Annotated in this window: 45 protein-coding genes, 1 tRNA gene and 1 pseudogene (1 of these 47 running past the window's edge); 10 read left to right on the forward strand and 37 right to left on the reverse strand. The window is 74.3% G+C overall.

The window, feature by feature from the left end; genetic code table 11:
- Positions 1-768: pseudogene (locus K353_RS34380) on the forward strand (hypothetical protein); the annotation flags it as partial.
- A gap of 89 nt (positions 769-857) precedes the next feature.
- Here K353_RS34380 and K353_RS16195 read toward each other — a convergent pair.
- From K353_RS16195 to K353_RS16225, 7 genes are all read right to left on the reverse strand, one after another.
- Positions 858-1,184 carry a hypothetical protein gene (locus tag K353_RS16195; RefSeq protein ID WP_111554306.1) on the reverse strand — a complete coding sequence of 109 codons (327 nt, stop codon included), beginning with the start codon at positions 1,182-1,184 and terminating at the stop codon, positions 858-860.
- A 452-nt stretch (positions 1,185-1,636) separates the two neighbouring features.
- Positions 1,637-2,326 (reverse strand): spermidine synthase, encoded by a 690-nt coding sequence (locus K353_RS16200; RefSeq protein ID WP_111554307.1) that lies wholly within the window; start codon positions 2,324-2,326, stop codon positions 1,637-1,639.
- A 73-nt stretch (positions 2,327-2,399) separates the two neighbouring features.
- The gene (locus K353_RS16205) at positions 2,400-3,257 is read right to left on the reverse strand and encodes an amino acid ABC transporter permease (RefSeq protein ID WP_111554308.1); all 858 of its coding nucleotides are present in this window, start codon (positions 3,255-3,257) and stop codon (positions 2,400-2,402) included.
- Positions 3,254-3,898: an amino acid ABC transporter permease gene (locus K353_RS16210; RefSeq protein WP_111554309.1), complete on the reverse strand. Its 645-nt coding sequence runs from the start codon at positions 3,896-3,898 to the stop codon at positions 3,254-3,256. Before K353_RS16210 ends, K353_RS16205 begins: the two co-directional genes overlap by 4 nt.
- A 14-nt stretch (positions 3,899-3,912) precedes the next feature.
- The gene (locus K353_RS16215) at positions 3,913-4,842 is read right to left on the reverse strand and encodes a glutamate ABC transporter substrate-binding protein (protein ID WP_111554310.1); all 930 of its coding nucleotides are present in this window, start codon (positions 4,840-4,842) and stop codon (positions 3,913-3,915) included.
- Between the two features lies 1 nt (position 4,843).
- Complete coding sequence (locus K353_RS16220) at positions 4,844-5,584, reverse strand: amino acid ABC transporter ATP-binding protein (protein ID WP_111554311.1); 741 nt, start codon at positions 5,582-5,584, stop codon at positions 4,844-4,846.
- Between the two features lie 65 nt (positions 5,585-5,649).
- Entirely contained in the window at positions 5,650-5,898 is a 249-nt protein-coding gene (locus K353_RS16225; RefSeq protein ID WP_100835509.1) for a LapA family protein, read from the reverse strand.
- A gap of 264 nt (positions 5,899-6,162) precedes the next feature.
- Between K353_RS16225 and K353_RS16230 the strand changes: the two genes are divergently transcribed.
- A complete protein-coding gene (locus K353_RS16230) occupies positions 6,163-6,792 on the forward strand; it encodes a YbhB/YbcL family Raf kinase inhibitor-like protein (protein ID WP_158585418.1) in 630 nt (209 codons plus the stop codon).
- A 75-nt stretch (positions 6,793-6,867) separates the two neighbouring features.
- Here the strand turns inward: K353_RS16230 and K353_RS16235 are convergent, their stop codons facing one another.
- Together K353_RS16235 and K353_RS16240 are read right to left on the reverse strand one after the other, a co-directional pair.
- A complete protein-coding gene (locus K353_RS16235) occupies positions 6,868-8,640 on the reverse strand; it encodes an ABC transporter ATP-binding protein (protein WP_111554313.1) in 1,773 nt (590 codons plus the stop codon).
- A gap of 139 nt (positions 8,641-8,779) precedes the next feature.
- Positions 8,780-10,771: an ABC transporter ATP-binding protein gene (locus K353_RS16240; RefSeq protein WP_111554314.1), complete on the reverse strand. Its 1,992-nt coding sequence runs from the start codon at positions 10,769-10,771 to the stop codon at positions 8,780-8,782.
- 504 nt (positions 10,772-11,275) lie between these two features.
- Between K353_RS16240 and K353_RS16245 the strand changes: the two genes are divergently transcribed.
- Positions 11,276-12,115 (forward strand): aldo/keto reductase, encoded by an 840-nt coding sequence (locus K353_RS16245; RefSeq protein ID WP_111554473.1) that lies wholly within the window; start codon positions 11,276-11,278, stop codon positions 12,113-12,115.
- 164 nt (positions 12,116-12,279) lie between these two features.
- Here the strand turns inward: K353_RS16245 and K353_RS35630 are convergent, their stop codons facing one another.
- Entirely contained in the window at positions 12,280-13,080 is an 801-nt protein-coding gene (locus K353_RS35630) for a MarR family winged helix-turn-helix transcriptional regulator (RefSeq protein WP_233533620.1), read from the reverse strand.
- A gap of 507 nt (positions 13,081-13,587) precedes the next feature.
- Here K353_RS35630 and fabG point away from each other — a divergent pair.
- From fabG to K353_RS16275, 4 genes are all read left to right on the forward strand, one after another.
- A complete protein-coding gene (fabG, locus tag K353_RS16260; protein ID WP_111554315.1) occupies positions 13,588-14,373 on the forward strand; it encodes a 3-oxoacyl-ACP reductase FabG in 786 nt (261 codons plus the stop codon).
- A gap of 206 nt (positions 14,374-14,579) precedes the next feature.
- Complete coding sequence (locus K353_RS16265; protein ID WP_100835514.1) at positions 14,580-14,771, forward strand: hypothetical protein; 192 nt, start codon at positions 14,580-14,582, stop codon at positions 14,769-14,771.
- Positions 14,772-15,077: 306 nt separating this feature from the next.
- Positions 15,078-16,097: a phosphatase PAP2 family protein gene (locus tag K353_RS37170; protein ID WP_370447610.1), complete on the forward strand. Its 1,020-nt coding sequence runs from the start codon at positions 15,078-15,080 to the stop codon at positions 16,095-16,097.
- 100 nt (positions 16,098-16,197) lie between these two features.
- Positions 16,198-16,473, forward strand: coding sequence for a DUF6343 family protein (locus tag K353_RS16275; protein ID WP_111554316.1), 276 nt, complete (start codon positions 16,198-16,200; stop codon positions 16,471-16,473).
- 36 nt (positions 16,474-16,509) lie between these two features.
- Here K353_RS16275 and K353_RS16280 read toward each other — a convergent pair whose 3' ends face one another.
- The 15 genes from K353_RS16280 to K353_RS16350 form a co-directional block, all read right to left on the reverse strand.
- Positions 16,510-17,901 (reverse strand): aspartate aminotransferase family protein, encoded by a 1,392-nt coding sequence (locus K353_RS16280; protein ID WP_111554317.1) that lies wholly within the window; start codon positions 17,899-17,901, stop codon positions 16,510-16,512.
- Between the two features lie 19 nt (positions 17,902-17,920).
- On the reverse strand, positions 17,921-19,846 hold the full coding sequence (gene dxs / locus K353_RS16285; RefSeq protein ID WP_111554318.1) for a 1-deoxy-D-xylulose-5-phosphate synthase: 1,926 nt from the start codon (positions 19,844-19,846) through the stop codon (positions 17,921-17,923).
- 124 nt (positions 19,847-19,970) lie between these two features.
- On the reverse strand, positions 19,971-20,996 hold the full coding sequence (hpnH, locus tag K353_RS16290) for an adenosyl-hopene transferase HpnH (protein WP_111554319.1): 1,026 nt from the start codon (positions 20,994-20,996) through the stop codon (positions 19,971-19,973).
- Between the two features lie 3 nt (positions 20,997-20,999).
- A complete protein-coding gene (locus K353_RS16295; RefSeq protein ID WP_111554320.1) occupies positions 21,000-21,668 on the reverse strand; it encodes a 1-hydroxy-2-methyl-2-butenyl 4-diphosphate reductase in 669 nt (222 codons plus the stop codon).
- Between the two features lie 73 nt (positions 21,669-21,741).
- Positions 21,742-23,700 (reverse strand): squalene--hopene cyclase, encoded by a 1,959-nt coding sequence (gene shc, locus K353_RS16300; protein ID WP_111554321.1) that lies wholly within the window; start codon positions 23,698-23,700, stop codon positions 21,742-21,744.
- A 7-nt stretch (positions 23,701-23,707) separates the two neighbouring features.
- On the reverse strand, positions 23,708-24,781 hold the full coding sequence (locus K353_RS16305) for a polyprenyl synthetase family protein (protein WP_111554322.1): 1,074 nt from the start codon (positions 24,779-24,781) through the stop codon (positions 23,708-23,710).
- 86 nt (positions 24,782-24,867) lie between these two features.
- Positions 24,868-26,265 carry a hydroxysqualene dehydroxylase HpnE gene (hpnE, locus tag K353_RS16310; protein ID WP_111554323.1) on the reverse strand — a complete coding sequence of 466 codons (1,398 nt, stop codon included), beginning with the start codon at positions 26,263-26,265 and terminating at the stop codon, positions 24,868-24,870.
- Positions 26,266-26,359: 94 nt separating this feature from the next.
- The gene (gene hpnD / locus K353_RS16315; RefSeq protein ID WP_111554324.1) at positions 26,360-27,217 is read right to left on the reverse strand and encodes a presqualene diphosphate synthase HpnD; all 858 of its coding nucleotides are present in this window, start codon (positions 27,215-27,217) and stop codon (positions 26,360-26,362) included.
- A gap of 41 nt (positions 27,218-27,258) precedes the next feature.
- On the reverse strand, positions 27,259-28,185 hold the full coding sequence (gene hpnC, locus K353_RS16320) for a squalene synthase HpnC (protein WP_199528121.1): 927 nt from the start codon (positions 28,183-28,185) through the stop codon (positions 27,259-27,261).
- A gap of 186 nt (positions 28,186-28,371) precedes the next feature.
- The gene (locus tag K353_RS16325) at positions 28,372-29,133 is read right to left on the reverse strand and encodes an ABC transporter ATP-binding protein (RefSeq protein WP_111554476.1); all 762 of its coding nucleotides are present in this window, start codon (positions 29,131-29,133) and stop codon (positions 28,372-28,374) included.
- Between the two features lie 37 nt (positions 29,134-29,170).
- A complete protein-coding gene (locus K353_RS16330; protein ID WP_111554326.1) occupies positions 29,171-30,112 on the reverse strand; it encodes an ABC transporter permease in 942 nt (313 codons plus the stop codon).
- A gap of 134 nt (positions 30,113-30,246) precedes the next feature.
- Positions 30,247-31,092, reverse strand: coding sequence for a glycosyltransferase family 2 protein (locus K353_RS16335; protein WP_111554477.1), 846 nt, complete (start codon positions 31,090-31,092; stop codon positions 30,247-30,249).
- 35 nt (positions 31,093-31,127) lie between these two features.
- Complete coding sequence (locus tag K353_RS16340) at positions 31,128-31,958, reverse strand: CDP-alcohol phosphatidyltransferase family protein (protein ID WP_111554327.1); 831 nt, start codon at positions 31,956-31,958, stop codon at positions 31,128-31,130.
- Positions 31,936-32,997 (reverse strand): iron-containing alcohol dehydrogenase family protein, encoded by a 1,062-nt coding sequence (locus K353_RS16345; RefSeq protein WP_100835528.1) that lies wholly within the window; start codon positions 32,995-32,997, stop codon positions 31,936-31,938. Before K353_RS16345 ends, K353_RS16340 begins: the two co-directional genes overlap by 23 nt.
- Positions 32,985-33,740, reverse strand: coding sequence for a sugar phosphate nucleotidyltransferase (locus K353_RS16350; protein ID WP_111554328.1), 756 nt, complete (start codon positions 33,738-33,740; stop codon positions 32,985-32,987). The genes K353_RS16345 and K353_RS16350 overlap by 13 nt, the downstream gene beginning before the upstream one ends.
- Positions 33,741-34,206: 466 nt before the next feature.
- On the opposite strand from K353_RS16350, the gene idi reads away from it, so the two are divergent.
- Positions 34,207-34,812, forward strand: coding sequence for an isopentenyl-diphosphate Delta-isomerase (gene idi / locus K353_RS16355; protein ID WP_233533623.1), 606 nt, complete (start codon positions 34,207-34,209; stop codon positions 34,810-34,812).
- Between the two features lie 63 nt (positions 34,813-34,875).
- Here the strand turns inward: idi and K353_RS16360 are convergent, their stop codons facing one another.
- Positions 34,876-35,418 (reverse strand): ATP-binding protein, encoded by a 543-nt coding sequence (locus K353_RS16360; protein WP_111554329.1) that lies wholly within the window; start codon positions 35,416-35,418, stop codon positions 34,876-34,878.
- 454 nt (positions 35,419-35,872) lie between these two features.
- On the opposite strand from K353_RS16360, the gene K353_RS16365 reads away from it, so the two are divergent.
- A tRNA-Leu gene (locus K353_RS16365) sits at positions 35,873-35,960 on the forward strand.
- Positions 35,961-36,065: 105 nt separating this feature from the next.
- Here the strand turns inward: K353_RS16365 and K353_RS16370 are convergent.
- The 4 genes from K353_RS16370 to K353_RS16385 all read right to left on the reverse strand — a co-directional run bounded on the left by K353_RS16370 (position 36,066) and on the right by K353_RS16385 (position 39,767).
- On the reverse strand, positions 36,066-36,341 hold the full coding sequence (locus tag K353_RS16370; RefSeq protein ID WP_111554330.1) for a hypothetical protein: 276 nt from the start codon (positions 36,339-36,341) through the stop codon (positions 36,066-36,068).
- A gap of 58 nt (positions 36,342-36,399) precedes the next feature.
- The gene (locus tag K353_RS16375) at positions 36,400-37,158 is read right to left on the reverse strand and encodes an SDR family NAD(P)-dependent oxidoreductase (protein WP_111554331.1); all 759 of its coding nucleotides are present in this window, start codon (positions 37,156-37,158) and stop codon (positions 36,400-36,402) included.
- Positions 37,155-38,618, reverse strand: coding sequence for a DHA2 family efflux MFS transporter permease subunit (locus tag K353_RS16380; RefSeq protein ID WP_199528122.1), 1,464 nt, complete (start codon positions 38,616-38,618; stop codon positions 37,155-37,157). Before K353_RS16380 ends, K353_RS16375 begins: the two co-directional genes overlap by 4 nt.
- Positions 38,619-38,681: 63 nt before the next feature.
- Positions 38,682-39,767: a ferritin-like domain-containing protein gene (locus tag K353_RS16385; RefSeq protein ID WP_370447611.1), complete on the reverse strand. Its 1,086-nt coding sequence runs from the start codon at positions 39,765-39,767 to the stop codon at positions 38,682-38,684.
- Positions 39,768-40,006: 239 nt separating this feature from the next.
- Here K353_RS16385 and K353_RS16390 point away from each other — a divergent pair, with 239 nt between their 5' ends.
- Positions 40,007-42,928 carry a LuxR family transcriptional regulator gene (locus K353_RS16390; protein ID WP_111554333.1) on the forward strand — a complete coding sequence of 974 codons (2,922 nt, stop codon included), beginning with the start codon at positions 40,007-40,009 and terminating at the stop codon, positions 42,926-42,928.
- A gap of 127 nt (positions 42,929-43,055) precedes the next feature.
- Here the strand turns inward: K353_RS16390 and K353_RS16395 are convergent, their stop codons facing one another.
- The 7 genes from K353_RS16395 to K353_RS16430 all read right to left on the reverse strand — a co-directional run.
- Entirely contained in the window at positions 43,056-44,705 is a 1,650-nt protein-coding gene (locus K353_RS16395) for an acyl-CoA carboxylase subunit beta (protein WP_111554334.1), read from the reverse strand.
- The gene (locus tag K353_RS16400) at positions 44,702-45,319 is read right to left on the reverse strand and encodes an NADPH-dependent FMN reductase (RefSeq protein ID WP_111554335.1); all 618 of its coding nucleotides are present in this window, start codon (positions 45,317-45,319) and stop codon (positions 44,702-44,704) included. Before K353_RS16400 ends, K353_RS16395 begins: the two co-directional genes overlap by 4 nt.
- A gap of 39 nt (positions 45,320-45,358) precedes the next feature.
- On the reverse strand, positions 45,359-45,550 hold the full coding sequence (locus K353_RS16405) for an MbtH family protein (RefSeq protein WP_111554336.1): 192 nt from the start codon (positions 45,548-45,550) through the stop codon (positions 45,359-45,361).
- 159 nt (positions 45,551-45,709) lie between these two features.
- Positions 45,710-46,945 carry an amidohydrolase family protein gene (locus K353_RS16415; RefSeq protein WP_111554337.1) on the reverse strand — a complete coding sequence of 412 codons (1,236 nt, stop codon included), beginning with the start codon at positions 46,943-46,945 and terminating at the stop codon, positions 45,710-45,712.
- A gap of 1 nt (position 46,946) precedes the next feature.
- The gene (locus tag K353_RS16420) at positions 46,947-51,224 is read right to left on the reverse strand and encodes a type I polyketide synthase (RefSeq protein ID WP_111554338.1); all 4,278 of its coding nucleotides are present in this window, start codon (positions 51,222-51,224) and stop codon (positions 46,947-46,949) included.
- Complete coding sequence (locus K353_RS16425) at positions 51,221-55,717, reverse strand: MupA/Atu3671 family FMN-dependent luciferase-like monooxygenase (RefSeq protein ID WP_111554339.1); 4,497 nt, start codon at positions 55,715-55,717, stop codon at positions 51,221-51,223. The genes K353_RS16420 and K353_RS16425 overlap by 4 nt, the downstream gene beginning before the upstream one ends.
- On the reverse strand, positions 55,714-57,671 hold the final stretch of the coding sequence (locus K353_RS16430) for a non-ribosomal peptide synthetase (protein ID WP_111554340.1). Its footprint extends 3,154 nt past the window's final position; only the last 1,958 of its 5,112 coding nucleotides appear in the window; its start codon lies off the right edge, out of view; its stop codon occupies positions 55,714-55,716. The genes K353_RS16425 and K353_RS16430 overlap by 4 nt, the downstream gene beginning before the upstream one ends.

Genomic DNA, 57,671 nt, shown 5'->3' on the forward strand with positions numbered 1-57,671 from the left:
CCGGCCCCCGCCGCACCGGCCCCCGCCGCCGACCCGTTCGCAGGCAGCGACCCCTTCGGCGCCCCGACCCCCGCCCCCGCCGCACCGGAACCGACCCCCGAACCGGAACAGGCCGACCCCACCAAGGGCCGCCTGGTCAACGTTCCACCCCCGGACTTCAACCCCTTCGCCTCCACGGCCCCCGCCGCACCGGCCGCCGCCACCGAGGAGCGGGAGGAGGCCGACCCCACCAAGGGCCGACTCGTCAAGGTCCCCCCGGCCGACTTCAACCCCTTCGCCTCCGCGGCCCCCCGCACCACCACCGCAGCCGCCCCCGCCGCCCCGGCTCCCGACGCCGCCCCGGTGGCGCCCGCCCCGCGTCCGGCCAGCGCCGACCCGTTCGGGACGACGCTCTCCGCCGAGCCGTCCGACCCGTTCGGCACCGTGGCCACGCCGTCTCCGAGTGCCCCGGCCGCGAACATCCCGCCGCGTCCGAGCGCCCCGCCCGTGGTCCCGGCGCCGGCCGCCCCGGCGGAGCCGGCGGACCCGACCAAGGGACGGCTGGTCAACGTCCCGCCGCCGGACTTCAACCCCTTCGGCGCGGCCGCCCCCGCCGGCACCACCGCCGCCGAAGCCCCCGCCGAGGAGCCGGAGGAGGCCGATCCGACCAAGGGACGGCTGGTCAAGGTCCCGCCGCCGGACTTCAACCCCTTCGCCGCGGCGGCTCCGCGCGCCAACGCCCCGGCCCAGACGCCGCCGCCCCCGCCCGCGAGCAGCCCCTTCGGCTGATCCCGCACCCGCCCCACCGAACGGCGAGCCGGTCCCCGGCTCGCCGTTCGCCTTTCCGCCGCCCCGCCGCCCCGCCGCCCCGCCGCCCGTCAGCCGGTCTCCCCCGCCCGCCGGTCGTCGACTTCCTCGGCGAGCGAGGCCATCCGGTAGAGCGCGACGAAGTAGCCGGTGGCGTACGAGTCGGCGGCGAAGACGGGCAGCAGGTCGGCGAGGAGGGCGAGGCGCTGGCTCAGGTGCTCGCGGTGGCGGGTGGCGAGCGGGCCGTCGAGGGCGGCGGCGGTGCAGGCGGTGAGGGTGGCGGCGAGGGTGAGGAGGCATGTGCCGCCGGGTTCCCGGTCGTGCCAGCCCTGGGGGAACCGCAGGGCCTCGAACTCCGCCAGGAGTTGTGCCAACAGTTCGATCTCACGTTCGAGCATGCCAATGATCATGCCGCACCGACCGGCTCGATGGGAACGCGTGTCACACACATCACCCTCACGCACTCCCCGCCCCCGCCCGCGCCCCGCCCGTCCTCCCCCGCGACCGCAACCCCGGAGGACCCGCCGCTCAAACCCCCGGCTCCCCTCCCCCTCGCGGAAACTTCGGCGCGGCCCGGACCCATTGCCATTCCATTACCCGATCCCTACCCTCCGATGGCACAGGACCTCCGGGCCCTCGACGGCCGAGGAGTCCGCCGCCCCTCCTCGCCGTCGGCAACCCGCTCGCCCCGCCGCGGCGGTGTCCCTGCCGGCCGGGGCCGCGCACGCGGCCGAGCCCACCGCGGTCTTCCACCAGGGCCAGGACCGGGGCACGGGCGACGGCCACGGCCGGACGGTCGTGCCGCGCGACACCACCAACGGGCTTAAACAGCAGGCCGATTGACGGTCGGTCAGGCGCGGCGCGCCAGGTGCACCACATCGGGCACGCCGCGCTCGACCGGCACCTCCTCGGTCCGCACGCCGGTGAACCCGGCCTCCCGCAGCGCCCGTTCGAAGGCGGCGGACGGCTGGGCGCTCCACACCGCCAGCATCCCGCCGGGGTTGAGCCGGGCGGCGGCGGAGGCCAGCCCGGCCGGGGCGTACAGGCGGCCGTTCTCGGTGCCGACCGTCCAGTCGGGGCCGTTGTCGACGTCGAGGCAGAGCGCGTCGTAGCGCTCCCCGTCCCGCCCGAGGTACTCGACCAGGTCGGTGTGCAGCACCTCCACCCGGGGGTCGTCCAGCGCCCCGGCGGAGAACGCGCCGAGCGGGCCGGTGCGGTGCCAGTCGATGATCGCCGCCTCGCGCTCGACCACCGCGATCCGCGCCCAGCGCGGCTCGGCGGCGGCGTGCGCCAGCGAGAAGCCGACGCCCAGCCCGCCGATCAGCACGCTGGGGCGGTCCACCGCCGCCAGCCCGTCCAGCGCGGCCCGCACCAGCAGCCGTTCGGAGCGGCCGTCGACGGTGTCCATCAGGAAGCAGCCGTTCACGATGACCTCGCAGTGCTCCCCGCGCCGCCGCAGCACCACCTCGCCGCTCGCGCTCTCCCGCCGGTCGAGCACCTCGGCCTCGGACAGGCCCTGACGGCTGGGCAGCACGGACATGCGGCAACTCCTGGGAAGGTCGGCACCGGTCGTTGACCCACTGACCCTAACCGACCCGGCCGGTCACCGTGGGCTACCCCTGCGGATCGGGCGTGGACCCGGCCGGCGCGACCGGCGCGCCGCCCTTCACCTTCGGGCTGCGCCGCCCGCGCCGCTCCAGCCACTTGGCGAACCAGGAGAGCAGCAGACACATCCCGATGTAGACCGGGGCGATCACCATGACCACCGGAATGAACGGCAGGTCGTAGTCGAGGTTGGTGGCGATCAGCTTCCCGGCGTGCAGGAACTCCTCGTAGGTGATCAGGAACCCGAGCGAGGTGTCCTTAAGCGCCACCACCAGCTGGCTGACGATGGTCGGCAGCATCGCCCGGTTCGCCTGCGGCACCAGCACGTACGCCATCACCTGGGTCTTGCGCAGCCCCAGCGCGTACGCCGCCTCCCGCTGCCCCCCGGGCACCGCGAGCACCCCGGCCCGGAACACCTCGGCCAGCACCGAGCCGTTGTACAGCGTCAGCCCGGCGACCAGCGCCCACATCGGCGGCGCCTTGAGCGCGACGAAGATGAAGAAGATCATCACCAGCAGCGGCATCGCCCGGAAGAACTCCACCACCACGGTGGAGACCCAGCGCACCACCCGGTGCTCGGAGAGCCGGCCGGCGGCGAACAGCGCGCCGAAGGGCAGCGCGAACAGGGCCGTCCAGCCGAAGGCCTTCAGGGTGTTGGCCAGGCCGCGCAGCAGCAGCTCCTGGACGCCCTTGTACTCGAAGGGCATCCACTTCTGGTACGTGAACTGCTGGGTGTGGAACAGCATGTAGACCACCCAGCCGATCACCGCGACGATCAGCAGCAGCGCCAGCCACCCGTACAGCCGGTGCCGGGCCAGCGCCTTCGGGCCGGGGACGTCGTACAGCGCGGAGGACTCCACCGTCATCGGGACACCGCCACCCGTCGTTCCAGCAGGTTGAACAGGGCGCTGATCGCCAGCGTCAGGACCAGGTACCCGAGCGCGATCCAGACGAAGGTCCAGACGATGCTGTAGCCCAGCTCGTTGAGGGTCCGGTAGGTGCCGAGCAGTTCGACCACGCTGAACGACCCGGCGATCGCGGTGTTCTTGGCCAGCGCGATCATCACGCTGCCCAGCGGGGCGACCACCGCCCGGTACGCCTGCGGCAGGATCACCAGGCCCAGCGTCTGGGTGAAGGTCAGGCCCAGGCTGCGGGCCGCCTCGCCCTGCCCGACCGGCACCGTGTTCACCCCGGAGCGCAGCGTCTCGCAGACGAACGCCGAGGTGTAGCAGCCCAGCGCGAGCACCGCGAAGGTGAAGAACGGCAGCGTGATGTCGAACCGGGGCAGGCCCAGCACCACGATGAAGAACAGCAGCGTCAGCGGCGTGTTGCGCAGCACCGTCACCCACCCGGTGCCGAACGCCCGCAGCGGCTTGACCGGCGACACCCGGAAGCCCGCGACCACCACCCCGAGCACCAGCGACAGCGCCGCGCTCACCAGGGTCAGCCACAGCGTGCCGAGGAACCCGTGCCAGTACGTGGACCAGTTGTCGGTCAGGACGTTCACCTGTCCTCCTCCCTCTACTGGTACCGGTCGACGGCCGGCGGCTCGGGCGCGGGCACCCCGGACAGGCCGAGCGTCGCCTCGTACGCCTTCTTCCAGTCGCCGTTCCGCTCGTGCCGCTCCAGCGCGTCGTCCAGTGCCAGGCGCAGCGCGGTGTCGTTCTTCGGCACGCCGATGCCGTACGGCTCGGTGGAGAACGGCTGCCCGGCGATCTTCAACTCGTCCGGGACCTTCGCCGCGTAGCCCTGCAGGATCGCGTTGTCGGTGGTCACCGCGTCGACCTGGCCGGTGATCAGGTTGTCCACGCAGGCCGAGTAGGTGTCGTAGCCGATCAGCTTCGCCTTCGGGTAGTCCTGCTGGATGCGCTGGTACGGGGTCGCCCCGGCGGCCGAGCAGACCTTCCGCCCGGCCAGGTCCTGCGGCCCGTCGATCCCGGTCTCGTCCTTGCGGACCAGCAGGGACTGCCCGGCGATGAAGTACGGCCCGGCGAAGCCGACCAGCTTCTTGCGGTTGTCGTTGATGGTGTAGGTGCCCACGTAGTAGTCGACCTGTCCGTTCTGCAGCGCCGTCTCGCGGTTGGCGGAGGCGATGGTGCGGAACTCGATCTGCTCCGGGGCGAAGCCCAGGTCGGCGCCGACCATCCTGGCGATCTCGATGTCGAAGCCGGAGTACTCGCCGGTCGCCGGGTTCTTCTGCCCCAGGTACGGCTGGTCCTCCTTGGCGCCCACCACCAGGTGGCCGCGGGCGCGGGCCGCGTCCAGGGTCGGCGAGCCGGTGACGGCGTCGCCGCCGCGCACCTGGTAGCTGGGCAGCGCGCCGGCCTGCGGGCCCTTCGGCGGCGGGGTGCCCTCCTTGCCGCAGCCGGACAGGCCCACCAGCGCCGCCAGGACCGCGAGCACCGCGAGCACCGCGAGCAGCGGCGCGAGGCGTCTCCTCACCCGGACCACCTCAGTGCTTCAGGATCTTGGAGAGGAAGTCCCGGGCCCGTTCGCTGCGCGGGTCGGCGAAGAACTCCTCGGGGACGCGGTCCTCGACGATCCGCCCGTCCGCCATGAACACCACGCGGTTGGCGGCCGACCGGGCGAAGCCCATCTCGTGGGTCACCACCACCATGGTCATGCCCTCGGCGGCCAGCGAGCGCATCACCTCCAGCACCTCGTTGATCATCTCGGGGTCGAGCGCGGAGGTCGGCTCGTCGAACAGCAGCGCCTTCGGGTCCATCGCCAGCGCCCGGGCGATCGCCACCCGCTGCTGCTGGCCGCCGGACAGCTGCGCCGGGTACTTGGCCGCGTGCGCCTCCAGCCCGACCCGCTCCAGCAGTCGGCGGCCCTTGGCCTCCGCCTCGGCCTTCCCGCGCTTGCGGACCTTGACCTGGGCCAGCGTCACGTTCTGCAGCACCGTCTTGTGCGCGAACAGGTTGAAGGACTGGAACACCATCCCCACCTCGGCGCGCAGCTTCGCCAGGCCCTTGCCCTCCGCGGGCAGCGGCCGCCCCTCGATCAGGATGCTGCCGCTCTCCACCGTCTCCAGCCGGTTGATCGCCCGGCACAGCGTGGACTTGCCCGACCCGGAGGGGCCGATCACCACCACGACCTCGCCCCGGCCCACCACCAGGTCGATGTCCTGGAGCACGTGCAGCTGCCCGAAGTGCTTGTTCACCCCGCGCAGTTCGATCAGCGGCTCCCCCACCGGACCGCCCGGCGCTCCTTCCGGCACCCCTCCCGGTGCCGCCCCGGCGCCCTCCCCCGGGGCCGTCACCTGGCGCGCCGCCCCTTCAGCAGCCAGCCCAGCGCCGTCCCGGCCAGCAGCGTCGCCAGCAGTGCGATCCACAGCGGGCAGGTGACGGTGAACACCCAGAACTGGATCCTCACCTTCTCCAGGTTGGCGAACAGGAACCAGATCGCCAGCACCACGATGACGCCGATCCCGATGTACCGGGTCGGAATCCCCGCGATCTCGTTGCGCTGGGTGCCTGACGGAGAACCACCTGATGTCTTGGTCACCCCCGCAGTCTGCGCCCGGCCCGCCCACCGCCCACCGCGCCACCCCGCCGCCGGCCGCCATTCGCCCGCCCGTTCACCCGTCCGCGCCACATCCGGCGGATCGTCGCACCGGCGCCCCGGCCGCACCCGCGCCCGGGGCCGCGCCGCCCCGCCCTCCCCCCGACCGCCCGCTCGGGCGCCCTCTTGACCGTCCGCCGGAACACCGCTTGGCTGACACTCGCCGTCACCGGGGCGGCTCATCAACTCGACTGCACGGGGGAGAAGTTGATCGCATCCCGCCGACCCAAGCGGCACGCCGCCGCCCTCGCCGCCGCACTGGCCGTCAGCTGCGCGCTGATCGGTGCCGCCACTCCGACGGCCACTGCGGACGCCGCCTCCGGAGCCTCCCGGCTCACGCCCTTCACCCTCACCAGCCCGGACTTCCGGGACGGCGGCAAGCTGCCGAAGTGGACGGAGTTCGGCGGGCCGGGCTCCGAGGGCGCGCCCTGCCAGGGCAAGAACCTGGCTCCCCGACTGAACTGGCGCAACGCCCCCGCCGGGACTCTCGGCTACGCCCTGCTGGTGAACGACCCGGACGCCCCGCTCGCGGGCGGCTGGCACCACTGGGTGCTCTACGACATCCCCGGCACCGCGACCCGGATCGACGGCCACGGCACCCTCCAGTACACCCAGGGCGCCAACAGCTTCGACACCAACGGCATGCCGGTGGTCGGCTGGGGCGGCCCCTGCCCGCCCGCCACGGGCCAGCCCCACCACTACGTCTTCACCCTGTACGCGCTCTCCACCCCCACCCTGCCGTCCGCAGGGCTGACGTACGAGCAGGTCACCAGCGCCATCCAGCCGTACGTGCTCGGTGCCACCAGCATCGTCGGCACGTTCCGGCTGCCCGCCTGACGGTGCCCGGCGCCGCCCCGGCCGGGTGAGAACGGCCGGGGCGACGCCCCTTCTCTCTCCCGCGCCTCCCGGGAGCTACCCCTCGTCGCGCCAGGACCGCCAGAGCGCCGCGTACGGCCCGCCGGAGGCCACCAGCTCCGGGTGCGGCCCGTACTCGGTGATCCGGCCCTGCTCGACCACGGCGATCACATCGGCGTCGTGCGCGGTGTGCAGGCGGTGGGCGATCGCCACCACCGTGCGCCCGGCCAGCACCCGGGACAGCGAGCGCTCCAGGTGCCGGGCCGCCCGCGGGTCGAGCAGCGAGGTGGCCTCGTCCAGCACCAGGGTGTGCGGGTCGGCCAGCACCAGCCGGGCCAGCGCCAGTTGCTGGGCCTGGGCGGGCGTCAGCGCGGCGCCGCCGGAGCCGACCTCGGTGTCCAGCCCGTCCGGCAGCGCGTCCACCCACTCCTCGGCGTCGACCGCGGCCAGCGCGGCCCGCAGCTCGGTGTCGTCGGCCTCCGCCCGGGCCAGGTGCAGGTTGTCCCGGAGGGTGCCGACGAAGACGTGGTGCTCCTGGTTGACCAGCGCGACCTCGGTGCGCACCCGCTCGGCCGGCATCCGCGACAGCGGGGCCCCGCCGAGCGTGACCAGGCCCCGGCCCGGCGCGTAGATGCCCGCCAGCAGCCGGCCCAGCGTCGACTTGCCCGCCCCCGACGGTCCGACCAGGGCCACCCGGCTGCCCGGCTCGACGTCCAGCGTGATGTCGCGCAGCACGTCCGCCCCCTCGTGGTAGCCGAAGCTGACCTCCCGGGCCTCGACCCGGCGGCCGTCCGGGCGCAGCGCCGCGTCGGTCTCCGGCTCGGCGACCTCGTGGACACCGACCAGCCGGGCCAGCGAGGTCTGCCCGACCTGCAACTCGTCGTACCAGCGCAGGATCCGGGAGACCGGGTGCACCAGCGCCTGGGCGTACAGCACGCCGGTGGTCAGCCGGCCCGGGCTGACCCAGCCGTGCAGGGCGAACAGCCCGCCCAGCACCAGGGTGCCGAGCACGGCCAGCGCGTAGGTGCCGTCCACGGTGGGGAACCAGACGCTGCGCAGCCACAGCGTGTACCGCTCCCAGGAGACCCACTCGCGGATCTTCCGGTCGGTCAGCTGCACCCGGCGGTCGCCGAGCCGCAGCGCCTCGACCGTCCGCCCGGCGTCGACCGTCTCGGCGAGCACGGTGTTGACCGCCGCGTACCCGGCCGACTCGTTGCGGTAGGACTGCGGGGCCCGGCGGAAGTACCACCGGGAGGTGAGGAGCAGCAGCGGCAGGCCGAGCACGGCGGTGGCGGCCAGCAGCGGCGAGGTGACCAGCAGCGCGCCGAGCACCAGCACCACCGAGACCACCGCGACCACCAGTTCGGGCACCGCGTCGCGGACCGAGCGGGCCAGCCGGTCGATGTCGGTGGTGCCCCGGGAGACCAGGTCCCCGGTGCCGGCCCGCTCCAGCACGCCGAGCGGCAGCGCCACCGAGCGGACCAGGAAGTCCTCCCGCAGGTCGGCCAGCGCCTCCTCGCCGAGCACGCTGCCGCGCAGCAGCGACAGCCCGGTGAACACCGTCTGCACCACCAGCGCGGCCAGGTACCATCCGATCGCCGCGGCGACCCGCCCGCCGCCGCTCCCCGCCGACAGCGACTGCACCAGCGACCCGAGCACCGCCGGCCCGATCAGCCCCGCCACCGTCGCCGTCCCGTGCAGCGCCACCACCGCCGCCAGGCCCCCGCGGTGCCGCCGCAGCAGCATCCGCCCGTACGCCCGCACGGCCGCGGTGGAGCCGACCGGCAGCGTGGTGGCCGGCCCCTGCTCGTGGATCTTCGGGGGCTTCACGGTGTGCTCCTTCGGTTTCGACCGCGGCTGCGGCGACGAGTACGGCCACGGCCGCGGCCGCAGCTACGACTGCGGATCGGGCGGACGTCCGGACGGCGGCCGGCCGCCGGGCCTGATCGGGGGCCGGGCGGGTGCCCGCTCACTCCGCACCCCCCGGCAGCACCGAGCCCACCGGCACCTCGGCCGGCCCCGCCGGACCGCCCGGCCCCACCGCCCCCGGCGCGCCCACCGGCTCCGGCGCGCCGGTCTCCGGCGGCGCGCTCTCGTCCCGGGTGACGACGGCCCGGTAGCGCGGCTCGGCGGCCATCAGCTCGCGGTGGGTGCCCGTGGCGGCGACCCGGCCCCGCTGGAGCAGCAGGACGGTGTCGGCCTGGTCGAGCAGCAGCGGGCTGGTGGCGAAGACCACCGTGGTGCGCCCGGCCCGCAGTTCGCGCAGGCCCGCGGCGATCCGCGCCTCGGTGTGGGCGTCGACGGCGCTGGTCGGCTCGTCGAGCACCAGCACCGGCGGGTCGGCCACCAGCGCGCGGGCCAGCGCGAGGCGTTGGCGCTGGCCGCCGGAGAGCGAGCGGCCGCGCTCGGTGATCCGGGCCGCCATCGGGTCGCCCGCGCATTCGGGCGAGCCCTCGGCCAGTGCCTCCAGCGCGTCCTGCGCGCGGGCGGCGGCCAGCGCCTCGGCGGGTCCGATCCGGCCGGAGCGGGGGACGTCGAACAGGTCGGCCAGGGTGCCGGAGAGCAGTACCGGCTCCTTGTCGTGGACCAGCACCGCCGCCCGGGCGGCGGCCAGCGGCACCCCGTCCAGGGCGATCCCGCCGAGCCGGGCGGAGGGCTCGGCCCGCTCGCCCTCGGCGAGCACCGGCCGCCCGCCGAGCCGGGCCGCCAACTCCCCCGCCGCGTCCGGGTCCCCGCAGACCACGGCGGTCAGCCGACCGGCCCGGACGGTCAGCCCGCTGACCGGGTCGTGCAGGTCCGACCGGGCGGCCCGGCGCACCAGCTCCGCCGCCCCGGCCGAGCCGGCCGCCACCCCCGCACCGCCCGCGTCCACCACCCCGCCAGAGCCGTCCGCGCCCGGCACGTCAACGCCTTCCGCGAGGAACCGATCTGACGCTCCGTCACCACCGCCCCCGGCCGCCCCGCCCTCGCGGGTCAGCGAGAGCACCTTGACCGCCCGCCCGGCGGAGACCCGGGCGACGCTCCAGGCGTGCGCGGCCTCGCCGATCACCCGCAGCGGGGCGGCGAGGAAGGCGGTGGCCCCGTAGACGGCGATCAGCTCGCCGACGCCGATCGACCCGTCGAGGGCCAGCCGGGCGCCGTACCAGGTGACGCCGATGACGAACAGGCCGGGCAGCAGCACCTCCTGGGCCTGCATCACCGCCCAGGTCCGGGCGGTGCGGACGGCGGCGGCCCGGACCCGCTGGGAGGCGGCCCGGTAGCGGCGCAGGAACAGCTCCTCGCCGCCGATGCCGCGCAGCACCCGCAGCCCGGCCACCGTGTCGGCGGCCAGCTCGGAGGCCCGGCCGCCGAGCGCCCGCTGCTCGGTGTAGCGCCGCTCGAACGGCGCGAGCAGCGGCCACACCGCGGCGGCCAGCACGGGCACCCCGAGCAGCACGGCCAGCCCGAGGCCGGGCCGGCGCCACAGCACCACGGCGCTGACGCCGAGCCAGGCCAGCACCGCGCCGCGCAGCCGGGCGGTGAGTTCGACGTACCAGCCGATCTTCTCGACGTCGCCGCTGGAGACGGCGACGATCTCGCCGGTGGCGATCCGCCGGCTCAGGCCGCCGCCCAGCGCGGAGGCCTGGCGGGCCACCAACTGGCGGACCTGGGAGGCGGCGTGGATCCAGTTCCACACCACCTGGCGGTGCACCAGCACCGTCATCGCGGTCTGCGTGGCGGACAGCAGCAGGGCGAGCAGCCCGGCCGTCAGCAGGGCGCGGGTGTCCCCGTCGACGACGGCCTGGACGCCGCAGCCGACCGCGACGGGCAGCGCGGCCATCGAGCCGAGCTCCAGGGTGCACCACAGCGTGGCGAGCAGCTGGCCCCGGCGCTGGGCCCGGCCGAGCCAGCGCAGGAAGCCGAGCGGTGAGCTGAGGTCCGGGCTGCCGGGATCGGGCAGCGGAAGGGGGACGAGCGGCATGGTCGCTCCGTTACGGGGGACGGGACGGGCAGGGGGACGCCCGGACGGGGCGCGGCAGGACAGCGGGCCAGCAGCGGGGAGCCGGCAGCGGGGAGCCGGAGGCGGGAGGGACGTCCGGCCGGGGAACGCGGGCGGGCGGCGTCGGTCGGCCGGGCCCGGTGCGGGCTCCGGCGCGTCGGAGGTGCGCGGCGGAAGGCGTGGTCAGCTCATCACATGCGGTGAGCCTGGCCGCCGCGCTGTGACGCACGCAACAGGTTTTCCGGCGGACCGGCCCGATCCGGCCGTCGGCCCCGTCCACTTTCATCCTTTGCGGGGAACTCTCCGGCGCGGGGAATAAGCCGGAGTTCACCGCCGTTGCCACCGCTCCGGAAGCAGAGAAGCAGAAGCCAACCGCAACCGAAGGGCACTCCTTCCGTGACCAGCACCCCCGCAGTACCCCCGACCACCTCGACCCCCTCGACCCCCTCGCCCGAGCCGGTCCCCGCAGTCTCCGCGGTCCCCTCGATCGCGCTGAACAACGGCGCGCGGATCCCGCAGCTCGGCTTCGGCGTCTGGCAGGTGCCGGACGAGGAGGCCGTCCCGGCGGTGCGCACCGCGCTGGAGGCCGGCTACCGCTCGATCGACACCGCCGCGATCTACGAGAACGAGACGGGCACCGGCCAGGCGATCGCCGAGTCCGGCGTGGCCCGCGACGAGCTGTTCGTGACCACCAAGCTGTGGAACTCCGGCACCGTCGACTGGTCCGGCGAGCAGGGCCGGGAGCGGGTGCTGCGCGCCTTCGACGAGTCGCTCGGCCGCCTCGGCCTCGACCGGCTGGACCTCTACCTGATCCACTGGCCGCGCCCGATGCACGGCAACACCTTCCTGAACATCTGGCACGCCTTCGAGCAGCTGCACGCCGAGGGCCGGGTCCGCGCGATCGGCGTCTCGAACTTCCGGGTGCCGGACCTGGAGCTGCTGCTCAAGGAGGCCGAAGTGAAGCCGGCGCTCAACCAGATCGAGCTGCACCCCTACTTCCCGCAGGCCGAGCTGCGCGCCCTGCACGCCGAGCACGGCATCGCCACCGAGGCGTGGAGCCCGCTGGGCCAGGGCAGGGACCTGCTGGCCGAGCCCGCCCTGCTGGCCGTCGCCGCCAAGCACGGCCGCACCGCGGCCCAGGTGGTGCTGCGCTGGCACCTGCAGTCCGGCGTGATCGCCATCCCGAAGTCGGTCACCCCCGCCCGGATCCGGGAGAACCTGGACGTCACGGGCTTCGAGCTGGACGCCGAGGACCTGGCCGCGATCGACGGGATCGCCACCGGGCAGCGGATCGGCCCGGACCCGGCCGCCTTCGACTGGAACTGACGACCCGTCCGCTGACGCAGAGTCACCCGGGAGCGGGTCCGTGAACGTCGGAAGGGGCCGACACCCTCGGGTGTCGGCCCCTTCCGACACGTCCCGGGCGGTGCCGCATGACCGTCCGGGGCGCGGTCGCCGCCCGAACGACCGGGCGACGCTTTGCAGAATCGTTACAGCCGTGCCGCCTTCGCGAGCAGGGCGAGCGCCTGCGCGTGCTCCTGCGGCTCCAGCGGGGAGAGCAGCGCCTCCTGGACCTCGCGGACCCCGGCGGTGGAGCGGTGCAGCAGCTCCTGGCCGGTCGGGGAGAGCGAGAGCAGGTTGCGTCGCCCGTCCGAGGGGTCGCGGCGGCGGAGCACCAGGCCCCGCCGGACCAGCCGGCTGACCATCTCGGCCATCGTCGCCTTGTCCAGCGAGGCCAGCTCGCCGACCGTGCGCTGGTCGGCGCCCGGCTCGGTCTCCAGCGCGTCCAGCACCGCGTACTGAGGAGCCGTCAGCTCGGTGCCGACCTTCTCCGACCAGAGCTTGGTGTGCACCTGCTGGGCGACCCGGATCAGGTAGCCGATGGCCCGCTGGGCGTCCAGCGTGGGCCGGGCGTCCCCCATCACGGCGACCGCGGAGGGTTCCAGCCGGGCTATCCGGGCCATCACCCGGACGATCTCCAGCTGCTCCTCCGGGCTGAGCGGCTCGAACAGGGTCCGCTGGACCCGGACCACGCCGCCGGTCGCCTCGCGCACGGCCTGAGCGCCGTTCTGCGAGAGGGCCAGCAGCTTGCGCCGGCCGTCGGCCGGGTCCCGGCGGCGGAGCACCAGGCCCCGCCGGACCAGCCGGGCGACCATCTCGGCCATCGTCGCCTTGTCGAGCGAGGCCCGTTCGCCGACCGTGCGCTGGTCGGCTCCGGGCTCCAGGGCCAGTACCAGCAGCACCGCGAACTGCGGGGCCGTCAGCTCGGTACCGACGTATTCGGACCACAAGCGGGTGTGCACCTGCTGGGCCACGCGGATGAGGTGACCGGGCGACTGCTGCAGTCGGCCGGGCACGCGGGTTGTCGGGATCTCCCCCAGCACCATGAAATCCGTCCCGGTGTCACGCCCGGGTGTGTGTGGGACACCCGAGCGGGGCAGTAACGGCGAGTGAGCATCCCGCTGTGAGTGAGGACGCGCCGGCCGTGCAGCCGGTGGCTGCTGGCGCACACTATACAAACGGTCGGCCTGGACTGGCAGGTAGGGGCGCAGAGTAGTCGCAGGTTCGGTGAAGTTGGCATATTTCCCCCGTATGTCGGGTCCACGACCAATCCGGTTCACCCGCTCGGCCGCTTTCCGCCCTCACCCTCCGTCACCTGCGGCGCTGCCTCTGGCCGGAAACCCTACCCGTCGGTAGGGTTGCCGGGCTGCGCTGTGCGCACCCCTTTTATTTCTCCTCCACGGGTCACCGGCCCGCGCCGGTCCCGTCGTCCGACTTCGAGAGAGACGAGTACGAAGATGACCGAGCAGAGCACGTCCGTGACCGCCGACGCCCCGGTGCGGGTGGCCGTCGTGACGGGTGCGGCCCGTGGGATCGGAGCGGCCACCGCGCTCCGGCTGGCCGCGGACGGTTACGCCGTCGCCGTGGTCGACCTGGCGGAGGACGCCGCCAAGGACACCGTCGAGGCGATCGAGGCCGCGGGCGGCCGCGCGCTGGCCGTCGGCGCGGACGTCTCGGACGCGGAGCAGGTGCAGGCCGCGGTGGACCGGATCGCCGCCGAGCTGGGCACCCCGGTGGTCCTGGTGAACAACGCGGGCGTGCTCCGCGACAACCTGCTGTTCAAGATGTCCGAGTCGGACTGGGACACCGTGATGAACGTCCACCTCAAGGGCGCCTTCCTGATGACCCGCGCGGTGCAGAAGCACATGGTGGCGGCCGGTTTCGGCCGGATCGTCAACCTCTCCTCCTCCTCCGCCCAGGGCAACCGCGGCCAGGCCAACTACTCGGCCGCCAAGGCCGGCCTGCAGGGCTTCACCAAGACCCTGGCGATCGAGCTCGGCAAGTTCGGCATCACCGCCAACGCGGTCGCCCCCGGCTTCATCGCCACCGACATGACCGCGGCCACCGCGGCCCGGGTCGGCATGGAGTTCGAGGCGTTCAAGCAGGCCGCCGCCTCCGCCATCCCGGTCCAGCGGGTCGGCGTGCCGGACGACATCGCGCACACCATCTCCTTCCTGGCCTCCGAGGGTGCCGGCTTCGTCTCCGGCCAGGTCGTCTACGTCGCGGGCGGCCCGCTCGACTAGGCCCCGTCCGGCCGATCCTGCCGGGCGCGCGACGCCGGACGGCCGGACGGGCGGCGCGCGACACGCCCGCGGCGCGTTCGTGGTGCGCCGTCCGGGGCCCGGGTCCAGACTCGATGGCAGACCTCCCGCCGCCGGCCCGGCGGCGGGCGCGCCCCGCCGGAGGGGCCGGGCCGGCCCCTCCGGCGCTCCACCCACGGAGGATCTTGATGACCGATTCCACGGACAGCGAGTCCATGCCGACGCCCGACAACCTGCTGCACACCGGGGCCGAGCACCCGGTCGACCCCGAGGACCTGGTGATGGCCTCGGGGCGCACCCCCACCCCGGAGCTGCTCGCGAAGGCCAAGAAGCAGCTGGAGGAGCAGGGCGCGGCGGCCGTCGAGCGGCTGCTGCCCTGAGCCCGGCGCCGCCCGTTCGGATCGGCGGCCGATTTCCCGGAAGCGACCCGGAAGTGACCTGGGTCACGGGAAATCGGCCGCCTCATTCGTTCCCGCACTACCCTCCGGCCTATTGGAGAAACTGCCGGAATGCGGCGCTCCGGAGCGCCGGGGAGCGTGATTTCCCCCACCCTCCGCCCCTTTCCCCGCCGCGGCCCCGGGGGTTGAACTGCCGCTATGGAGAAACCGGGGACGACACGTCACCGCCGGGTGACAGATCGGCCGAATAGCCCGGGTCTCTCCGGGCCGACCGGTAATGTCGAGGCCGTGCCAGCCAAGCCCGAATCCCCCGAGCAACCGATATCGACCGCACCGCGCACGGTTCCGGTCCGATCCGGACACGGTTCCCTCACCGGAACGACCGATTCCGCGCTCCCGTCGATCAGTCGGCGGCACGCCCTGCTCTTCGGCCTGGTCGGGGTGCTCTACCTGGTGGTGGTCCTGGCCATCCTGTACGACTCCCCGCTGGTCGACCTGGACTGGTTCCTGCAGCAGCTGCGGCCGTACCGGCAGTGGCCCGGGGCACTGCCCTACCTCGACATCTGGGTGATCGCCGGACAGCGCGGCCCGACCGCGATCGCGGCCTGCCTGTGGCTGGGCTGGCGCTGCTACCGCTCGCACTCCGCCCGGCCGCTGCTGGTGATGGGGATGGCGCTGCTGCTGCTGAACGTCACGGTCGGCGGGGTGAAGATCCTGACCGGCCGGCTGGGCCCGCACTACGCGCACTACGTGGGCTCGCCCGAGCTGTTCTCCGGCGGCAGCATCTTCCCCTCGGGTCACACCGCGAACGCCGTGGTCACCTGGGGCGTGCTGGCCTACCTGGCCACCCGATGGCGGCGCACCGGCACCGTGCTGGCCGGGCTCACCGCGGCCTCGATCGGGCTGACCACCGTCTACCTGGGCACCCACTGGATCTCGGACGTGTTCGCGGGCTGGGCGGCGGGCGCGCTGGTGCTGCTCTCGCTGCCGCTGGCCGAGCCGGCCGTCGCCGCGCTGGACCGGCGGGTGCTGGCCGCCTGGCACCGGGAGGGCCGCTTCGCCCGCCCGGCCGCCGCGCCCCGGCCCCGCCCGGCGGCGGCGGCCCGCCCGGCGTGGCCGCCGCACCCGCTGCCGTCCTCCGCTCAGCCCGCCCAGGCGCGCTCCACCACGCCGTCGCACACCGTCAGGTTGAGCCGGTCCGAGCGGTACTCCATGGTCAGCAGCGCCTCCGGCGCCAGCACCCGCACGGTGCGCCAGCCGCGCTCGGCGGCCAGTGCCCGGGCCGGTTCCACCGGCAGCCCCGGATAGTCGTCCAGCCGGTCGTCCATCGTCCCGCCTCCCCGTTCCCGAAAGGGTGGTGCCCCGCGAGGGGTCCTACCCTGGAAGGGTACGAGGGAGGCGGTTGCGTATGCGGCGGGCCAGGACGCCGAAGGTGTGGCGGAGCGGGAGCGAGCCGGTCACCGCGCGCAGTGACTTGAAGCTGCGGTTCCTGCTGTCGGTGATGTTCGTGCCGTTCTTCGCGCTGTGCACGGCCGGGTTCGCGGTCTGGGCCGCGCTGGCCTCCCCGCACGGCGCGCCCAGCAGCGGGACGCTGGTGCTGTTCGCGGTGGGCTGCGGGGTGCTGACCCTGGTGGCGGCGGCGGACCTGTGGGTCGTGGTGCGCCGCCGCCGCACCGAGCTGTGAGCCCCCGGCGCCGTCAGGCCGGTGCCGCGGGCCCGGTCAGCGCGAGCCGACCGCCTGCTTGACCAGGGTCCGCCCGAAGTCCCACATCAGGCCGCTGCCGCGGTGGGCGTCGTCCATCACCTCGGTGAAGGCGTCGACGAAGCGGTCGACCTCCTTCTCGGTGACGATCAGCGGCGGGATCAGCTTGATCACCTCCAGGTGGTCGCCGGAGACCTGGGTGAGGATGCGGTGCCGCTGGAGCAGCGGGACGACCACCATCTGCGCGAACAGGCCCTTGCGGGCGGCCTGCAGCGCCGTCCAGCCGGTGCGCAGCTTGAGCGACCTGGGGCGGCCGAACTCGATGCCGATCATCAGTCCGCGCCCGCGCACCTCGGCGAGCAGCTCGTACCGCTCGGTCAGCGCCGCCAGCCTGGTCCGGAACAGCTCGCCGACCTTCGCGGCGTTCTCCACCACGCCCTCCTGCCGCATCACGTGCAGGGTGGCCAGGCCGGCCGCCATCGCCTGGGCGTTGGAGCCGAAGCTGGCGGAGTGGACCAGCACCCGGTCCATCGAGGAGTACACCTTCTCGAAGATCCACGACTTGCCAAGCGTCGCCCCGATCGGCACGTACCCGCCGGAGAGCGCCTTGGCGGCGCAGACCAGGTCGGGGTGGACGCCCTCCTCGGCCTGGTAGGCGAAGAAGGTGCCGGTGCGGCCGACGCCGGTCTGCACCTCGTCGCAGATCAGCAGCGCCTTGTGCTCGTGCAGCAGCGCCTGGGCGGCGGCCAGCCAGCCGGGCGGCGGGGCGAGCACGCCCTTGCCCTGGATCGGCTCGACGATCAGCGCCGCGACGTCGCCCTTCTTGAGCTCCTTCCTCAGCGCGGCCAGGTCGCCGAGCGGGACCGGGGTGTCGGGCAGCAGCGGGTCGAAGCCCTTGCGGAAGCCGCCCTCGCCGTTGACGGAGAGCGAGCCGGCGGTGAGGCCGTGGAAGGCGTGGTCGCAGTACAGGACGCGGCGCTTCCCGGTGGCGTACCGGGCGAACTTGAGCGCCGTCTCGACCGCCTCGGTGCCGCTGTTGCCGAAGAACACCCGGTCCAGGCCGGGCGCGTGGGCGATCAGCTGCTCGGCGAGCAGGCCGGGCAGCGGGGAGCAGTCGAAGCGGGTCAGGTCGGCCGTCTCCAGCTCCATCACCTGTTCGATCGCGGACCGGACGGCGGGGTGGTGCCGGCCGAGCGCGAAGATGCCGAACCCGGCGAGCATGTCGAGGTACTCGTTGCCCTCGGCGTCGTAGAAGTACGGGCCGCTGGCGCGTTCGTAGTACCGGTCGAAGCCGATGGTGTGCAGCATCCGGGGCAGCTGCGGGTTGAGGTAGCGGGCGTGCAGTTCGTAGCGCTCGCCGCCCCGGGCGTCGAGCAGGGCGGCGAGGTCGAGCGGTTCGGCCTGGGTCACGCTGGTTCGCTCCAATCGGTCACTTGCGCGGCACCCGGGGCCGGTACTCCTGGGCGCCGCTCCGCGTGCCGGGCAGCAGGCGGCGGGCGTAGGCGGCGGTCTGGGCGGCGACGCCGGTCCCGGTGAGCCCGATCTCCTCGAGGATCTCACCGCGCGAGGCGTGCGCCAGGAACTCCTGCGGGATGCCCAGGTCGCGCAGCGGGGTGTCGACCTCGGCGTCCCGCATGGCCTGGGCGACGGCCGCGCCGACGCCGCCGGCCCGGCCGTTGTCCTCGACGGTGACCACCATCCGGTGCGCGGCGGCCAGCGCGACGAGGGCGGGGTCGACCGGCTTGACCCAGCGCGGGTCGACCACGGTGGCGGTGATCCCGTCGGCGGCCAGCAGTGCGGCGGCGTCCAGGCAGGCGGCGGCCATCGGGCCGACGGCGACCAGCAGCACGTCGGGGCTGGGCCCGGTGCGGGCCAGCACGTCGACGCCGCCGATCCGCTCGACCGCCGGGATCGCGGGCCCGAGGTCGCCCTTGGGGAAGCGCACCACGGTGGGGGCGTCCTCGACGGCGACGGCCTCGCGGAGCTGTTCGCGCAGCCGGTCGGCGTCGCGCGGGGCGGCCAGCCGCAGCCCGGGGACGACCTGGAGGATCGACATGTCCCACATGCCGTTGTGCGAGGCCCCGTCGTTGCCGGTGACCCCGGCCCGGTCGAGCACGAAGGTGACGCCGAGCCGGTGCAGCGCGACGTCCATCAGGACCTGGTCGAAGGCCCGGTTCAGGAAGGTCGCGTAGACCGCGACGACCGGGTGCAGCCCGCCGGTGGCCAGGCCGGCGGCGGAGGCCACCGCGTGCTGCTCGGCGATCCCGACGTCGTAGGTGCGCCCGGGGTGGGCCGCGGCGAACGGGCCGAGCCCGACCGGGTGCAGCATCGCGGCGGTGATCGCCACGAGGTCGGGCCGCTCGGCGCCGAGCGCGAGCATCTCCTGCCCGAACACGGACGTCCAGGAGGCGCCGACGGACGGCGAGACCGGCAGGCAGGTGTACGGGTCGATCGGGCCCACCGCGTGGAAGCGGTCGGCCTCGTCCTGCTCGGCGGGCCGGTAGCCGCGGCCCTTGACGGTCAGGCAGTGCACGATGACGGGCCCGCCGAAGTGCCGGGCCTGGCGCAGCGCCTGCTCGACGGCGGCGATGTCGTGGCCGTCGATCGGGCCGAGGTACTTGAGGCCGAGGTCCTCGAACATGCCCTGCGGGGCGAAGGCGTCCTTGAAGCCCTTCTTGGCGCCGTGCAGCGCGTCGAACAGCGGCGGTCCGACCACCGGGGTGCGCTGGAGGGCGTCCTTGCCCCAGGCGAGGAAGCGCTCGTAGCCGCGGGTGGTGCGCAGGGTGGCGAGGTGGTGGGCCAGGCCGCCGATGGTCGGCGCGTAGGAGCGCTCGTTGTCGTTGACGACGATGACCAGCGGGCGGTCCTCGGCCTCGGCGATGTTGTTGAGCGCCTCCCAGGCCATGCCGCCGGTGAGCGCGCCGTCGCCGATCACCGCGACGGTGCAGCGGTCGACGCCGAGCAGCTGGTTGGCCTTGGCGATGCCGTCGGCGTAGCCGAGCGCGGTGGAGGCGTGCGAGTTCTCGATCAGGTCGTGCTCGGACTCGGCCCGCGAGGGGTAGCCGGAGAGGCCGTCCTTGGCGCGCAGCCGGCCGAAGTCCTGCCGGCCGGTGAGCAGCTTGTGGACGTACGCCTGGTGGCCGGTGTCCCACAGCACGCGGTCGTGCGGGGAGTCGAAGACCCGGTGCAGGGCGATGCTGAGCTCGACCACGCCGAGGTTGGGGCCGAGGTGGCCGCCGGTGCGGGTGACGGCGTCGATCAGGAAGTCGCGGATCTCGTCGGCGAGCGGCGGCAGCTGCTCGGGGTGCAGGCGTCGGAGGTCGGCGGGCCCGGTGATCCGGCTCAGCAGTGGCATGGCGTACCCCTCACGGCTGGTTCGGTGTGCGTGGACTGTCGGTGTCCAGCCTGCGGCCCGGCGGTCGCGGTCGCCTGTCGGCGTGGGCCGCCCGCGCGGGCGCGGGCGGCCGGCTGACGGCCGGTCAGACCGCCTTGGGCGAGGCGAGCGTCTCGCGGGCGGCGCGGATCGACTCCTTGAGCGAGCCCATGGTGGCGAGCACCGCGGTCGGCTCGTAGCCGCAGTGGGCCATGCAGTTGTCGCAGCGCGGGTCGCGGCCGCGGCCGTACTTGTCCCAGTCGGTCTTCTCGATCAGTTCGCCGTAGGTGGGGACGTAGCCGTCCGACATCAGGTAGCAGGGGCGCTGCCAGCCGAACAGCGAGTAGTTGGGGATGCCCCAGGCGGTGCACTCGAAGTCGACCTTGCCCTCCAGGAAGTCCAGGAAGAGCGGGCTGTGGTTGAGCCGCCAGCGCCGCCGGTTGCCGCCGGCGAACGCCTTGCGGAACAGCTCGCGGGTCTGCTCGACGCCGAGGAAGTGCTCCTGGTCGGGGGCCTTCTCGTAGGCGTAGGCCGGGGAGATCATCATCTCGTCGACCTTGAGGTCGTCGTTGAGGAAGTCCAGCACCTCGACCACGGTCTGCGCGGTGTCGGTGTTGAAGAAGGTCGAGTTGGTGGTGACCCGGAAGCCCCGCCGCTTGGCCTCCTTGATCGCCTCGACCGCCTCCGCGAACGTCCCCTCCTTGGCCACCGAGGCGTCGTGCCGCTCCTCCAGGCCGTCGATGTGGACGGCGAAGGTGAAGTACGGCGAAGGGGTGAACTTGTCGAGCTTCTTGCGCAGCAGCAGGGCGTTGGTGCACAGGAAGACGTACTTGCGGCGGGCCACCAGCTGGCGGACGATCTCGTCGATCTGGGGGTGCATCAGCGGCTCGCCGCCGGCGATGGAGACCATCGGGGCCCCGCACTCCAGGACCGCGCCGACCGCCTGGGCGACCGGCATCCGCTGCTTGAGGACGCCCGCCGGGTGCTGGATCTTCCCGCAGCCCTCGCACTTGAGGTTGCAGGCGAACAGCGGCTCCAGCTCGACGATGAGTGGGAACTTCTTCCGGCCCCTGATCTTCTGCTGCATGAGGTAGGTGGACACGCGGACGGTCTGGCGCAGCGGCATGGCCATGGCTTAGCTCGCCTCCTGGGGGAGCGTCGAGGGCTGTGGGTTCGTCGGCTGGGCGGGCGCGGCAACGGCCTGCCGGTGCCACGCGGTGAGGGCGGGGACGGCGGCGCGCAGGGCCTGCCAGGCCCGCACCCCGGCGGGCAGGGTGCCGGGGCGGATCAGTTCCCGCTCGGGGGTGTCGACCACCACCCGCAGCACGGCCGCGGGCAGGTCGGGGGCGTGCGCGGCCCGGGCGGCCAGCACGGCGGCGGCCTCCATGTCGACGGCGAGCGCGCCCGCGCGGTGCAGCCGGGCCCGTTCGGCGCCGCGCACCACGCGGTCGGCGGTGCGGTGGGTGCCGAGGTGGACCCGCAGGCCGGCCTCCTCCAGGGCGGTGGCCAGCGCGGGCGCGGAGGCCAGCGGGTGGTCGCCGCCCTCGGCGTCGGTGACCCGGTCGGCGACGATCACCTCGCCGGGGCGCACCCCGGGTCCGAGCGCGGCGCCGAACCCGGCGACCAGCAGCGCGCCGTAGCCGCCGGCGTCGAGCAGGGCGGCGGCCCGCCGCCCGGCGGCCCGGCGGCCCATGCCGGTGCGGGCCAGCACCGGGGGGCCGCCGGCCGCGCCGGACCAGTCACCGCCGCGCAGCGCCCAGGCCTCGGGCCCGAGCGCGCACAGCACCAGCAGCGGGGCGCTCACGCGTCCGCCCCGGTCTCGTCGGGCGGGCGCTCGGCGCCCGCGGTCCCTTCGATGATGGGCTCACTCCGTTCGCTCATCGTTCACCCGCTCGGCCGAGCGGGGCGTCGTGCACGTAGCGGCCGAGCGCGGTGACCGGGAAGACCAGCCGGTACAGGTGGTAGTTGATGGAGAAGTCCCAGGGGAAGCCGGTGCCGGTGAACTGTGGTTCGTCCCACGTCCCGTCGCCGCGCTGGGTGGCGGTGAGCCAGGCGACGCCGCGGGCGACCGGCTCGGAGTCGCGCTCGCCGGCCGCGAGCAGCGCCATCAGCGCCCAGGCGGTCTGCGAGGCGGTGGACTCGCCGCGGCCGGCCCAGGTGGCCGGGTCCTCGTAGGAGCGCATGTCCTCGCCCCAGCCGCCGTCCGGGTTCTGCCGGTCGGTCAGCCAGGCGACGGCGCGCCGGACGGCGGGGTGGCCGGGGGTGATCCCGGCGGCGATCAGCGCGGGCACCACCGAGCCGGTGCCGTAGATGTAGTTGGTGCCCCAGCGGCCGAACCAGGAGCCGTCCGCCTCCTGGTGGCGCAGCAGCCAGGCGACGCCGCGCCGGGTGCGCGGGTCCCGGGCGCGGCCGGTCTCGGCGAGCATCTCCACCACGTGCGCGGTGACGTCCGCCGAGGGCGGGTCGATGACCTCGCCGAAGTCGCAGAACGGGAGCTTGTTGGGGAGCTTGCTGGTGTTGTCGGCGTCGAAGGCCCCCCAGGCGCCGTCCTTGGACTGCATGCCGAGGTTCCAGCGGACGGCCCGCTCGACGGCGCCGTCCAGCCGGGCGGCGTCGGGGTGGTCGATCCGGCGCAGCGCGAGGACCACCTCGGCGGTGTCGTCCACGTCCGGGTAGGTGTCGTTCTCGAACTCGAAGGCCCAGCCGCCGGGGGCCAGCCGGGGGCGCTTGACGGCCCAGTCGCCGCGGGTGGTGATCTCCTCGTCGAGCATCCAGCCGCCGGCCCGGACCAGCGCGGGGTGGTCGCCGGGCAGTCCGGCGTCGCGCAGCGCGATGGCGGCCAGGCAGGTGTCCCAGACCGGGGACTGGCAGGCCTCCAGCCAGCGCTTGCCGTCCTCGGTGTGGACGGTGAAGGAGTCGAAGGCGGCGAGTCCGGCCTTCATCACCGGGTGGTCGAGCCGGTAGCCGAGCAGCCGCAGGGCGATCAGCGAGTAGACGGCGGGCGGCTGGATGCCGCCCCAGCAGCCGTCGGCCTCCTGCCGCTCGATGATCCAGGCGGCGGCCTGCCGCAGCGCCAGGCGGCGCACCGGCTTGATGGCGTGCCGGTGGTAGCGGTGCATCAGCTGGTCGAGCCGCTGGAACAGGCCGTCCCAGGTGTGCGGCGGGGCCAGCGGGCGCTCGGGGTACGGGTCCGCCGGGTCGGTGTGCAGCTCGGTGAGGTCGAACGGGGCGGGGCGGACCGGGCGGTGCGCGGAGACCACGGTGAGCGGGACGATGGTCTGCCGGGCCCACTGGCCGAAGGAGTAGATGTTCAGCGGTGCCCAGCTGGGCAGGAACAGCACCTCGGGCGGCAGCTCGGGGAGCTTCTCCCAGGGCCACCAGCCGAACAGGGCGAGCCAGATCCGGGTGAACACCCGGCTGGCGGCGATGCCGCCGCGCTCGCGGACGAAGGCGGCGGCGGCCCGCAGGTGCGGGGCGTCCGGCGGGTCCCCGGCGAGCCGGAGGGCGACGTACGCCTCGACGGTGGTGGAGAGTTCGGGCGGGCCGCCGTGGAAGGTGGCCCAGGTGCCGTCCTCCCGCTGGCGGGAGCGGATCCAGGCCGCGGTGGCCCGGGTCTGCTCCTCGGTGCGGATGCCCAGGAACTCCCTGAGCAGCAGGTCTTCGGCGTCCATGGTGACGTTGGTCTCCAGGTCGCCCTTCCACCAGCCGTCGGCGTGCTGGAGTGACAGCAGGTGTGCGGTGGCACGGCTGAGCGCCGCCGCGGGTGAGGAATCGTCAGATCGTGCTAAGGCAACTGAGGTTTGGGGTCCGAGCCTTCCACCCGCGGTTGCTGTCACTCTTACGTCACCTCTCTCTGACCACCACGAATTCGGCGAGTGCGACGAAGTGCTCGCGCACCTCGTCGGCCATCGACACCTCGCCGAGGGCGGCGAGGGCGGTGTCGTACTGGCGGCGGGCCTCTTCCTGGGTCCAGGCCCGTCCGCCGGCCTGCTCGATCAGCGCGGCGCGGGCGGCGAGCGTCTGCTCGCTCTCCTCGCCGCGGCCGGTCGGGTCGGCCAGCTGTGCGGCCAGCTCGCGGGAGGCGGCGCCCCCCTCGGCCAGCGCGGCGCACACCGGCAGCGACTTCTTGCGCGACTGGAGGTCGCTCCAGTGCGGCTTGCCGGTCACTTCGGTGGCGCCCCAGATGCCCAGCAGGTCGTCCACCGCCTGGAACGCCAGGCCCAGGTGGTGGCCGTACCGCTGGAGCGCGCCGGAGACCCGGTCGTCGGCCCCGGCCAGCACGGCGCCGATCGCGGCCGAGGCCGCCAAGAGGGCGCCGGTCTTGCCGCCCTCCATGGCCAGGCACTCCTCGACCGTCACGACGTCGCGCTGTTCGAACGAGACGTCCAGCGCCTGGCCGTCGATCAGCCCCCGGGTGGCGGTAGTGATCAGCCGGACCGCGCGGGCGGCGTCGGCCGGGTCGGCCCCGCCGGTCACCGCGGCGTCCAGCAGGACCTCGGTGCCGAGGGTGGCCAGCGCGTCGCCGGCCAGCACGGCCTGGGCCGGGCCGAAGACCGTCCAGGCGGTGGCCCGGTGCCTGCGCGTCTCGTCACCGTCCATCAGATCATCATGGAGCAGCGAGAAATTGTGCACCAGCTCGACCGACACGCCGCCCGGTACGCCCACCCGCGCGTCGGCGCCCACCGCCTCGGCCGACAGCAGGGCCAGCGCCGGGCGCACGGCCTTGCCGCCGTCGCCCGCGGCCGGTCGGCCGTCCCGGTCGATCCAGCCGAAGTGGTAGGCGGCGACGGTGTCCATCGGTGCCGCCAAACGGGCGACGGCCGCGCGCATCGGCGGCGTGCAGAGCGTGCGTCCGCGCGCCAGCAGGTCCAGGACGGTCGGGGTGTCCTCGACCGTCGAGCCGGTGCGTGCCTCCACGTGCGTTCCCTCTCGGTGCGTCCGCCCGGCCGCGGCGGGCGGCCGTCCGGTTGTGGTGTCGGTGGTCGGGGAGTGGGGGCTCGGCGTCATCGGGGCCACCGCCCGTCCCCCCGGTCGACCGGGAGCCGGCCGTGGCCGGACAGGGCGGCGTCGGCGGCGGCGTGGCCGCTGCGCACCGCGCCCTCCATGGTCGCCGGCCAGCCGGTGGCCGTCCACGACCCGGCGAGCAGGACGCCGGGTACGTCGGTGCGCGCGCCGGGGCGCAGCCGGGCGGTGCCGGGCGCCGGGTCGAAGGTGGCGGTGCGCTCCCGGGTGACGAAGAAGTCCAGTACCCCGGCGCCGCGGGCGGCGGGCAGCAGCCGCTCCAGCTCCGGCAGGTAGCGGGCGCGCAGCTCGGCGACCGGCAGGTCGATCTCGTCCTCGGCGGCGGACTGCGAGAGCGCCAGGTACTGGGCGCCGGGGACGGCCAGGCCGGAGTGCCGGGTGCGGTCGAAGACGAACTGCACCGGGGAGCCGAGCGCCGCGAAGAACGGGCGGCGGATCAGCGGCCGGTCGTAGACCACGTGCACGTTGAGGATCGGGGCGGTGCCGAGGTCGGCCAGCCGGCGCTGGTCGGGGATCGCGCCGGGCGGCAGCAGGGCGGCCGCGGTGTCCTGGGCGCCGGCCAGCACCACGGTGTCGGCGGTGAGCAGCTCGCCGCCCTCCAGCCGGACGGCGTGCGGTTCGGCGGCCTTCAGCTCGGCGGCCCGGGTGCGCAGCAGCACCCGGACGCCGGCCCGCTCCAGCTCGGCCAGCGCCCGGTCGTGGTGGATCTCGCCGAGCGGGACGGCGGCGGTGCCGATGTCGGCGGCGCCGGGGTCGGAGAGCAGGCCGATCTTGAACACCGTCGCGGCCAGCGCCATCGAGGTGCGGTCGGCGGTGGCGTTCAGGGTGGCCACGCCGACCAGGTCCCAGACGGCGGCCACGGTGGCCGGGGTCTGGCCGTGCCGGCGCAGCCAGTCGCCGAAGGAGACGTCGTCCAGCGCCGGGTCGGTGAGGTCGAGCTGCCGCAGGGCGAGCGCGCCGCGCACCACCCGCAGCCGGTCGGCCGGGCTCAGGTGACGGTAGGTGGCCAGGCTGCCGGCCAGGTGCAGCGGGACGGGCAGGTCGGCGCGGCGCAGCCGCCCCAGGGTGCGGGTGCCGTCGGGGGCGAGGGCGAGCACCGGGACGTCCAGCCGGGGCTGGATCTCGACCAGCCGGTCGGCGCCGAGCCGGTCGACCAGGCCGCGGTAGGCGGTGCAGCAGCGCAGGTAGACGTGCTGGCCGTTGTCCACGGTCAGCTCGCCGCGCTTGAAGGAGAAGGCCAGGCCGCCGAGCCGGGGCCGGGCCTCCAGCAGCGTGGTGCGCACGCCCGCGTCGGCCAGGCGGAGGGCGGCGGTGATGCCGGCCAGGCCGCCGCCGACCACGACGGCGGTGCGCTCGCGCGGCGCTGTCGGCGTGCTCATCGGCCCTCCCGGACGGCAGTGGACGGTGGGCACAACAACGTGCGCATGCGTCGTGATTCCCTGTTGACACAGCGTGACAGAACTGGCGCGAGAATCAAGAACGCCCTCCGGCGAGCCCGGACAGTGCCACGTACGCCTTCTCCCAGCCGGGCAGCGAGACCCGGCCGCGGAGCACTGAGTGCGGGTCGGCGGCGATCCGGCCGAGCAGGCGGTGGTAGATGCCGGCCATCGCCGCGGTGGCGGCGCGGCTGCGGCGGTCGAGCATCGGCAGCAGCCGCAGGCCCTTCTCGAAGGCGCGCTGGGCGCGTTCGGCCTCGAAGGCGACCAGGCCGGTGAAGTCGGCGTCGGCCGGGAGGGCGGCCGGGGCGAAGCCCGCCCGGCAGCCGAACCGGTCCAGGTCCTCGGTGGGCAGGTAGGTGCGGCCGTTCAGGGCGTCCTCGCGCAGGTCGCGCAGGATGTTGGTGAGCTGCAGGGCCAGGCCCAGGGTGTCGGCGTACTCGGCGCCGCGCTCCCACTCGTCGCAGCCGTAGACGCCCAGCGAGAGCCGGCCGATCGAGCCGGCCACGCAGCGGCAGTAGACCTTGAGCTCGTCGTAGGTGCGGTACTCGACGCCCTTGAGGTCCATCTCGACGCCGTCGATCAGCTCGTCGAAGCCGTCGAGCGGGATCGGGAAGCGGCGAGCGGCGTCGGCCAGCGCGACCTTGATCGGGTCGGTGTCCTCCTCGGCGACGACGCCCGCCCGGACCTCGTCCAGCAGGGCGCGGGTGCGGGCCAGGGCCTCGGCCTTCTGCCCGTCGGGCAGGTCGCCGTCGCCGATGTCGTCGACCCGGCGGGCCAGCGCGTACAGCGCCGACATCGCCAGCCGCTTGGCCTCGGGCAGCAGCCGGATGCCGTAGCTGAAGTTGCGGGCCTGCAGGGCGGTGACCGCCTCGCAGTACCGGTACGCCGCCATGACCGGCGCGGACGCCAGTGGTGATGCCCCCACGCGGGCGCTCACCTTCCCTTCACGAAGAGTGCCGCCGCCCGGCCGGCCAGGCGGCGCTTGTCGGGCTTCGCCCGGTGCGCGAGCACGTCGAACCCGACCGCCTCGATGGCGTCCAGGGCCGCGTACCCGCCGGCGGTGAATCCCGCCAGCAGCAGTCGGAGCCTCCCGTGAACCGTACCCACCAGCGGCGCGCCGCGGTCGAGCAGGGTCCGGGCCCGGCTCGCCTCCCAGGCGACCAGCTGGCGCACGCCGCGGGAGGCGGTGTCGGCGGCGAGGTCGCGCTCGGTGACGCCGAAGGCCGCGAGGTCCTCCAGGGGGAGGTAGATCCGGCCGCGGTCGAGGTCCTCGGCGACGTCCTGGAGGTGCTCGACGATCTGCAGCGCGGTGCAGATCGCGTCGGACAGCTCGATCCGCTCCGGGGTGGCCCGGCCGGCCAGCGCCAGCACCAGGCGGCCGACCGGGTCGGCGGAGAGCGTGCAGTAGTGGCGCAGGTCCGCGTAGCCGGGGTAGCGGGTGGTGGTCTGGTCCACCCGGTTGGCCTCGATCAGCCGGCGGAACGGCTCGGGGGTGACGGCGTGCCGCTCGACCAGCGGGACCAGCCGGCGCATCAGCGGGTGCCGGGGCTCGGCCGGGTCGGCGCCCGGGGCGGTGCCGTGCGGGGACCGGTCCCCGCCGAGGGCGGTGGCGAAGACGCGGTCGAGGTCGCGCTCCAGGCCGTCGAGCAGGGCGAGCCGGAAGCCCTCGTCCGCGGGCGTGCCCGGCACGTCCAGCAGCCGGGCGGCGGCGGCCGGGTCGGCGAGGTCGCCGTCCCCCGCGTCGTCGACCAGGCGGGCGAAGCCGTAGACCGCCATCAGGTCGCCGCGCCAGGCGGCGGGCAGGAAGCCGGGGGCGACCGGGAAGTTCTCCAGGTCGGCCTTCTCCAGCGTCACCGCCATTGTCCGGTTATCTGACTTAGTTGAATCCGACACTGCCGTCACTCCCCCGTTCTACACCGGGCCGTACCGCCACCGCGCCACGGACACGCTTCCGCCGCCGCGCCTTCACCCGCCGCACGGCGCAGGGCCGGTGCCCGGGGATCCGCTCCCCGCGCACCGGCCCTGCGCCGTGCGACCCGCCCCCGCTCAGGGGCGCTCGCCCTTCTCGTACCGGCGGACCACCTCGTCGGTGTGCCCGTCCATGATCAGCTCGCCGTGCTCGATCCAGATGGTGCGCTCGCAGACCTCGCGGATCGCGTTGTTGTCGTGGCTGACCAGGAAGACCGTGCCGGCCTCCTTGCGAAGCTCGTTGATCCGGGCCTTGGAGCGCTGCTGGAAGCCCTGGTCGCCGGTGGCGAGGGCCTCGTCGATCAGCAGCACGTCGTGGGTCTTCGCCGCCGCGATGGAGAACCGCAGGCGGGCGCCCATGCCGGAGGAGTACGTGCGCATCGGCAGCGAGATGAAGTCGCCCTTCTCGTTGATGCCCGAGAAGTCGACGATGTTCTGGTAGCGCTTGCGCACCTGGGCCGGGGACATGCCCATCGCCAGGCAGCCCAGCACCACGTTGCGCTCGCCGGTCAGCTCGTTCATCAGCGCCGCGTTGACACCCAGCAGCGAGGGCTGGCCGTTGGTGTAGATGCCGCCCCGCTCGGTCGGCAGCAGGCCGGCGATGGCGGCCAGCATGGTCGACTTGCCGGAGCCGTTGGAGCCGATCAGGCCGATCGCCTCGCCCCTGTAGGCGGTGAAGCTGATGCCCCGCACGGCGTGCACCTCGCGGACGCCGGAGGCGCGCTTGCGGGTGAGGATGCGGCTCAGCGCCGAGGTGGCGCTGCCCTTGCCGGAGCCCGCGCCGTGCACCCGGTAGACGATGTGCACGTCGTCGACGACCACGGTGGGCTGGCGCGTCATGTCGGCGTCCTGGACGTAGGTCTTGGTCAGGTCGGTGTCAGCCACGGCCGTACTCCTCCTCGGCCTTCCAGAAGAAGACGAATCCGATGACGAACAGTCCGACGCCCCAGGCGATGCCGTACGTCCACTGGTGCGGGGGCAGCGACTGGTGCACCGGCTGGTGCGGGTTGTAGATGACGGGGGCGAAGGCGTGCCGGAGCAGGTTCATGTAGACCGACGCCGGGTTGACGTCGCAGAGCACCTGGATCACGCGCGGCCAGGAGCTGACCCGGTCCTGGATGCTGAACATCACGCCGGACAGGAACATCCACGCCCGCATCACGAACGGGATGAGCTGGGAGATGTCGCTGGTCTTGGCACCGATCCGGGCGAAGACCAGCGAGACGCCGGTGTTGAACAGCGTCTGCAGGAGCAGCGCCGGGATGATCAGCAGCCAGGTCGGGCCCGGGGTGATGCCGGCCGCCAGCACCGTCACCACCAGCACCACCATCGAGATCAGCAGCTGCTGCAGCTGGATCACGGTGAAGGCGATCGGCAGGCTGGCGCGCGGGAAGTGCAGCGCCCGGATCAGGCCGAGGTTGTCGGAGATCGCCCGGGTGCCGGACTGCACCGCGTTCTGGGTGAACTGGAAGATGAAGACGCCGATGCACAGCCAGGCGATGTAGGTGCCGTCCGGGAAGCCTTCCTTGCTCCGCAGGATGACGCCGAAGACCAGGTAGAACACGCCGCAGTTGAGCAGCGGGGTCACCACCTGCCAGAGCTGACCGAGCTTGGCGTCGGTGTACTGGGCCACCAGACGGGCGGTGGCGAAGGCCCAGATGAAGTGGCGTCGCGCCCAGAGCTGCTTGGTGTACGCGAACAGACCCGGCCGGGCACCGCTCACCGACAGGCCGTACCTGTCCGCGAGCTGCTTGGGGGTCAGGCCCGCGTCCGCACCCCTGGGGGCCGAGGGGCTGACGGGTTCACTCACTGTCGACACATTCGTCCTTCACGCGGGATCGGTCGGGGCGGCCGGTCGGCGGGGGTCCGCCGGCCTGCGCCGAGGGGGATCCACTGGATCACGGGGGTCCGGCCGGTGCTGCTCACCGACCGGGCGATCGAGCACTGATCCAATCAGATGATCGGAGGTCGGCCTAGTCTGGTCAGACGCCAGACCGTACGCCATCGCATGGGCCGCCGCGGACCGCAGGGCTCGCGGAAGCCCGCCCGGAAACCGCCCAGCCAGGCCCTCAGCCCCTCGGCGGAGGGACGGCGGGCCACCGTGAGCAGGAACCAGGTTCCCAAGTAGAGAGGCACCAGCGGGGTCGGAAGGTTCCGCCGGGCCAGCCAGACCCGGTTGCGGGCCACGTTGTGGAAGTACGCGGCGTGCCGGGCCGGGGAGGTCGCCGGGTGGTGCAGGACCACGTCCGGGCGGTAGTCGATCGACCAGCCGGCGTCCAGCGCCCGCCAGGCCAGGTCGGTCTCCTCGTGGGCGTAGAAGAACTCCGCGGGCAGCTGGCCGGCCTGCGGGAAGACCGCGCTGCGCACCGCGCTGGCGCCGCCCAGGAAGGTGGTCACCCGGGAGCCGTGCATCGGGTCGCTGGCCCGCAGCCGGGGCACGTGGCGGCGCTGGGTGGTGCCGGTCTCCGGGTCGGCGATCCGGAACGAGACGATGCCCAGCGCCGGGTCGGCGGTGAACGCCTCGCGCAGCAGCTTCGCCGAGTCGGTGTTCGGCAGCAGGCCGTCGTCGTCCAGGAAGAGGACCGCGTCGACGTCCCGGCCGTCCGGGCCGAACAGCTCGATGCCGACGTTGCGGCCGCCCGGGATGCCGAGGTTCTCGGGCAGCTCGACGGTGCGCACGCCCTCGGGCAGGACCGGCAGCGGGGCGCCGTTGCCGACCACCGCGAGCTCCACCGGCGGACCCTGCTGGGCGCGCACCGACTCGATCAGGGCGTTCAGCTCGGCGGGCCGGTTGCCCATCGTGATGATGACCGCGCCGAGGCGGAAGTCGTCGCTCACCGCAGCCTGCTGGAGAGCACGATGGACAGCAGGTGCAGGACGGTCTGGAGCACCGCGATGGCGGCCAGCACCACGACGGCGAGCCGGGTGAAGAACAGGTCGCCGCGGACCGCGTCGGCGATGCCGGCGGCCAGGATGAACAGCGACGCCTCGACCGCGCCGACCAGGCGGTGGAACTTGAGCAGCGAGGCGGCCCGGCGGGCCTTGGCGACCGCGGTCGAGCGCGGCACCGAGGCGCTGTCCTCGACGGCGGTCAGGCCGGAGCGGGCCCGGGCCACGTCCACCAGGTCGGTCTCGGACTTGATCAGGATCGCGCCGAGCGCGGCCAGCGTGCCCAGGAAGGCCCACTGCCAGGCGGCGTGCGCGCCCTCGCGGTGGAACAGGTCGGCGGCCCGCAGGCCCAGGCCGGTGAGCAGCGCGGCCTCGGACATGTAGTGGCCGACCCGGTCCAGGTAGACGCCGGTCAGCGAGGTCTGCCGGCGCCAGCGGGCCACCTCGCCGTCCACGCAGTCCAGCAGCAGGTAGACCTGGATCAGCAGGGCGCCGAGGACCGCGCCGGCCAGGCCCGGGACCAGCAGGGCGACGCCGGCCAGGATGCCGGTGAGCATCATCAAGTAGGTCAGGCCGTTGGGCGTGATCACCGTGAAGGTCGACAGGACCCGGGTGATCCGCAGCGAGATCCGCCGCATGTAGAGGCGGCCCGCCCAGTGCTCCGCGCTACGGCGCTGCAGCATGCCCTCGGGGTGGATCACCGCCCGCAGTTCCTCGATCGACGGGCGCCGGGTGAGGTCGACCGGCGGGCGTTCAGCTGTTGACGGCTTGGACATAGTCGGCGTACGCGTCCCTGATGTCTGTGACGGAGAGGTCGAGGTGTTCGAGGATGGTGAAGCGCCCCGGTCTGGTGTTCGGAGCGTAGTGCACCGCTTCGGTGAACTCCGCCTCGGTGAAGCCGAGCTGATCGGCGGTCACCGGCAGGCCGTGGAAGCGCAGGCGCTCCACGATCAGTCCGGACAGGTCCCGCTCGCCCCGCAGGTGGCAGGCGAAGGCCGCGCCGAGGCCGACCTGTTCGCCGTGCTGGCCGGGTCGCTTGGGGTGCAGCTCGACCAGGGCGTGCGAGATCTCGTGGCAGGCGCCCGAGCTGGGCCGGGTGCTGCCCGCGATGTTCATCGCGATGCCGGACAGTACCAGGGCTTCCGCCAGCGTCGTCAGCAGGTCCGGGTCCTCCAGGGTGCCCGGGTGCCGGAGCAGGTTCTCGCCGGCCGAACGGGCCATCGCCACGGCCAGTCCGTCGACCGGTTCGCCGGTGACCGCGTGCGAGAGCTCCCAGTCCGCGCAGGCGGAGATGTTGGAGACCGCGTCGCCGATCCCGCCCGCCACGAACCGCTTCGGGGCCTTGGCGATCACGTCCAGGTCGACGATGATGCCGATCGGGCTGGGCACCCCGTAGGAGCCGCGCCCGGCGTCGTTGTCCAGGGTGGAGACCGGGGAGCACAGGCCGTCGTGGGCCAGGTTGGTGGCGACCGCGACCACCGGCAGGCCGACCCGCGCCGCGGCGTACTTCGCCACGTCGATGATCTTGCCGCCGCCGAGGCCGACCAGCGCGTCGTAGTGGCCGCGGCGGATCTCGTCGGTCAGCCGCACCGCGCTGTCCAGGGTGCCGTCGGCGACCCGGTACCAGTCGGCGCCGGGCAGCGCCGGCTCCAGGCGCTCGCGCAGCAGCTCGCCGGAGCCGCCGCTGATCGCCACCGCGATCCGGCCGCCGGCCGACAGCCGCTGGTCGGCGAGGATGCCGCCGAGCGAGTCCAGGGCGCCCGCGCGGATCTCCACGAAGACCGGCGAGGGCACCAGGCGGGTCAGTACCGGCACGCGATCTCCCGGGCCTTGGCGAGGTCCTCGTGGTTGTCGACCTCGACCCAGGAGACCTCGCCGATCGGCTGCACGTCGACGGTCAGGCCGCGGTCGACCATCTCCTGGTAGCCGTCCTCGTAGTACAGCTGCGGGTCGCGCTCGTAGACCGCCTTCAGCGCGTCGGCCAGGGCGCCGGCGGCGGACGGGTTGATCACGGTGACGCCGATGTACTCGCCGGTGGCGTCCAGCGGGTCCATCAGCTTGGTGATCCGGCGCACCCCCAGCTCGGGGTCGACGACGACCTTCATCTCCTCGTCGGCGAGCTTCTTCACGGTGTCCAGCGCGAGCAGGATGCCGGGGGCCCGGCCCTCCTTGATCCGGCGGTCGTTGCCGTCCAGCATGGTGCGCTGCACCGAGGCCGGGTGCACGGTGTCGCCGTTGGCCAGCAGCAGGCCCTCGGCGAACAGCTCGCGGGCGCACCAGAGCGAGTAGGCGTTGTTCCACTCCTCGGCCCTGTCGTTCTCGACCAGGGTGAGCTTGACGCCGTACCTGCGCTCCAGCGCCTCCCGGCGCTCGCGGACCGCCTCCTGGCGGTAGCCCACCACGATCGCCGCCTCGCGCAGGCCGACCTCGGCGAAGTTCCCCAGGGTCAGGTCGAGCACCGTCCGCTCCCCGTCCACCGGCACCAGCGCCTTGGGCAGGGTGTCGGTGTAGGGGCGGAGCCGGCGGCCGGCGCCGGCGGCCAGGACGAGGCCGATCATGCGGGACTCCACGTTCTCTCGGGTGCCGCGGGCACCGAGCCGGACCGGTCGTGCCGGATCGGTCGTGCCGTGCGGGTCTGGTGCGGCCGCGGCTGCGGCGCGCCGAGCGGGCGGCCGCTGCGGGCCGCCCGGTGCCACTGATGGTAGGCGACCCCGGCGACCTGCCAGAACGCGGGCCCGCGCGGCGCCGGTGATCGTTCGGGAGAGGTCGGTGAACGTCCGGTGACCGGGACGGACCGCCGGTCGAACACTTCTGCCGGTGGTCCCCTCCTCCCGCCCCGGGGTGTGCGTCGCGGCCCCGCGACGGGTGGGGCATGCGGCAGACTTGGGCCCCGACGCCGTCGCCCGGACCGGCCGGTCCGGGCCGACGCGCGTGCAGCCGACCCCAAGGACCGGGGCGGGCAGCCGCGGACCGCACGGCCCGGGCGGCGGCCCCGGTCCACGTGCCGAAAGGGGCATTGTGCCCATGAGCCCTGCCGTCAGCCCGACCGAGCCCCTCTCGCCGGAACTGGCCCCCCCGCCCTCGGCCGCGCCCGGCGAGATCCTGCTGGAACTGGTCGACGACGACGGCGCGACCATCGGGACCGGCGAGAAGCTCTGGGCGCACCAGCAGCCGGGCCGGCTGCACCGGGCGTTCTCGGTCTTCCTCTTCGACCGCCAGGGCCGGCTGCTGCTCCAGCGCCGGGCCCTCGGCAAGTACCACTCCCCCGGCGTCTGGTCGAACACCTGCTGCGGCCACCCCTACCCGGGCGAGCAGCCCTTCACCGCCGCCGCCCGCCGCACCGCGGAGGAGCTGGGCGCCGCGCCGGCCCTGCTCTGCGAGGCGGGCACCGTCCGCTACGACCTGCCCGACGAGGCGTCCGGGCTGATCGAGCGGGAGTGGAACCACCTGTTCGTCGGGCTGGTCACCGCCGAGCTGGAGCCGGACCCGGAGGAGATCGAGGACACCCGGTTCGTGACCGCGGCGGAGCTGCGCGAGCTGCGGGCCGGGAAGCCGTTCTCGGTGTGGTTCGAGACGGTCTTCGAGGCCGCGCTGCCGGGCATCCGGGAGATCGCCGGGCACGACTGGTAGGAGCGGCCCTCCCGGTCCGGTCCGGTCCGGTCCCGTTCCGTCCGGTCCGGTCCGGCGGTCGTCTCAGTTGTCGTCCTCGTCGGGGTCGGCCTCCGGGCCCGCCCCGGCGGCGGGCAGCGGCAGGCTGGCCCAGATCACCTTGCCGCCGTCCTCGGTGCGCTCCACGTCGCACGCGCCGCCCGCCTGCAGGGTGATGCTCTTGACCAGCAGCAGCCCGCGCCCGCCCGGCCGGGCCGGGTCGTTCTCCTGCGCCCGGGGGCGGTACGGGTGGCCGTCCACCACCGAGATCCGCACCCGGTCCGCGCCGATGACCAGCTCGCACACCACCTCGGGCGAGAGCACCGCCGCGTGCGTGACGGCGTTGGAGACCAGCTCGGAGACGATCAGCAGCAGGTCGTCCACCAGCTCCTGGTAGCGCTCCCCCGCCATCCCCTGGGCCAGCAGCCGGTCGCGCACCGCGTGCCGGGTGCGCGGCACCGACGCCTCGTGGGAGACCGCCGAGAAGCGCCACACCCCGGTCTCCGGGCCGGGCGCGGGCCGGGGGCCGGGGGCGCGGCCCGGCCACCAGCTCGCGGCGTCGGGGACCGCCTTGTCCGTCTGTTCCACTGCTTGCCGCCCTTCACGCGGTGACGGGAGGCTCCCGCGCCGGGGTCCGACCGGCGGCGGCTGTCGGGAATCGGGCGTTCCGCTCAAGGCTCCCTGGTGCACAGAGGCTAGGAGAGCACTCCCCGGCGACCCGCACCGGGACTGGAACTACGCGTGTCGTGAAGGTTCCCGACCGATTCGGTACGCGTTCTGCGTCGTCCTGGCCGGTCCCGTCCCGCCGCGGGCCCACTGTTGCCGCCAGAACGCCCGTCCGAAATCGCCCGCGACCCCGCCCACCAGCGCAATCACCCGCCGGGCGCCCGCCCCGCCGCCCGGCTTGTCCGGTTCCGCCCCGTTCGCCGCGCGGCGGCCGTCCCGGCCCCCTAAAACGCAGGTGAGAAGCACTCCCCGGGCCTGGTAGTGTTCTCTCTGTCGCCAGGGGGCAGCCGCGAGGAAGCCCCGAGGTGAACACCCGGTCCGGGTGGCGGAATGGCAGACGCGCTAGCTTGAGGTGCTAGTGCCCTTTATCGGGCGTGGGGGTTCAAGTCCCCCCTCGGACACCAGCGAAGACCCCTGCTCAGCAGGGGTCTTCTCGCTTTTCCGGGCGGCGCTTTCCCGGGTGGTGACGGCCGGGCCGGCCACCGATCGGTGGGTGGCCGGCCCGGCCGTCACCAGTCGTCGTCCGTGGTGGGTGCGCCGCCGACTTCGAGCCAGAGGTACTCCCGGCCCTGGGACCTGCGGTGTCCGAAGCGGTCGCCCCGGGCGAGGACGGCGAGGACGGCCGTGGTCGACTCGCGGTCGTCGGTTCCGCGGACGCGGACGGCCACCCGGACCGCGCCGCCCCCGGTCCAGGTCACCGAGGGGCGTTCACCCAGCAACGTGCTTAATTCCGCGGCGAGTTCACCGGCTTTCGCCCGTGCCGCCCGCAACTCCTCGTCAGCCACAGACGTGCATCGTAGGGGTTCGGGAGGGGCGCCGGCACCGCACCGGGAGGGTGGCCGTTCACCAGGGGATGGGGCCGCCCTCGGTGAGGAAGGAGCGGTCGGGGAGCTCGTCGGCCGGGGTGGTGGCCAGGCGCAGGACGGCGGCGGCGCCCTCCTCGGCGGTCCTGGTGCCGGTGTGGTTGTTCATGTCGGTGGCGACGAAGCCCGGGGAGACCGCGTGGACGGTGACGCCGCTGTCGCGGAGGGCGGCCGCGTAGAGCACGGTGGCCATGTTCAGGCCGGCCTTGGAGACGTTGTAGGGGAGCAGGTCGGGGCGGCCGGGCGCGGTGCCGGGGCCGGTGCGGGCGAAGGTGGCGAGCGAGCTGGTCAGGTTGACCACCCGGCCGGACGCCTTGCGCAGCAGCGGGAGCAGGGCCTGGGTGACCGCGAACGGGCCGACCAGGTTGGTCTCCAGGACGGCGCGCAGGTCGTCGACGGTCAGGTCCTCGACCGGGCGCAGGGTGCCGCGCGGGATGCCGGTGATGCCGGCGTTGTTGACCAGCAGGTCGAGCCGGTCGGACTCGGCGGCGACCGCCTCGGCGGCGGCCCGGACCGAGTCGTGGTCGGTGACGTCGAGCCGCAGCGGGCGGACGTCGCCGGCGGCGGCCAGTTCGGCGGCCGTGCGCCGGCCGCGCTCCTCGTCGCGGGCGGCGGCGAACACGGTGTAGCCGCGTTCGGCCAGCTGCCGGGCGATCTCCCGGCCCAGGCCGCGGGTCGCGCCGGTGACCAGGGCCACCGGCGCGACCGCGCCGCTCGGACCGCCGGGGGCGGTCGTCACCGGGCGCCCTCCTTGGTCTTGTCGCCGGCGGGCGCGGCCGGGGCGGCGGGGGCCGGGGCGGCCGGCGGGGTCAGTTTCAGCCAGATGAAGCTGACCACCAGGGCCAGGGCGACCACCACGGTGCAGAAGATGTAGACGTTGCGGTAGGAGTCCAGGGTGTGGCCGCCGTCCGCGGTGGCGCTGTTCTGCATGATGACGGCGAGGGCGGCGATGCCGAGGGCGCCGCCGAACTGCCGGGAGGTGGTGTTGACGCCGCTGCCGACCGCGAACTTGGTCGGCGGGGCGGAGAACGCGGCGGCGCTGGAGGTGCCCATGGTGGTGGCGCCCATGCCGATGCCGACGATGAAGCCGGCCGGGAGCCAGAGCGCGAGGAAGGCGGCGTGGCTGGTGAGGCCGAAGATCATCAGGAAGCCGCAGGCCAGGATCGCCACCAGGCCGAGCAGGGTGACGCCGCGCGGGCCGCCGATCTTCGGGGCGATCTTGCCCATGTTGAGGGCCGCGACGGAGGCGAAGATGGCGCCGGGGGTCATCGCCAGGCCGGCCTCCATCTCGGAGTACTGCCACAGGTCGGTGATGTAGAGCACGCCGACCAGCAGCCACGGGTACTGGGCCATGCCGTAGAGCAGCGAGACCACGTTGGTGGCGGCGAAGCCCCCGTTGCGGAACAGCGTCATCTCGACGGCGGGCACCGGGTGGCTGGTGGAGCGCAGCAGCGCCAGGGCGAGGGCGGCCAGGCCGGCCACCAGCACCACGACGGTCTTGACGGACAGCCAGCCCCAGGTCACGCCCTCGGTGACGCCGAGGGTGAGGAGGCCGACGCCCACCGCCATCAGCACGGTGCCCAGCGGGTCGGGCAGTCGGGAGCCCTCCGGGCGGGGGGCCGGGGCGAGCAGGCGCAGCGCCGAGACGGTGAGCAGGATGCCGAAGGGCAGGTTGATGTAGAACACCGAGCGCCAGCCGAGCTGGTCGACCAGGATGCCGCCGACGGTCGGGCCGACGGCGGCGGCCAGCGCGGAGGCCGCGCTCCACAGGCCGATCGACTTGACCCGGCCGTCGGCCGGGCCGTCGAGCAGCAGGATGGCGAGCGAGGCGGGGATCATCGCCGCCGCGCCGATGCCCTGGAGCATCCGCATGCCGATCAGCACCGGGATGTTCGGGGCGAGGGCGCAGAGCAGCGAGGCGACGGTGAAGGCGCCGATGCCGAAGACGAACAGGCGCCGTCGGCCGAGCACGTCGGCGAGCCGGCCCGCGGGGGCCAGCAGCGCGGCGAACATGACCGCGTACCCGGTGATGACCCAGGAGAGCTGTGTCAGCGACGCGGCCGGGAAGTCGTGGTGGAGCTTGGGAACGGCCAGGTTGGTGACGGTCGAGTCGAGCATCGCGAGGAAGGTTCCTCCCGACGCCGTCAGGGTCACCAGCCGGTACTCCCGCGCGGTGCGGGTGGGTGCGGGCGTCGTCACTGCTTGGTACTCCTGTGTCGTGGACGCGGGCGGGGCGGTCGGCCCCGGGGAGGTGGCGCGCGGTCAGTCCTCTTCGCGCGCACCGAGCTTGATGGCCTGTTCGACCTGGAGGATGCGGGCCCGGTCGAGGTCGCCGGCGATCTTCTCGTCCTGTTCCATCAGCGACTCGATGTCGTGGTTCTCGTAGCCGATGATGCCGATGTCGGCGAAGGTCGCCCGCATCTTGTCGCCGAACAGGCCGATGTCCTTGAGGGTCGGCACGATGCGGGAGAACAGGTGGCTCTGGAAGGTCTTGAAGTGGACCGAGTTCTTCATGAACTCCATGCACTCGTCGGCGTCGACGTCGAGGTTGCGCCAGACCTCCTCGCCGATGAACCGCTGCCGCATCAGGTGGCAGGCCTCGGTGCAGAACTCCTCGCGCTCGGCCCGCTCGGCGGAGGTGAGGTGCGGGTAGTAGTCGCGCAGCGCGAGCCGGCCGAAGGCGACGTGGCGGGCCTCGTCCTGCATGACGTAGGTGTTGAGGGCCTGGGCGAGCGGCTCGGTGGCGGTGTCGCGGATCAGGCCGAAGGCGGCCAGCGCGAGGCCCTCGATCAGCACCTGCATGCCGAGGTAGGTCATGTCCCAGCGGGAGTCGGAGATGACGTCGTTCAGCAGGGCCTTGAGGCCGGGGTTGATCGGGTAGGCGAGCTGGAGCTTCTCGCGCAGGTAACGGGAGTAGACCTCGACGTGCCGGGCCTCGTCCATCACCTGGGTCGCCGCGTAGAACTTGGAGTCCAGGTCGGGCACGGTGTGGACGATCTTCGAGGCGCAGATCAGCGCGCCCTGCTCGCCGTGCAGGAACTGGGAGAACTGCCAGGCCGTCAAGTGGTGGCGCACGGTCCCGCGTTCGGCCTGGCTGAGCTTGTCCCAGACCCGGGAGCCGTAGATCGCGATGGTCTGCTCGGGGACGCCCATCGGGTCGTTGACGTCGACCTCGATGGACCAGTCGAGGCGGTCGGCGGCGTCCCACTGCTTCTGCTTGCCCTTCTCGTACAGGCCGAGCAGGCGGTCACGGCCTTCGTCGTACTCCCAGTCGAAGACCGTGGTGGCGCCACTGGGGACCTCCCACCTCGTCTGTTCGACCGGGAGTGCGTACATGCGAGTGCTCACGAGTTCCCCTCCAGGGAAAGGCTGGCCGGGCGGTCACGGCCGCGCTGCCGAGGGCAGCCCGAGTACGCGTCAAGTCTGGATCAACCCTGTGCGGCGGGGCAGTGGGGATTACCCTGGGGTACGGAGTTCCCGGGTCCGGTGAACCCTGCGGTTCCCTCCCGCGCCGGAGGTGCGGGCCGCCGGAACGGACCGGGAGGCGCTCGATCGACGTGGCCGAGACGACCTACGGGGAGAGTCGTATGAGCAGCACAGGGAACGATCACCGGCGCCGACGAACCAACGTCGGCCGGTCGGTGGCCGGGGCGGAGCCGGCACGGACCCGGAACGGCGGTCCCCTGGTGGGGCGCGGCCGGGTGCTGGAGGCGCTGGGCGGGGCGTTGGACCGGCTGGTGGCCCGGGGGGGCACGGCCCTGGTCAAGGTGACCGGCGACGCCGGCGTGGGCCGGAGCACGGTGCTGGGCGAGTTCTCCCGGATCGCCCGCGCCGCGGAGGCCGTGGTGCTCAGTTTCCGTACCGCGGAGGAGCGTTCGGAGATCCCGCTGGGCACCTTCGCGGAGGGCATGACCGGGCTGGAGGAGCTGCCCGGGCTCTCCGGGGTGTCGGGCGGCCAGGTGGTGCGCAGGTCGCTGGACGCCTACCCGCCGGGCCCGCTGGTCCTGGTGATGGACGACCTGCACATGGCCGACCCGCAGTCCGTCGAGACCCTGGCCGACCTGTTACGGCACCCGCCCCGGCCGTCGACGCTGTTCGTCCTCGGCTACCGCGACCGGCAGAACACCGGCGCGCTGCTGCGGGCCCTGGGCGGCCGGGCCAAGGAGATGCCGGTCGAGCACCTCCACCTGGAACCGCTGCTGGAGCAGGACTACGACGAACTGCTGGCCGGGGTGGCCACCTCGGTCACCCGCCGCCGGCTGCACCGGGAGAGCGGCGGCAACCCCGAGTACCTGAAGGTGCTGCTGGCCGAGCAGGCGGTCTCGACCGCCCCGCTGGACGGCGGCCTGACCCCGCAGCCGTCCCGCTCGGACTGCTACGTGGCCTTCGACAAGGAGATCGCCCCGCTGGCCCCGGAGACCCGGGGCGTGGCGGAGACCGCGGCGGTGCTGGGCGACGAGTTCGAGGTGGGCCTGGTCGCCGAGCTGCTCGGCCTGTCGTCGGCGACGGTGCTGATGGCGATCGGCGAGCTGATCCGGCGCGACCTGATCCGGCCGGTCGTCCCCGGCCAGTACTTCGCCTTCCGGCACCCGGTGGTGCGCCGCTCGGTGTACCACAACAGCGAACTGAGCTGGCGGGTCGGCATGCACGGCCGGGCCGACGCGGCGCTGTGCGCCCGCGGGGCGTCCGCGATGGAGCGGGCCCCGCACGTCGAGCAGTGCACGGCCTACGGCGACCAGGAGGCGATCGGCCTGCTGGAGAGCGCCGCCCGGGCCGTCTCGCTGGACGACCCGGACGCCACCTGCGCCTGGCTCACCACCGCGCTGCACGCGCTGCCGCAGGGGCCCGGGCACGACCCGCAGCGGGGCCGGCTGATGCTGCAACTGGCCGAGGCGCAGGCGCTGTCCGGGCGGCTGCTGGACTCCCGCCACCTGATGCACCAGGCCCTGGAGATGCTCCCCACCGGGGACGCGGCCGAGCACGCCGTCGCGGTCGCCTCGGTCGCCAAGGTGCAGCGGCTGCTGGGCCGCCCGGAGGAGACCGCCGCGCTGCTGCACCGCGAGCTGGAGGCGCTCGGCGAGGAGGTCACCCCGGCCTGCGCGATGCTCAAGTTCGAGGTGTCCACCGGGCTGCTGCACCGCGGCGACCCGGACGGCGCCTACCGGGCCGCCGAGGAGGTGCTGGCCATCGCCGCCCAGCTCCGGCACCGGCCGTTGCAGGCCTCCGCGCTGGGCGTGATGGCGATGGCCGCCAGCGCGGTCGGCCGGCCGGCGCCCGCGCTGGACCACCACGCGAGCGCCACCGCGACGCTGGACAGCATGCTGGACAGCGAGTTGGCGCAGAGCCTGGACGCCACCGTGTGGATCGGCTGGAGCGGCGTGCTGCTGGAGCGCTGGAACGACGCGCTGCGGCACTTCCACAAGGGCGCCGAGTTCGCCACCCGGTCCGGTTCGCGGCTGTTCCTGCCGCACCTGCTGGCCGGGCAGGCGTACGTGCTGTGCGAGCGGGCCCGGCTGGCCGAGGCGCGCTCCACCGCGGAGCACGCGGTGTACCTGGCCGAGCTGTCCGGCAGCCCGGAGGCGCTGGTCAACTCGTACGCGATCCTGGCGTACGTGGACATCGCGCAGGGCCGCCGGGTGGAGGCGCTGACCAGTGCCGGCAAGGCCACCGTGCAGCCGCCCCGGTCGGCGGGCGGGTGGAAGGAGATGATGGCGCTGCGGGCGCTGTCCGAGGCGAAGCTGCTGAACGGGGACGCCGAGAGCTGCCTGGCGCTGATCGCGAAGGCCGGCGGGCCCGACCTGCCGCAGGCCGACGCGGGCAGCCGGGTCGCCTGGTACGAGCTGCTGACCCGGGCCGAGCTGGCCCTGGGGCAGCCCGAGGCGGCCCGGGTGTGGGCCGACCGGGCCTGGGCGGCGGCGGCCCGGCTGGACAAGCCCGGCCGCTACGCGCTGGCCGAACTCGCCCGCGCGCACGTGCTGCTGGCCCGCCAGCGGGCGGACGCGGTGCCGACCGCGCAGCAGGCCGTGCAGGGCCTGGAGCTGGCCGGCCGGTCGCTGGACGCGCTGCGGGCCCGGGTGGTGCTGGGGGCGGCGCTGTGGCAGCAGGGCCGGCACGAGGAGGCCGGGCGGGAGCTGAAGTCCGCCGAGTCGGCGCTGAACCAGCTCGGCGCCCCGGTGCTGGCCCGGGCCGCCCGTTCGGAGCGCCGCCGGCTGGCGGCCGGGGCGCCCCGGACCAGGCCGGGCGACTCAGAGCGGACGGTCACCGCGCTGACCGGCCGGGAGCGCCAGATCGCCGGGCTGCTCGGCGACGGCCTGACCAACCGGCAGATCGCCAAGTGCCTGCACATCTCCGAGAAGACCGTGGAGATGCACCTGTCCAACGTCTTCGCGAAGCTGGGCGTGGCCAACCGGGCGGCGGTCTCGGCGATCATCACTCGCGAACGGCTGGAGGGGGATCCGGTGCCCGTGGACCGGCCGCGGGTCGGGACCTCCTCCGGGGACCGGGCCTAGCGCGCCGGGCGGCAGGCCGGCGATCTGCTGGATGAAGGTCTCCAGTCTGGCGTTCAGGGCCTGTTCGGCACGGCGTCGTGCCGAACAGGCCCGCTGCTTCCTCCGCGGCTCGCCCACAACTCCCCCCTCAGAGCGGAATGTTGCTGTGCTTCTTGTACGGCGGCGCCATTCGCTTGGTGCGCAGTGCGCGCAGGGCCTTGATGACCGAGACCCTGGTCTCGGACGGGGTGATCACGTCGTCGATGCAGCCGTGCTCGGCGGCCACGTACGGGCTGATGACGGTCCGTTCGTACTCCTCGGTGAGTTCGCGGCGGGCCGCCTCCGGGTCGTCGGCGGCGGCGATCCGCTGGTGGAACAGCACGTCGACGCCGCCGCGGGCGCCCATCACGCCGATCTCGGCGGTGGGCCAGGCCAGGCACAGGTCGGCGCCGAGCTCCTTGGAGCCCATCACCGCGTAGCCGCCGCCGTAGGCCCGGCGGACGATCACGGTGACCTTGGGGACGGTCGACTCGATGTAGGCGAAGCCCAGTTTGGCGCCGCGCCGGATGATGCCGGCGTACTCCTGGACGGTGCCGGGCAGGAAGCCGGGCACGTCGACCAGGGTGAGGATCGGCAGGTTGAAGGCGTCGCAGAAGCGGACGAAGCGGGCCGCCTTCTCGGCCGCGTCGATGTCCAGCGAACCGGCCAGGAACTTCGGCTGGTTGGCGACCACGCCGATGCTGCGGCCCTCGATCCGGGCGAAGCCGCACAGGATGTTCGGGGCGAACTCCGGGTGCACCTCCAGCAGTTCGCCGTCGTCGAGGATCCGGTCGAGCACCTCGGCCATGTCGTACGCCTGCTCCACCGCGTCCGGCATCACGGCGTCCAGCTCCAGGTCGGCCGCGGTCACCTCCACCGTCTCGGGGGCCGGGAAGACCGGCGGGTCCACGCAGTTGTTGCTCGGCAGGAAGGAGAGCAGCTCCTTGACGTAGAGGAGGGCGTCCTCCTCGTCGGTGGCCATGTAGTGCGCGTTGCCGGTGCGGCGGGCGTGCACGGCGGCGCCGCCGAGCTCCTCCAGGCCGACGCTCTCGCCGGTCACCGAGCGGATCACGTCCGGGCCGGTGACGAACATGTGCGAGGTCCGCTCGACCATCACCACGAAGTCGGTGGCGGCCGGGGTGTAGACCGCGCCGCCCGCGCAGACGCCCATGATCACCGAGATCTGCGGGATCACCCCGGAGGCGGTCACCACCCGGCGGGCCACCTGGCCGTAGGCGGCCAGCGCGAGGACGCCCTCCTGGAGCCGGGCGCCGCTGGAGTCGTTGATGCCGACCACCGGGCAGCCGGTCTGCAGGGCCAGGTCGAGCAGCTTGCCGACCTTGACGCCGAACATCTCGCCGACGCTGCCGTTGTGCGAGGTGACGTCCTGGGCGTAGACGCAGATCGGGCGGCCGTCGACGGTGCCCGTCCCGGTGACCACGCCGTCGCCCGCCGGGCGGCTGGCGTCGAGGCCGAAGTTGCTGGAGCGGTGGCGCACCAGCGGGTCGGTCTCCAGGAAGGAGCCGGGGTCGAGCAGCAGCTCGATCCGCTCCCGGGCGGTGAACTTGCCCAGCGCCCGGCGGCGGCGGGCGGCCCGCGGCGAGCCGGGGCGGCGGGCCTCCTCGCGGCGGGCCAGGTGCTCGGCGATCCGCTGCGCGGTGGTCGGCCGCCCGGCGGGGGCGGGCGCGGCGGGGGCGGGGGCCTCCGTGGCGGCGGCCGGGGTCGCGGTCGCCGCCGGGGTCGCGGTCTCGGTGCTCATCGGGCGGCTCCCGCCGCGGCCCGGGGGGCGAAGGAGCGGCCGAGCGCGAACTCGGCGACCTGGCGGCCGACCAGGGCGAGCTGTTCGAGGCAGCGCCGGTCGGCCTCGGTGCCGTCGTCGCGCAGCTTCTGCTCGGCCGAGTTGACGGTGATGCCGAGCGGGGTGGGCCAGCCGCGCAGGGCGTGCACGGTGGCCCGCAGCGAGGCCAGGGTGCCGCCGCCGGTCTGCCAGCCGGCCGCGGTGACCACGCAGCCGACCGCCCGGCCGTCCAGGTAGGGGCGCGGGTCGTGGCGCAGTTCCTCCAGGTGGTCGAGGGCGTTCTTGACCAGGGCGGCGACCCCGCCGTGGTAGCTCGGGCTGGCCAGCACGAAGCCGTCGGCCCGGGCCACCTGGTCGAGGAACTCCCGGGTGGCGGCGGTGGGTTCGCCGCGGCCGGGGAGGAACACCGGCAGTCGGCCGAGGTCCTCGCCGCCGAACATCCGCACCTCGGCGCCGGCCCGGGCGGCGCCGTCCAGCGCGAGGCGCAGCGCGCGCTCGGTCGTCGAGTCCGGTCTGCCGGTGCCTCCGATGCCGATCACCAGCGGTGGCCGGGGCGCGGCCGTCCAGTCAACCATCTGCTCGTCTCCTCCCCCGTCCCCCGGACGGGACGGTGTTCAGGCGTGGGTGCGCGGGCCGCGCGGGCGCAGGTCGGTCCACACCTCCTCGATGCGGGCCAGGCAGTCCTCCTTGGGGCCGGTGAAGCCTTCGGGGGTCCAGCCGGCGGGGACCGGCAGGGCGGCCTCCCAGATGGAGTGCTGGTTCTCGTGGTTGACCACGACCAGGTACTCGGGCGTGCTGTCGGACACGGTGGGCTGCCTCTCTCGTCGCGGGTGCGGCGGCGGGTGCCGCCGCCGGTGCGGTTCCGGCCGCCGGTGCGGTTCCGGCCGCGGGCGCGGTCGCCGGTGCGGGCGCGGGTGCGGGCACCGGCGCGGCCGGGCGGCGCGGGGCCGCCCGGCGGTCGGGTGCTACTTGCGGGTGTCCTTGACGATCCGGCCGCCCTTGACCACCAGGACCACCCGGCTGGGGTCGTCGAAGAGCTCGGGCTCGGCCAGCGGGTCGAAGTCGACGGCGATCAGGTCGGCCAGCTTGCCGGTCTCGATCGAGCCGATCCGGTCGTCGACCCGCATGATCTTGGCGTTGACCGAGGTGGCCGAGCGGATCGCCTCGGCGGCGCCGAGCACCTTGGCCTTGAGGGCGATCTCCAGGCCGCGGCGGTCCTGCTTGGGGCCGATCAGGTCGGAGCCGGAGCCGATCAGCACGCCGGCCTCGCGGGCGGCGAGCAGGCCGTCGATCATGCCCTGCATGGTGTCGCCGACCCGCTCGCGGATCTGCGGGGGCAGGCCGTGCTGGTCGAAGTTCTCCTCGAGCACCTTGGCGATGGCCAGGGTCGGGACCAGGTTGACCCGGCCGGCCGCCATCATCGCGGCGGTCTCCTCGTCGATGCCGGTGCCGTGCTCGACGCACTCCACGCCGGCCTTGACCGCGTTGTGGATGCCGTGCACGTTGTGGGCGTGCACGGTCACGTAGGTGTGCCGGGCCTTGGCCTCGACGACGGCGGTGGCGATCTCCTCGACGGTGAACTGGGTGTCGTCGAGGGAGTCGGCGATGGAGACCACGCCGCCGGTGACGGCCATCTTGAGGAAGGTGGCGCCCTGCCGGAAGCACTCGCGGGCGGCCTTGCGGACCTCGTCGCAGCCGTCCGAGATCCGGCCGACGGCGGTCAGGCCGCGGACCCGGAAGTGGAAGCTGTCGTCCGGCGGGGCGAACGGCGAGCCCAGGTGCCCGTGGCCGCCGCACTGGACCAGCGGCGAGGCGGAGGCCCAGATCCGCGGGCCGGGCACCAGGCCGCGGCCGACGGTGCGCAGCACGCCGTGGTCGATGCCGCCGCAGTCGCGGACGGCGGTGAAGCCGGCGTCGATGGTCTCGCGCAGGGTGCGGAAGATGTCGGCGGCGCGTTCGGCGACCGAGACCTCCAGGTTGAGCACGGCGCGCATCTCGCTGGAGTGGCCGATGTGCACGTGGGCGTCGATCAGGCCGGGCAGCAGGGTGAGGCCGCTGAGGTCGACCAGGTCGGCGTCCCCGGCCGGGCCGTCGACGCCGATCCCGGCGATCTTGTCGTCCTCCACCAGGACCGAGGCGCGCGCGACGGGGTCGCCGCCGAGTCCGTCGATCATGGTGGCGCCGGTCAGGAGCAGGGCCATGTCAGTTCTCCGTGGTGGTGGGTTGCGGGTCCCGGTCGGCGTCGGTGTCGGCGGGCGCGGGCAGCAGGCGCCGGCGGACGAAGAAGTCGAGCATCCGGGTGAAGTAGTCGGCGTCCAGGGGCGGGGCGGCGCAGGTGCGCGGGTCGGTGAGGGCCAGCGTGTTGGCGCTGTCCATCACCGGCATCGCCCGGTCGGGGGTCTCGCCGATCATCGCCATCAGCGGGGCGAGGGCGCTGTCCTCGCCGTCCCGGTCGACCTGTTCGATCAGCGCGTCGCGCCACTCGTGGAACGGGACGCTGCGGACCGGGAAGCCGAACTCCCGGATCCGGTCGAAGATCTCGTTCCACTCCAGGGTGTCGGGGCTGATGGTGTGGAAGGTGCGGCCCGGCGACTTGGGGTCGGCCAGCAGCTGGACGACCTGCCGGGCGGTGTGGTCGACGGTGCCGACCGCCAGCGGGTAGCGGCGCAGCGGGGCCAGGCCGAGCTGGACGCAGCCCTGGATCACCTTGGTGACGTAGTCCTCGCTGTTGGCGGCGCCGTTGCGGCTGTCGGGCAGCACCGCGCCGGCCCGGTGCACGGCGACCGGGACGCCGCGTTCGCGGGCCAGTCCGATCAGGCCCTCGGCGACCCACTTGCTCTGGCTGTACGCGGTGTCGTGGCCGACCGGCGGCGGCAGCGGGTCGTCCTCGCGGATCAGGGTGGCGCCGCCGACCACCGCGCCGGCCAGCACGGCGAGGGTGGAGACGTAGTGGACGGGCTTGAGCCGGGCGGTGGTGGCCAGCCGCAGCACCTCCTGGGTGCCGAGCACGTTGGACGCCTTCAGCGCCCGGTAGGGGCGGACGAAGTTGACCCAGGCGCCGCAGTGCAGGACGGTGTCGACCTGCTCGGCGAGGGCGGCGAAGCGCTCCGCGCCGAGGCCGAGCAGCGGCTGGGCGAGGTCGCCGGTGACCACCCGCAGCCGGCGGGCGGCGGGCTGCGGCAGGCCGTAGGAGTCCAGTACGGCGCGCAGCCGCTCCTCGCCCTCGGCCTCGGTGGCGGCCCGGACCAGGCAGAGCACGGTGGCGTCGGTGCTCGCCAGCAGCTCGGCGCAGAGGAACGCGCCGACGAAGCCGGTGGCGCCGGTGAGCAGCACGGTGCGCGGCGGGCCGTCCTGGAGCGGCGGCAGTCCCTCGGCGGTGATCGCCGGGTCGAGCCGCACCTCGTCCTCCAGCACCGGGCCGGCCGGCGGGGCCGCGGCGGCGCCGTCGGCGAGGCGGTCGACCAGGGCGGCGAGCGCGGCGACCGAGGAGGCCCGCAGCACGTCCCGGGCGGAGAGCGTGGAGATGCCGGAGCGGCGCAGCTGGCGGGTGGCCTGGGTGACCATCAGGGAGTGCGCGCCGAGGTCGAAGAAGTCCTCGTCGACGCCGATCCGTTCGAGGCCGAGCAGGTCGCACCAGATCCGGGCGACCTGGAGCTCGCGCGGGGTGCGGGGCGCGTCGTCGGGCTGGGCCAGGGCGGTTCCGGCGGTGTCCGGTGCGGTGTCCCGGGCGGCGGTGTCCGGTTCGGCGGCGGGTTCGGCCAGGGCGCTGCGGCCGGGTTCGACCCAGTGCCGGGTGCGCTCGAACGGGTAGCCGGGCAGCGGGACGCGGCGCGGGTCGGCGGGGCCGTGGAAGGCCGGCCAGTCGACCTCGACGCCCTGCTGCCAGAGCCGGCCGACGGCGGTGACCAGGTGCGCCAGGTCGGGCACCGGGTCGCGCGGCAGGCCCATGGTGGGGATCGCCACCGGGGCGGGGGCCAGCCGCTGGGCGGCGGCGAGCGCGGTGAGCGCCCGGCCCGGGCCGACCTCCAGCAGGACCCGGCCAGGCCGGTCCAGGGCGGTGCGCAGGCCGTCGGCGTACCGGACGGGCTGCCGCAGGTGGCGGGCCCAGTAGCCGGGGTCGGTGGCCTCGGCGGCGGTCAGCGGGCGGCCGGTGACGCTGGAGACGACCGGCAGCCGCGGGGCGGACAGGGTCAGGGCGGAGACCCGGCGGGTGAACTCGGGCAGGTGCGGCTCGACCATCCAGGAGTGGCTGGCGACCGGGACGCTGACCTTGCGGCAGTCGACGCCCTCGGCGCGCAGTTCGGTGAGCAGCGCGGCGACGTCCGCGTCCGGCCCGGCGACCACGGTGAGGTCGGGGGCGTTGACGGCGGAGACCGAGAGCCGCGCGCCGAGCCGGGGGGCGAGCAGCGCCTCGGGCTGCTGGACCACCAGCATCCGGCCGGGCTCCATGGCGGCGAACAGCTCGCCGCGGGCCAGCGTGATCTCCAGCGCGTCCTCCAGCGGGAACACCCCGGCCAGGCAGGCCGCGACGTACTCGCCGAGGCTGTGGCCGAGCAGGGCGGCGGGCCGCACGCCCCAGGCCATCAGCTGCCGGGCCAGCGCGTACTCGACGGTGAACAGCGAGGAGATCACCCCGGCGCCCTGGTCGCGGCCCATGGTGGCGGCGCCGCCGCGCAGTTCGCGGCCCTCCAGCGGGGTGAAGGCGGACGGGAAGAGCAGCCGGCGCAGGTCGTAGCCGAGCCGGGGTTCGAGGAGCGCGGCGCAGCGGTCGACCTCCGCGCGGAACACCTCCTCGGAGCGGTAGACGTCCAGCCCCATGTCGGGGTGCTGCATGCCGCCGCCGGGGAAGGTGAACACCGCCTCCTGGCGGCCGCCGCGGACGGTGCGGGTGGTGAGCCGCTCGGGTTCGGCGCCGCGCAGCACGGAGACCGCGTCGGCCGGGTCGGTGCAGACCGCGAAGCGGCGCACCGGGAAGGCCCGGCGGCCGTCCTGGAGGGTGAAGGCGGTGTCGGCGAGCGGGGCGGCGGCGCCGGGGCCGGCCAGGTGGTCGGCGAGCCGGTCGGCGGCCCGGTCGGCGGCCTCCTTGGTGTGGGCGGACAGCGGCAGCAGCTGCCAGGCGCGGGCCCGCCCGGTGCGCTCGGCGGGGGCGGGGGCCTGCTCGACGACGACGTGGGCGTTGGTGCCGCCGACGCCGAAGGAGCTGACGCCGGCCCGGCGCGGGGTGCCGTCGGTGTGCCAGTCGGCGGCCTCGGCGGGGACGTGGAACGGGGTGCGCTCCAGGGCCAGGTCGGGGTTGGGGGCGGTGAAGTTGACGGTCGGCGGGATCACCGCGTGGTGCACGGCCAGGGCGGCGCGCATCAGTCCGGCGACGCCGGCCGCGGCGTCCAGGTGGCCGATGTTGGCCTTGACCGAGCCGAGCGCGCACTGGCCGGGCCGGGTGCCGGGCGAGTCGAACGCCTGGGTGAGGGCGGTGACCTCGATCGGGTCGCCGACCCGGGTGGCGGTGCCGTGCGTCTCGACGTAGCCGACGGTGGCGGGGTCGACGCCGGCCACCGCGAGGGCGGCGGCGACCGCCCGGGACTGGCCGTCGACGCTGGGCGCCGCGTAACCGGCCTTCAGCGAGCCGTCGTTGTTGATCGCGGAGCCGCGGATCACCGCGTAGACGTGGTCGCGGTCGGCGAGCGCCTCGCTGAGCCGGCGCAGCACCAGCACCACGGCGCCGTTGCCGGGCACGGTGCCGCCGCTGTCGGCGTCGAACGGGCGGCAGTGGCCGTCGGCGCTGAACAGGCCGCTGTCGGCGGCGGGGTAGCCGCTCTTCAGCGGCAGGTTGATCGCCACGCCGCCGACCAGCGCGGTGTCGCACTCGTAGTTGAGCAGCGACTGGCAGGCCAGGTGGGTGGCGACCAGCGAGGTGGAGCAGGCGGTCTGCACGGTCAGCGCGGGCCCGGTGAGGTCCATGGTGTGGGCGACCCGGGTGGCCAGGAAGTCCTTGTCGTTGAACATCCGGGCGACGGGGGCCATCGGGGAGCGCTGGAAGCGGGCGTTGGTGGAGAGGTTGGCCATCAGGTACTTGTTCATGAAGGTGCCGGCGAACACGCCGACCTCCCCGGTGAACCGGGCCGGGTCGTGGCCGCTGTCCTCGACGGCCTGCCAGGCGGTCTCGCAGAACACCCGGTGCTGCGGGTCCATGGTCTCCGCCTCGCGGGCGTTGAACCCGAAGAAGGCGGCGTCGAAGGCGTCGGCCTCCGGGAGGTACCCGGCGGCGGGGACGTAGTCGGGGTCGTCGGCGGTGGCCGGGTCGACGCCGGCGGCGAGCAGTTCCTCCCGGGTGAAGCGGGTGATCGACTCGACGCCGTCGCGCATGTTGCGCCAGAACCCGTCGACGGTGTCGGCGCCGGGCACCCGGCAGGCCATGCCGACCACGGCGACCGGCTCGACCTCGTACTCCTCGGGGGCCTGCGGTTGCTGCGGGCTGGTCATCGCGCGTCCTTCCGATCACGGCGCAGCCGGGCCTGGCGGGCGAGGGCGGCGGCGCGCCGGCCGGCCGCCTCGCGGACCTGCTCGATGTCCTGCTCCCGTTCGGCGCGCCGCCGGTCGGCGCCCTCGTGGGCGGCGACCAGGGTGCGGACGGTCGGGTAGCGGAACAGGTCGACCAGGGAGAGCGTGTCGCCGAGGACCGGCTGGAGCCGGCTCCTGGCCTGGACGGCGAGCAGCGAGTTGCCGCCGGACTCGAAGAAGTTGTCCTCCACGCCGATCCGTTCGGCGCGCAGGACGGCCGCGAACACCTCGGCGACCTGCCGCTCCAGGTCGCTGCCGGGGGCCTGGTAGGCGGTGGCGGGGCGGGCCTGCGGGTCGGGCAGCCGGTTGCGGTCCACCTTGCCGTTGGGGGTGCGGGGCAGGGCGTCGAGCAGCACCAGGTCGGCGGGGACCATGTAGTCGGGCAGGGTGAGCGCGGCGTGCGCCCTGAGCGCGGCGGCGGTCGGCGGTTCGGCGTCCTCGCCGCGGGCGGCGGGCACGCAGTAGGCGACCAGCCGACCGTGGTCCCCGCTGCCGCGGACGGTGGCGACCGCCTCGGTGACCTCGGGGTGGGCGGCCAGCACGGCCTCGATCTCGCCGAGCTCGATCCGGTGGCCGAGCACCTTGACCTGGTGGTCGAGCCGGCCGAGGAACTCCAGTTCGCCGTCGGGGCGGCGGCGGACCAGGTCGCCGGTGCGGTAGAGCCGGGCGCCGGGCTCGCCGGAGAACGGGTCCGGGACGAAGCGCTCGGCGGTGAGCGCGGCCCGGCCGAGGTAGCCGCGGGCGATGCCGGGGCCGCCGAGCAGCAGTTCGCCGGGCACCCGGTCCGGGACCGGCCGCAGGTGCGGGTCGACCACGTAGGCGCGGACGTTGGCCAGCGGGCGGCCGATGGCGACCGGCCCGTCGGCGCCGACCCGCGCGGTGGTGGCCCAGACGGTGGCCTCGGTGGGCCCGTACATGTTGTGCACCCGGCCGGGCAGCAGGGCGGCGAGTTCGGCGGCCAGCGCGGGCGGCAGCGCCTCGCCGCCGACCAGCAGCCGGTCCAGGCCGGCCAGCGCGGCGCGGGAGTCCGGTTCGCGCTGGAGCACGCCGGCCACCGACGGGGTGCACTGGAGGGCGGCCGCCCGGTGGCGGGTCAGCTGGGTGGCGATCGGCTCGTCGGCCAGGGCGGTGCGGCGGCGCTGCTCGCTGAGTTCGCGGGCCTCGGCGAGCAGCGGCAGCGAGTCGAGCACCTCGCGGTGCGGGACGCCGAAGTCGATCAGGCAGGCGACCTCGTCGACGCCGACGGCCTTCATCCGGTCGACCTGGTCGGCGCAGTCGGCGGGGGTGCCGAGCAGCGCGGAGGTCTCGAAGAACCGCTCGAAGGCGCGCTCGACCAGCTGGTCGAGCTCGGCCTCGGGCAGCGCGCGCAGGTCGAGGTCGCTGCCGAGCGCCTGGCTGAGGCCGGAGAGCAGGTCCAGCGAGGACTTGATGTACGCGCACAGCGGGGCCCGGACGGTCTCCCGGACGGCGTCCCGGTCGGTGCCGACGAAGGTGTGCAGCATCAGGGTGACGTGCCCGTCGCCGGGGTGGCCGGCGGCCCGCCAGGACTCCCGGTACAGCTCGATCTTGCGGGCGAGCTGTTCGGCGCTGTGGCCGAGCAGGTGGGTGAGCAGGCCCGCGCCGGCCTCGCCGGCCAGCTGGAAGGTCTCCGGGCTGCGGGCGCTGGTGACCCAGACCGGCAGTTCGGCCTGGACCGGGGAGGGGAAGACCCGCACCTCGGTCTCGGCGCCGACGCCGTTGGTGCGCACGGTGCGCTCGCCGCGCCACAGCCGCCGCACCTCCTCCAGCGCGGTCATCATGACCTTCTTGCGGTCGGCGTACTTCTCCGGGGCGAGCACGAAGTCGTCGGGCTGCCAGCCGGAGGCGATGGAGATCCCGACCCGGCCGCCGGAGAGGTTGTCCACCACGGACCACTCCTCGGCGACCCGCAGCGGGTCGTGCAGCGGCAGCACCACGCTGCCGGCCCGCACCGCGACGTTCTCGGTGATCGCGGCGACGGCGGCGGCGGTCACCGCCGGGTTGGGGTAGAGGCCGCCGAACTCGTGGAAGTGCCGTTCGGGCGTCCACACCGCGCTGAACCCGTTGCGGTCGGCGAACCGGGCGCCCTCGGTGAGCAGCCGGTAGGCGTCCTCCGGGTCGCCGCCCTGGTCGCCGCCGAAGTAGAACACGCTGAACTCGACCGGGCGGGTCTGCACCGCGGCGGTGACCGCGGCGCCGCCGCGGGCCTCGGCCGGGGTCGGCTCGTCGCCGCGGAGCACCACCCGGTAGCCGCGGGCCAGCGTCCAGAGCAGTTCGAGCACCGAGATGTCGAAGGAGACGCTGGTGACGGCCAGCCAGCCGGCCGGCGGGTCGCCGTCGAGCATCCGGTCGATGCCGCTGAAGAAGGTCTGCACGTTGCGGTGGGTGAGCATCACGCCCTTGGGGCGGCCGGTCGAGCCGGAGGTGTAGATGACGTAGGCGAGCTGGTCGGGGCTCTCCTCGGCCGGGGCCTCCGGGGACGCCGGGGCCTCCGGGGACGCCGGAGCGGCCGGAGCGGCCTGGCCGACCGGGCCGTCGTGGCCGTCGTGGTCGTCCTGGTCGATCCGGAGCAGGGCGGCGGGGCCGTCCGCGAGGCGGCGGGCGAGCGGGCCGCTGGTGACGATCACCGGGGTGCCGGAGTCCTCGACCATGAACGCCAGCCGGTCGGCCGGGTAGGCCGGGTCCAGCGGCAGGTAGGCGCCGCCGGCCTTGAGCACCGCGAGCAGCGCGACCACCAGGTCGGGCGAGCGCTCCAGGTGGATGCCGACCACCACGTCCCGGCCCACGCCGCGGGCCCGCAGCCGGGCCGCCAGGCGCTCGGCGCGCTCGTCCAACTCCCGGTAGCTGATCGCCTGTTCGGGGGCGTCGGCGGCGGCGACCAGGGCGGGCGCGTCGGGGGTGCGGGCGGCCTGCTCGGCGATCAGCCGGTGGATCGGGGCCGCCGGGGCGGCGGACGGGGCCGGGTTCCACTCGTGCAGGATGCGCCGGGTCTCCTCGGCGGAGAGCACCGGCAGCCGGCCGATCGGCAGGTCCGGGTCGGCGGTGGCCGCGCCCAGCACGGTGCGGAACTGGGCGGCCAGGGCCTGCGCGGTCGCCTCGTCGAACAGGTCGGTGGCGTACTCCAGCCGTCCGGTGAGCCGCTCGCCGGAGCGGGTCAGGCTGAGCGTCAGGTCGAACTTGGCGCTCGCGGTGTCGCCGGGCACCATCCGGACCGTGCAGCCGGGCAGGTCGAGGCCGTCGGAGCCGCCCTCGTGGTAGCTGACCATCAGCTGGAACAGCGGGTTGTAGGCCGGGTCGCGGACCGGGTTGAGCTCCTCGATCAGCTTCTCGAACGGCAGGTCCTGGTGGGCCACCGCGGCCCGGCTCTCGTCCCGGGCGCGCAGCACCAGGTCGCGGAAGGCCGGGTTCCCGGAGACGTCGATCCGCTGGACCACGGTGTTGGCGAAGAAGCCGATCAGCGGGTGCAGTTCGGCTCGGGCGCGGCCCGCCACCGGCGAGCCGACGATGACCTCCTCGCCGCCGGTGTGGGCGTGCGCCAGGGCGGCGAACGCGGCCAGCAGCACGGCGAACGGGGTGGCGCCGCAGGCCCGGGCCAGCGCGTCCACCCGGTCGGCGGTGGCCGGGTCGACCGGGAAGTCGAGGTGCGCGCCGGCGTAGCTCTGCTGCGGCGGCCGGGGCCGGTCGGCGGGCAGGGTGGCCAGCGCGGGCGCGCCGTCCAGGCGGCGGCGCCAGTGGTCGAGCGCCTCGGCCAGCGGTTCGCCGCCGAGCCGGGCCAGCTGCTGCTCGGCGAAGGCCGCGTACTGGGTCTCCAGGGCGGGCAGCGCCGCCTCGGCGCCCTCGGTTCCCTCGGTGAACTCCCGGTACAGCGCCGAGAGTTCGCCGGAGAGCAGGCCCAGCGACCAGCCGTCGCAGGCGATGTGGTGCAGGCTCAGGCAGAACCAGTGCTCCTCGGCGTCCAGCCGCAGCAGCAGCGGGCGGACCATCAGGTCCTGCTCCAGGTCGAACGGGCGGCGGGCCTCCTCCTCGGCCAGCCGCTCGGCCTCGGCCAGCGGGTCGGGCAGGCCGCGCAGGTCGACCAGCGGGACGGGGATCGGCTCGGCCGGGCGGACGAACTGGCGCGGGGCGCCGTCGACCGGGCGGAACACGGTGCGCAGCACCTGGTGGCGGCGGACCACGGCGGTCAGCGCGCGCTCCAGCGCCGCGGCGTCCAGCGGGCCGGTGATCCGGTGGACCATCGGCACCACGTACACCGGGTTGTCCGGGTCGAGCTGGTCGAGGAACCAGAGCCGCTGCTGCGGGAAGGACAGCGGGTGGTGCTGCTCGGCGAGGCGCTGCCGGAGCCGTTCGGCGAGCAGCGCCCGGCGGGCGTCCGGGGAGTCGGGGGTGGTGGCCGTCATCGCTCTACCTCGTTCTCGGCCAGGTCGCGCAGCAGCGCCTCGACCTCGTCGTCGGACAGTTCGTGGAGCCGGTCGAGCAGGTCCTCGCCGTAGCCGGCGGCCGGGGCCGGGGCCTGGACGCCGTCGGTGCCGGTGTCGGCGGCCGGGGTGTCGGCGGCGGCCCGGGCGGCGTCCACCTCGGCGGCCAGCCGGGCGACCGTGGGCAGTTGCAGGAAGCGGCGCAGCGGGACCTCGGTGCGGTGCAGCTCGTTGACCCGGGCGACGGTGCGCATGGCGAGCAGCGAGTTGCCGCCGAGCGCGAAGAAGTCGTCGGTGGCGCCGATCGCGGCGACGCCGAGCAGTTCGGCGACCAGTCCGGCCAGTTCCCGCTCGGTGGCGGTGCGGGGCTCGACCCGGTCGTCCGCGGCGAGGTCCCGGTCGCCGACCGGCGGCAGCGCGGCGCGGTCGATCTTGCCGCTGGCGGTCAGCGGCATCGCGGGCAGCTGCACGTACGCGGCGGGCAGCAGGTAGGGCGGCAGTGCGGCGGCCAGGAAGTCGCGCAGCTCGGCGACCGGGAGCGGCGCGTCGGCCGGGACCAGGTAGGCGACCAGGCGGCGCCCGGAGGGGGCGTCGTCGACCAGGACGGCGGTCTGCCGGACGGCGGGGTGCGCGGCGAGGGCCGCCTCGACCTCGCCGGGCTCGATCCGGAAGCCGCGGATCTTGACCTGGTGGTCGGCCCGGCCGAGGAAGTCCAGGCTGCCGTCGGGGCGGGTGCGGACCATGTCGCCGGTGCGGTACATCCGGGAGCCGTCGGCGGCGAACGGGTCGGGCAGGAAGCGGTCGGCGGTGAGCCCGGGCCGGCCGGCGTAGCCGCGGGCGACGCCGGGGCCGCCGACGTACAGCTCGCCGGGGACGCCGGTCGGGACGGGGCTCAGGTGCCGGTCGAGCACGTAGCCGGTGGTGTTGGCGATCGGGCGGCCGATCGGCACCGAGGTGGCGTCGGCGGGCAGGTCCCGGATCGGGTGGCAGACCGCGAAGGTGGTGGTCTCGGTCGGCCCGTAGCCGTTCAGCAGGTGCGCGGGGCGGCCGTCGGCCGGGCGCTCCAGCAGCTGGCGGATCCGGGCGAGGTTGAGCACGTCGCCGCCGACCAGCAGGTGGCGCAGGCCCGCGAAGGTGTCGGGGTGGGTGCCCATCACCTCGGTGAACAGCGCGGAGGTGATGAACATGCTGGTCGCGCCGTGCCGGCGCAGGGCCCGGCCCAGCCCGCCGGGGGTGAGCACCTCCTCGGTGTCGATCACCGCGAGGGTGCCGCCGTGCAGCAGCGCGCCCCACACCTCGAAGGTCAGCGCGTCGAAGGAGGCGTCGGCGATCTGCGGGAAGCACTCGTCCGGTCCGAACGCCACGTAGTCGGTCGCGCTGACCAGCCGCAGCACCGAGCGGTGCTCGACCATCACGCCCTTGGGGCGGCCGGTGGAGCCGGAGGTGAACAGGACGTAGGCCAGGCCGTCGGGGGCGGCGTCCGTCTCGGGGGCGGTGGCGGGGGCGGCGGCCAGCTCCTCGGCCAGGGCGTCGAGGGCGAGCGGTTCGGCGGTGCCAGGCGGGACCAGGCCGGTCAGGTCGGCGCGGGTGAGCACCACGGGGGCCTCGGTGTCGGCGAGCATCGCGGCGATCCGCTCGCGCGGGTAGCCGGGGTCGAGCGGCACGTAGCCGCCGCCCGCCTTGAGGACGGCGAGCAGGGCGGTGACCATCCGGTCGCCGCGCTCCAGCAGGACGCCCACCGGGGTGTCCCGGCCGACGCCGCGCCGCCGCAGCAGGTGGGCGATCCGGTTGGACTCCTCGTCCAGCTCCCGGTAGGTGGCGGAGCGCTCGCCGTGCACCAGCGCGGTCCGGTCCGGGTGGCGGGCGGCCTGTTCGGCGAACAGGCCGCCGATGGTGCGGTCGGCGCCGTAGGCGGTGGCGGGCCCGGCGGCGGCGT

The organism is Kitasatospora sp. SolWspMP-SS2h (assembly GCF_003259315.1).
GTDB lineage: Bacteria > Actinomycetota > Actinomycetes > Streptomycetales > Streptomycetaceae > Kitasatospora > Kitasatospora fiedleri.

Excerpts from the sequence above, each read along its gene's own strand:
- K353_RS16195 (WP_111554306.1), bottom strand. The coding sequence starts at position 1,184 with ATGCTCGAACGTGAGATCGAACTGTTGGCACAACTCCTGGCGGAGTTC.
- K353_RS16205 (WP_111554308.1), bottom strand. The coding sequence starts at position 3,257 with ATGACGGTGGAGTCCTCCGCGCTGTACGACGTCCCCGGCCCGAAGGCG.
- K353_RS16240 (WP_111554314.1), bottom strand. The coding sequence starts at position 10,771 with ATGCCGCTCGTCCCCCTTCCGCTGCCCGATCCCGGCAGCCCGGACCTC.
- K353_RS16425 (WP_111554339.1), bottom strand. The coding sequence starts at position 55,717 with ATGACGGCCACCACCCCCGACTCCCCGGACGCCCGCCGGGCGCTGCTC.
- K353_RS16200 (WP_111554307.1), bottom strand. The coding sequence starts at position 2,326 with ATGTCCGTGCTGCCCAGCCGTCAGGGCCTGTCCGAGGCCGAGGTGCTC.
- K353_RS16390 (WP_111554333.1), top strand. The coding sequence starts at position 40,007 with ATGAGCAGCACAGGGAACGATCACCGGCGCCGACGAACCAACGTCGGC.
- fabG (WP_111554315.1), top strand. The coding sequence starts at position 13,588 with ATGACCGAGCAGAGCACGTCCGTGACCGCCGACGCCCCGGTGCGGGTG.
- K353_RS16350 (WP_111554328.1), bottom strand. The coding sequence starts at position 33,740 with ATGATCGGCCTCGTCCTGGCCGCCGGCGCCGGCCGCCGGCTCCGCCCC.
- hpnH (WP_111554319.1), bottom strand. The coding sequence starts at position 20,996 with ATGGCCATGCCGCTGCGCCAGACCGTCCGCGTGTCCACCTACCTCATG.
- K353_RS16275 (WP_111554316.1), top strand. The coding sequence starts at position 16,198 with ATGCGGCGGGCCAGGACGCCGAAGGTGTGGCGGAGCGGGAGCGAGCCG.
- K353_RS16420 (WP_111554338.1), bottom strand. The coding sequence starts at position 51,224 with ATGACCAGCCCGCAGCAACCGCAGGCCCCCGAGGAGTACGAGGTCGAG.
- K353_RS16265 (WP_100835514.1), top strand. The coding sequence starts at position 14,580 with ATGACCGATTCCACGGACAGCGAGTCCATGCCGACGCCCGACAACCTG.
- hpnE (WP_111554323.1), bottom strand. The coding sequence starts at position 26,265 with ATGAGCACGCCGACAGCGCCGCGCGAGCGCACCGCCGTCGTGGTCGGC.
- idi (WP_233533623.1), top strand. The coding sequence starts at position 34,207 with ATGAGCCCTGCCGTCAGCCCGACCGAGCCCCTCTCGCCGGAACTGGCC.
- K353_RS16395 (WP_111554334.1), bottom strand. The coding sequence starts at position 44,705 with ATGAGCACCGAGACCGCGACCCCGGCGGCGACCGCGACCCCGGCCGCC.
- hpnC (WP_199528121.1), bottom strand. The coding sequence starts at position 28,185 with ATGGCGGTGACGCTGGAGAAGGCCGACCTGGAGAACTTCCCGGTCGCC.
- K353_RS16415 (WP_111554337.1), bottom strand. The coding sequence starts at position 46,945 with ATGGCCCTGCTCCTGACCGGCGCCACCATGATCGACGGACTCGGCGGC.
- K353_RS16340 (WP_111554327.1), bottom strand. The coding sequence starts at position 31,958 with ATGTCCAAGCCGTCAACAGCTGAACGCCCGCCGGTCGACCTCACCCGG.
- hpnD (WP_111554324.1), bottom strand. The coding sequence starts at position 27,217 with ATGGCGGCGTACCGGTACTGCGAGGCGGTCACCGCCCTGCAGGCCCGC.
- K353_RS16335 (WP_111554477.1), bottom strand. The coding sequence starts at position 31,092 with ATGGGCAACCGGCCCGCCGAGCTGAACGCCCTGATCGAGTCGGTGCGC.
- K353_RS16325 (WP_111554476.1), bottom strand. The coding sequence starts at position 29,133 with ATGACGCGCCAGCCCACCGTGGTCGTCGACGACGTGCACATCGTCTAC.
- K353_RS16400 (WP_111554335.1), bottom strand. The coding sequence starts at position 45,319 with ATGGTTGACTGGACGGCCGCGCCCCGGCCACCGCTGGTGATCGGCATC.
- dxs (WP_111554318.1), bottom strand. The coding sequence starts at position 19,846 with ATGCCACTGCTGAGCCGGATCACCGGGCCCGCCGACCTCCGACGCCTG.